Origin of the sequence: Burkholderia sp. 4M9327F10 (assembly GCF_005503145.1) — a bacterium.
Taxonomy (GTDB): domain Bacteria; phylum Pseudomonadota; class Gammaproteobacteria; order Burkholderiales; family Burkholderiaceae; genus Paraburkholderia.
Genome location: NZ_SCNV01000004.1, coordinates 1 through 57,671, shown reverse-complemented (window position 1 = coordinate 57,671; position 57,671 = coordinate 1). Strand labels below are relative to the sequence as shown.

The following is a 57,671-nucleotide window of genomic DNA, read 5'->3' as shown; positions in this document are numbered from 1 at the left end:
GATCTCGTCGCTATCTGGCCGCTGCGTCAATGCTGGCGTTGGCCCATCCGGCGCTTGCCGCGCTGCCGATCGAGCGGCTCAGACTGCCGCCGGGCTTTCACATTCAGGTACTTTCCGATGACGTGCCCAGTGCGCGTGAAATGGCGCTTTCGCCGAACGGCGTGCTATACGCCGGCAGCCTCGATGGTCACGTGTATGCGCTCGAACTGCGCGACTCACGCGTCGTTGCGCGCCATGTGATCGTGTCGGGGCTGGAGACGCCCGCCGGCGTGGCATGGCGCGACGGTGCGCTCTATGTATCGGCCGTCTCGCAGATCCTGCGTTTCGACGCGATCGACACTCATTTAAATGATCCGCCCAAAGCGGTTGTCATCAACGGCAAACTGCCGACCGATCGCCATCATGGCTGGAAATTCATCGCTTTCGGCCCGGACGGCAAGCTCTATGTGCCGCAAGGCGCGCCGTGCGATATCTGCCTGCCCGACCGCGATCGCTACGCGATGATCGGGCGCATGGATCCGGACGGCAGCCATTATGTGACGATCGAGCGCGGCGTGCGCAATACGGTTGGTTTCGCCTGGCATCCGGTCACGCACGAACTCTGGTTCACCGACAATGGCCGCGACATGATGGGCGACGACGTCCCCGACGACAAGCTCAACCGCGCCCCGCGACTGGACATGGATTTCGGCTACCCGTTCTGTCACGGCGGCGACACGCTGGACCCCGAGTACGGCAAGGATCACTCCTGCAGCGCCTTCACGCCGCCGGCGCTTAAACTCGGCGCCCACGTTGCCTCGTTGGGCATGCGCTTCTACACCGGCCCGATGTTCCCCGCTGACTATCGCGACAACATCTTCATCGCTGAGCACGGCTCGTGGAATCGCAGCAAGAAAGTCGGCTACCGGGTCATGCGCGTCATCACCAACCCGGACGGCAGCGGTGCGCATCAGGAGGTCTTCGTCGAAGGCTGGCTGATGCCCGATGAGAGCGTCTGGGGCCGGCCGGACGACGTTCTGCCGATGCCCGACGGCTCCCTGCTGATCAGCGACGACTATGCCGGCGCGATTTATCGCGTGACGTACACGGCGCCCTAGCCCCGGGCGAATGCTGTCAATCAGGGGATGGCGTGCCCGGCGCCGCGCCCCCGGGCGTAGAATGCGCGTCGGTCCGCGCACAGTTGCGCGTCAGTCCTTGCGATCGCCTGTCACTGAACTCCTACATGTCCACCCGCGTTTCGAACCCCTCACGCTTCAGGTCCAAGACAATTACCGCAGCGCTCGCCTTCTTCTTCGGCAGCCTCGGCGCGCACCGCTTCTATCTATATGGACAGCGCGATGCGTACGGCTGGCTCCATCTGGTCTGTACCCTGCTCGGTATTCCGGGGGTTCTGCTGCTGGTCGCCAGCGAGCGGGCTTCGACCCTCGGCTGGGTGCTGGCGGTTCCGGGTGCTATCTCGCTGTTTGCCGCATTCCTTTCCGCGATCGTCTACGGGCTGCGTCCCGATGAAAAATGGGATGCGCAATTCAACGCCCAGAGCCAGCAACGCAGCCGTTCGGGATGGGCGGTGATTTTCGTGGTGATCTTTTCGCTCTTTATCGGCGCCATGCTGCTGATGACTGGGCTTGCGCTCTCATTCCAGACCTATTTCGAATCACAGGTTCAGGCGGCCAAAACGCTGTCTCAATAGCTGGCGGCAGCAGCACGCCCGCACGCCTCGCCTAGAAAAGATTCATTTGCGGGTCGTCGCGTACAGGGCGAGCCGGTTGAGCGCGCATAAAGTGCGACATATCAAGACTGCCTTGTCGCCGCTCATTTAGACCGAGACGGCGTACGGCCTGGCGAAAACGCTGCTTCAGCAGGTCGGCCCACAGTCCCTCACCCTTCATGCGACTCGCATAATTCGAGTCGTAGTCCTTGCCGCCGCGCATGTCGCGAACCCGGCTCATGACGCGATCCGCCCGATCCGGGAAATGGGCCGCGAGCCAGTCCTTGAATAGCGGCGCCACCTCCCAAGGCAGACGGAGCACGATATAGCTCGCATGAGTCGCACCCGCTTCCGCACACGCCTCAAGGACCCGCTCCATATCCGGCTCGGTCACGAACGGGATCACCGGCGCAATGCTGACGCCTACCGGGATGCCCGCCTCGCTCAGCGTTCGGATTGTGCGCAGACGGCGAGACGGCGTAGCGGCGCGCGGTTCCAGCGTACGGGCGATCTCGGCATCTAACGTGGTGATGGTAATCGCCGCCATGAACTGTTCGCGCGCTGCCATGGGTGCCAGCAGATCCAGATCGCGCTCGATCAGCGACGATTTCGTAATGGCCGCAAACGGATGGCCGTGCGCACTCAAGACTTCGACAACCCGGCGTGTAAGACACAAATCACGCTCGACCGGCTGCCAGGCATCCGTGTTGACGCCCAAGGCGATCGGCTCCGGCACGTAGGACTTCTTCGATAGCTCGCGCTCGAGCAATTCAGGTGCATTCACCTTGGCGTAGATGCGGCTTTCGAAATCCAGCCCCGGCGACAAGCCCAGATAACTATGTGTGGGCCGCGCAAAGCAGTAGATACAGCCGTGCTCGCACCCCCGATATGGGTTGAGCGACACGCTAAACGGGATGTCCGGTGACGCGTTGCGGGTCAAGATGGTTTTCGCCCGCTCGTCGAACACCTGTGTGCGCAACGCCGGCGGCCCGCCCTCTTCGTCCTCGTGCTGCACCCAGCCGTCGTCGACCGCTTCGCGCTGGTCGACTTCGTAGCGGCCCTGCAGGTTCGTCACGGCGCCACGCCCTTTACGGGGCGTGGGCGGGGCGATCGGATATTCGGGGACGGAATCGGTCACGGCGAAGTTAAGCGCAAACAAAAAACGGAGACGAAAGCGGCTCAAGAAGTACTGTATAAATATACAGTCTTTGAGCCGTTTGTCGAGTCCTTTGTGCGGCGCCCGCGGTGAGACCGCAGCGCCTCGCAGTGCCTCGCAGTGCTTTATTCGCCGACCGCGATCGTCAAGGTTTCCTTGATTTCTTCCATCACCACATAGCTCTTCGACTGCACCGCTCCCGGCAATTGCAGCAGGATGTCGCCAAGCAGTTTGCGGTAGTCGGCCATCTCGCCGATCCGCGCCTTGATGAGATAGTCGAAGTCGCCCGACACCAGATGGCATTCCAGCACCTCGGGGATCTTCTGCACTTCGCGGCGAAACTGGTCGAACATGTTGCCGCTCTTGTGGTCTAGCGTGATCTCGACGAACACCAGTAGCGCCGCGCCCAGTTCGGCCGGATTGACGCGCGCGTGATAACCGGTGATCACGCCATCGCGCTCCATGCGCTTGACCCGTTCAATGCACGGGGTAACCGACAGCCCGACCTGCTCGGCGAGGTCTTTCATCGCCATCCGGCCGTCCTGCTGCAGCAGTCTGAGGATCTTGTGATCGAGCTTGTCGAGCGCGCGGATAGGTTGACGCTGGGTTCGCATGGTCTTTTTACTGAAAATCTTAAAAATACGATAACAAAACCTACCTGACACTCAATAGTATAGCGGTTAACACTGGGCTGAAAGCGTATCACCTCGTTAATCGAACGATCCACAAACGAGCTGAGCCATCCACGACGCGCAAGCCCCAAAGAACCTTCTGGAGCAGCTATGCGAGTCGTCGTTTTGGGCAGTGGCGTCGTCGGGGTGACGAGCGCCTATTATCTTGCGCGCGCGGGTCACGAAGTCACCGTGATCGACCGCGAAGCCGGTCCGGCGCTCGAAACGAGCTTTGCCAACGCCGGCCAGATCTCGCCGGGCTACGCATCGCCGTGGGCGGCTCCGGGTGTGCCGCTGAAGGCCGTCAAATGGATGTTCCAGAAGCACGCGCCGCTCGCCATTCGCCTCGACGGCACGCAATTCCAGTTGCAGTGGATGTGGCAGATGCTGCAGAACTGCACGTCCTCGCGCTACGCCGTGAACAAGGGCCGCATGGTGCGGCTTGCCGAATACAGCCGCGATTGTCTGCAGGCGCTGCGCGCCGACACCGGCATCCAGTACGAAGGCCGGACCGGCGGAACGCTGCAGGTGTTCCGCACGCAGCAGCAATTTGATGGCGCAGCAAAAGACATCGCTGTGCTGAAAGACGCCAACGTGCCCTATGAACTGCTGTCGGCGAACGAACTGGCGCGCGCCGAGCCGGCACTCGCCGCGACCGCGCACAAGCTGACCGGCGGCCTGCGTCTGCCGGGCGACGAAACCGGCGATTGCCAGTTGTTCACCACGCGCCTTGCCGCGCTCGCCGAAGAGCTGGGCGTGAAGTTCCGCTACAACACACCGATCGATGCGCTCGCAACGTCCGGCGGTCGGATTGCCGGCGTGCAATGCGGCAGCGAACTGGTGCGCGCCGACGCCTTCGTCGTGGCGCTCGGTTCGTATTCCACGAAATTCCTCTCGGGCATCGTCAAGATTCCGGTTTATCCGCTCAAGGGTTATTCGATCACGGCGCCTATCGTCAACGCAGCGGCGGCTCCCGTCTCGACGGTGCTGGACGAGACCTACAAGATTGCCATCACGCGTTTCGACGACCGGATTCGCGTGGGCGGCATGGCGGAGATTGTCGGCTTCGACAAGTCGCTGCGCGAGGCCCGCCGCGAAACGCTCGAAATGTGCGTGAACGATCTGTTCCCGGGCGGCGGCGATACCGCCAAAGCCAGCTTCTGGACCGGCTTGCGTCCGATGACACCGGACGGCACGCCGATTGTCGGCCGCACGCCTGTGTCGAATCTGTTCCTGAATACCGGCCACGGCACGCTCGGCTGGACCATGTCGTGCGGCTCGGGCCAATTGCTTGCCGACCTGATGTCGGGCAAGCAGCCGGCGATTCAGTCGGGCGATCTGTCGGTGCATCGCTATCTCGGCGAAACGGGTGGCGCGAGCCGGCCGGCTTACGCTTGATACGCTGACAGCATGGAGATGCCGGGCGTGTTTTGACCCAAGCGCCGCCATGCAGAGATAGTTTTAGCGAGCGCTCGCCGCGAATGTGGCGTAAAATAGGTCTAAATTTTGACCCATTTGGTATCGCCATGGAAAATATCCACAGCCTGCTCAGCGTCAGCATCTCGGAGTTCAAGCAGAACCCGGGGAAGGTGGTTGAAGAGGCGCGGGGTCAACCGGTTGCCGTGCTCAATCACAACCGCCCAGCCTTCTACACGGTGTCGCCTGAGCTGATGGCTCAAATGGCTGATCTGTACGACGAACGCCAACTGGCCACGCTCGTTCAATCCCGTCTCAAATCGGTCGGCCGCGCGGTCAAGGTCAACCTCGACGACCTTTAATGCCGTACGAACTCCGATTCATCCCTGAAGCGCTTGAAGACTGGGTGGGTCTTGATGGTTCGATCAAGGCTCTGTTCAAGACCGCGCTGAAGAAGCGTCTGGAAAACCCGCGGGTACCGGGCGCGGAACTCCGTTCTCCACTCACCGATTGCTACAAGATCAAGTTGCGAGGAGTCGGTTACAGGCTCGTCTACCTGGTCCGCGATAGCAGGGACCCGCCGGACCTGGTCGTGCTGGCGGCGGGTCGCCGCGATGGCGGGATCTACGAGGCCGCGGCGGCTGCATGGGAAGAGGCGCAGACCTTGCAAGGGGATTGAGTCATCCTCGCGATCGATTACCGGTCGGACCATCGAAAGCATGACGGCCCCGACCTTTACGGGAACGGCATCCGCCAAAGCGCAAAAAAACCTCTGCAGCCATAGACTCACAGAGGCTCTCTGCCTAACCCAACGACTGCTGTCAGAACTGGTCTTCCGACAACGCCAGCACCCCCTCATCCCCCTTCGCGCTGACAATCGATGCTTCCAGCGCCGCCGCCTGCGGCAGCACATGCTCCGCATAGAACTGCGCCGTCGCGATCTTCGCGCCGTAGAACGACGGATCTTCGGCGTGCTTTCCGGCGGCCACGAGCAGCGCACGCGCCATCTGCCAGCCGCCGAGCACAATACCCGCCAGCTTCAGATACGGCACGCTACCGGCAAACACCGCATTCGGATCGCGCTTCGCATTGGCGAGCACAAACTCCACCGCCGCTGCCAGCGCACGCTGCCCCAGCGCAAGCTGTTGCTGCATCGACTTGAACGCCGGCCCCTGCTGCGCGCCGAGCGCCTCGATGGTCTCCGCAATACCAGCCAGCAGCGCCCCGGCCACCGCGCCGCCGTCACGCAAGGTCTTGCGGCCAATCAGGTCGTTCGCCTGGATCGCCGTGGTGCCTTCGTAGATCGGCAAAATCCGCGCGTCGCGGTAATACTGAGCCGCGCCCGTTTCTTCGATAAAGCCCATGCCGCCGTGCACCTGCACGCCGAGGCTCGTCACGTCGATCGACAGCTCCGTGCTCCAGCCCTTCACGATCGGCACGAGGAATTCGTAGATCGCCTGATGCTCGTTGCGCTTCGCTTCGTCAGGGTGACGATGCGCGATATCGCAATGCGCGGCGGCAACATAAGCGAGCGAGCGCGAACCCTCGGTCAACGCGCGCATCGTCGCCAGCATGCGGCGCACATCCGGGTGATGAATGATCGACACCGACTGTTTAGCAGAGCCATCTACCGGCCGGCTTTGCACGCGGTCCTTCGCATACGCCACCGCCTTCTGGTATGCCCGATCCGACACGCCCACACCTTGCATGCCCACCGCAAAACGCGCGGCGTTCATCATGATGAACATGTATTCGAGACCGCGATTCTCTTCACCGATCAGATGACCGATTGCGCCGCCGTGATCGCCGAACTGCAGCACGGCCGTCGGACTCGCCTTGATGCCGAGCTTGTGCTCGATCGACACGCAATGCACGTCGTTACGCTCGCCGAGCGAGCCGTCCTGGTTGACGAGGAACTTCGGCACGATAAACAGCGAAATGCCCTTCACACCTTCCGGTGCGTTCGGCGTGCGCGCCAGCACGAGATGGGCGATATTCTTCGCCATGTCGTGCTCACCCCAGGTGATGAAAATCTTGGTGCCGAACAGCTTGAACGAGCCGTCGCCCTGCGGCTCGGCGCGCGTGCGCACCAGCGCCAGGTCCGAGCCGGCTTGCGGCTCGGTGAGATTCATGGTGCCGGTCCATTCGCCCGAAATCAGCTTCGGCACGTAGATTTGCTTCTGTTCGTCGCTGCCAGCCGTGAGCAGCGCTTCAATGGCGCCGTCCGTGAGCAGCGGACATAGCGCAAAGGAAAGATTCGACGCGTTCAGCATCTCAATGCAGGCTGTGGCAATCAGCTTCGGCAGCCCCTGGCCTTCGTAGTCCAAAGGATGTTGCACACCTTGCCAGCCGCCCTCGGCGAACTGCCGGAACGCTTCGGCAAAGCCCAGCGTTGCCGTGACCTTGCCGTCCTTCCAGCTACTCGGGTTGCGATCGCCTTCGACATTCAACGGCGCCAGCACTTCGCCGCATAGCTTGGCCGACTCTTCGAGCACAGCCTGGGCCGTGTCCAGATTGGCATCTTCGAAACCTGGCAGCGTCGCGATATCTTCGAGTGCGGCCAGTTCTTTCATCACGAACAACATGTCCTTGACGGGCGCCGTATAGCTCATTTCAGTTCTCCTCCTGCCTGCGATATAAAAAGGGACGCTGGACTAACGGTCCCTGCGTCCCTTCGTTTGCTGCCAGACGCCTTTTTATGGCGTGGTCAGAATTAGCCGAGTTCGCTCACCAGCTCCGGCACGACGGCGAACAGATCGCCCACCAGGCCGTAATCGGCGACGCTGAAAATCGGTGCTTCCGGGTCCTTGTTGATCGCCACAATGACCTTCGAGTCCTTCATGCCGGCCAGATGCTGGATCGCACCCGAGATGCCCACCGCGACGTACAGTTGCGGCGCGACGATCTTGCCCGTCTGGCCCACCTGGTAGTCGTTTGGCACGAAGCCTGCGTCGACTGCCGCGCGCGATGCGCCCAGCGCCGCGCCCAGCTTGTCTGCCAGCGGCTCGAGCACCTTCGTGTAGTTCTCGCCGCTGCCCAGGCCCCGGCCACCCGACACGATGATCGACGCCGACGTCAGTTCCGGACGGTCCAGCTTGGTCACTTCACGGCTCACGAACTGCGAAAGGCCGCTGTCGGCTGCTGCCGCAATCGTCTCGACGGCCGCACTGCCGCCCTCTGCCGCGACCGGGTCGAAACCGGTGGTACGCACCGTGATGACCTTGATCGGATCAGCCGACTGCACGGTTGCAATCGCGTTGCCCGCGTAGATCGGGCGCTCGAACGTGTCGGCGCTGTCCACCGCGGTGATGTCGCTGATCTGCGCGACATCGAGCTTCGCTGCGATACGCGGCGCAATGTTCTTGCCGTAGGCGGTGGCCGGCGCGAGGATGTGCGAGTAGTCCTTCGCAATGTTCAGCACCGTGGCTTCGACGTTTTCCGCGAGGCCCGCTGCGAGTTGCGGCGCGTCGGCCAGCAGCACCCTGGCGACACCTGCCACCTTGGCAGCCGCTTCAGCCGCGCCTTGCGCGTTTTGACCTGCGACCAGCACATGCACGTCGCCGCCGATCTTCGCCGCTGCTGCGACGGTGTTCAGCGTCGCAGCCTTCAGCGACGCGTTGTCGTGTTCCGCAATTACCAGAATCGTCATTTCGTCGGTCTCCTCACAGCACCTTGGCTTCGGTCTTCAGCTTCTCGACCAGCGTCTTCACGTCAGCAACCTTCACACCGGCGCTGCGCTTGGGCGGCTCGACGACCTTCAGCGTCTTCAGGCGCGGCGTCACATCCACACCCAGATCTTCGGGGTTGATCGTTTCCAGCGGCTTCTTCTTCGCCTTCATGATGTTCGGCAGCGTCACATAACGCGGCTCGTTCAGGCGCAGGTCGGTCGTGACCACGGCCGGCAGCGTCAGCGACAGCGTTTCCGCCCCGCCGTCCACTTCGCGCGACACCGTCGCCTTGCCATCGGCCACCGTGACCTTCGAGGCGAAGGTTGCTTGCGGCAGGTTGGCCAATGCAGCCAGCATCTGGCCGGTCTGGTTCGAATCGTCGTCGATGGCCTGCTTGCCCAGGATGACGAGCGACGGCTGTTCCTTGTCGACCAGCGCCTTGAGCAGCTTGGCCACGGCCAGCGGCTGCAGGTCTTCGTTCGACTCGATCAGGATGGCGCGGTCCGCGCCGATAGCCAGCGCCGTGCGCAGCGTTTCCTGCGCCTGCGTGACCCCTGCCGACACGGCGATCACTTCCGTCGCCACGCCCGCTTCCTTCAGACGCACCGCCTCTTCCACGGCGATCTCGTCGAACGGGTTCATCGACATCTTTACATTCGCGATGTCGACGCCCGTGCCGTCCGACTTCACCCGGACTTTCACGTTGTAATCGACCACTCTCTTGACTGGCACCAGGATTTTCATGCACACGCTCCAAAGTTACGAATACGTCAACCCAGCGGACATTATAACGACTGCGCCTTTGCGACAGCCGTGTTGCAGGCTGGTTTACATCGAGGATAGCGCTCCTCAGCGGCGTGACAGCAATAACGAACGATCGTTCTATTTTAATTCCGAAAAAACCCGGGCTGCAACCCCGGGTTAAGACTTACGACTCTAATTCATGATTTGCCATCGAAGACACTTTTGGTATCTCGCGGTGCGGCTTACCAGCTGGCGACCACCGCGCCACCGTACTTCGCGTCGATGTACTGCTTCACTTCCGGCGAATGGTACGCCGCGATCAGCTTCGCGACCCACGGCTTGTTCCGGTCAGCTTCGCGGATCGCGATGATGTTCACGTACGGCCCCTTGGGATCTTCGATCGCGATCGCGTCCTGCTTCGGTTTCAGACCCGCCTGCATCGCGTAGTTGGTGTTGATCGCGGCGGCGTCCACGTCACCGAGCGAGCGCGGGATCTGGGCAGCGTCCAGCTCGACGATTTTCAGTTTCCTGGGATTGTCGACGATATCGAGCGGCGTGGCCTTCAGGCCGGCGTCGGCGCGCAGCTTGAGGAGACCCTGTTTTTGCAGCAGCAACAGCGCGCGGCCGCCATTGGTCGGATCGTTCGGCACGGCGATCTTCGCGCCCGGCTGCAGCTCGGCGAGCGACTTGATCTTCTTCGAGTAGATGCCCATCGGGAAGGTCACGGTGTCGGCGACGCGGATCAGCTTGTAGCCGCGGTCCTTCACTTGCGCTTCGAGGTAGGGGTCATGCTGGTAGCTGTTGGCGTCCAGATCGCCGCTCGCGAGCGCCGCGTTCGGTTGCACGTAGTCCGCGAATTCGACAATCTTGATGTTCAGGCCGTTCTTCGCTGCGACACCCTTCACGACTTCCATCAACTCCGCATGCGGGCCGCCGGTCACGCCGACCTTGATCGTGTCGTCGGCGTAGGCCGAAGTGTTAGCAGCGAACAGCGTGGCGGCGCCGAGCGCGGCGGCAAGCTTCAGAATGAAACGGCGTTGCATGACGGATCTTCTCCAGTTCTCTTCAAACGGGTTGCGACAACCCTTGTTTTATTTGTGGCTCAACCGACGCACGAGCCAATCCCCGAAAGACTGCACCAGTTGCACGAACACGATCAGGATCGCCACGACCGTCCACATCACGTCCGGCTCGTAACGCTGATAGCCGTAACGGATGCCCAGGTCGCCCAGGCCGCCGCCGCCGATCGCACCGGCCATCGCCGAGTAACCGACCAGCGACACGAAGGTAATCGTCAAACCGGCAACCACCCCGGGCCACGATTCGGGCAGCAGCACCTTGAAGACGATCTGGCTGGTGGTGGCGCCCATCGACTGGGCGGCTTCGATCAGGCCACGATCCACTTCACGCAGCGCCGTCTCGACCAGACGCGCAATGAACGGCGCGGCAGAGATCGTCAACGGCACCACGGCGGCGGCAGTACCGATCGACGAGCCGACCACGAGGCGCGTGAACGGAATCACCGCGACCAGCAAGATGATGAACGGCGTCGAGCGCACCGCATTGATCACCACGCCCATCGAGCGATTCAGCGCGACATTCTGCAGCACGCCCTGGCGGTCGGTCAGATACAGCAGCACGCCGAGAGGCAAACCGACCAGCGCGCCGACCAGGCCCGAGATACCCACCATGACGAGCGTTTCCCAGAACGACTGGACGAACATATCGAACATTTCACTCAACATGGGACATCTCCTCTACCACCACACCCTGTTCGCGCAGATACGTCAGCGCCTGTGCCACCTTCAGCGGTTCACCGCCCGCGAGCACTGCGAGCGAGCCGAACGCCTGCCCCTGGATCTCGTCGATCTGGCCGTGCAGGATGTTGAAGTCGAGTTCGTAACGGCGAATCGTTTCGGACAGGATGGGCTGGTCGACGCCTGAGCCGGTGAAGGCGAGGCGCAGCAGGTGGCCGCTGCCGGTCTTCAGGCGCTCGGCCACGCGTGCCTTCAGCGCGGGCGGCAGTTCCTGGGCGATGACATCGCCGATCAGCGCGCGGGTCACTTCGTGGTGCGGCTGCAGGAACACGTCGATAACCTTGCCGTGTTCGACGACCCGGCCCGCGTCGAGCACCGCAACGCGGTCGCAGACCTGCTTGATCACGTCCATCTGGTGGGTGATCAGCACGATGGTCAGGCCGAGTTCGCGATTGATGCGCTTGAGCAGATCCAGGATCGAGCGGGTGGTTTCGGGATCGAGCGCCGAGGTCGCCTCGTCGGACAGCAGCACCTTCGGCTTGCTCGCCAGCGCCCGGGCAATCCCGACGCGCTGTTTCTGGCCGCCACTGATCTGCGCCGGATAGCGGTCTTTCTGCGCAGACAGCCCCACCAGTTCGAGCAGCGGCAGCACGTTCGCCTCGATCTCGTCGCGCTTCATGCCGGCCAGCTCGAGCGGCAGCGCGACGTTTTCGTACACGGTGCGCGACGACAGCAGGTTGAAATGCTGGAAGATCATGCCGATCTCGCGGCGCGCCTCGCGCAGCTGCTCGGCGGAGAGCGTCGTCAGATCACGGCCGTTGACGACGATATTGCCCTCAGTGGGACGCGTCAGCAGGTTGATGGTGCGCACGAGCGTGCTCTTGCCCGCGCCGCTGCGGCCGATGATGCCGAACACCTCGCCCGCCGGAATCGACAGATTGACGTTGTGCAACGCCTCAACCCAGCCCCGGGGTCCAGCAAAACGCTGGGAAATATTACGTATTTCGATCATAAAAAACGAAACGGCGGAACTGCCCGCGAGCGTCATACGCTCCCGGCAAGCGGCCGCCGTGACTTTTATTGGGATTTGAAGCGCAATTCTACCGCAGCCTCGACATTCGCTTTAATAATCAATTCCGATCTTTTCATAACTGAGAGGAATTAGAGGTGAATCCCGCGCAGGCTGCTCGCGCATGTCACGGGCCAGCGACTATGATCGGGCCAATCAAAACCACAACGAGGGCGCATATGGAGACTACCCGGCACAACAATGCTCGCCCTGACCCGACGGTCGGGGCAAGCGCAGGCGTCAAACCGGAGGAAAGCGGCGGCTCAGCGAATGCAAGGCGCGACTACGGCGCGGCCCGCTCGCTTGTCACCACCCGCGACGGCATCGAATTGCCGCTGTACCGCTGGGCTGCCACCGGTACACGCCGGGCCACGGTCGCTCTCGTCCACGGTCTTGCCGAGCACGCCGGGCGCTACGCGGCGCTCGCCGAGCGGCTCAACGCGGCCGGCATCGAACTGCTCGCCATCGATCTGCGCGGCCACGGTCACGCACCCGGCAAGCGCGCTCGCGTCGAGCGCTTCGACGACTATCTGCTCGACGCCGAGGCTTTGCTTGGCATCGCAGCGGACGGCAGCGGCACACCCCTGTTCCTGATGGGTCACAGCATGGGCGGCGCGATTGCGGCGCTGTACGCCATCGAACGTCTGCCCGGCAGCGGTCACCGCCTGGCGGGTCTGATTCTCTCAAGTCCTGCGCTGGCGCCGGGCCACGATGTGCCGCGCTGGATGCTGACCATGAGCCAGATCATCAGCCGTGTCTGGCCGGATTTTCCCGCCATGAAGATCGATGCGGCGCTGCTGTCGCGCAACCCGGCTATCGTCGAGGCAAATCGCAATGACCCATTGGTCCATCACGGATCGATTCCGGCTCGCACGGGCGCGGAGATACTGCTGGCAATGGAGCGGATCGAACGCGGCCGCGCCGGGCTGCAACTGCCCTTGCTGGTGTACCACGGTACCGCAGACAAGCTCACGGAGCCAGACGGCAGCCGCTCGTTCGGCCAGTATGCCGGCTCACCGGACAAGACGCTCACGATGCATGAAGCGAGCTATCACGAGACCATGAACGACCTCGACCGCGAGCGGGTGATCGGCGAGTTGATCGATTGGATTACGGTGCGCTGTCGTTGAGAGAGCGGCGCGCGTGGTGTGCCAGTCGCCTGCCCGGCGTTCAACGCCGCCGGTCCAGTGCGCCTGTCGACGGGCGCCTGCCCGCCCGGTCCCACAGCGCAGTTCAGATTCCCGCCAGCGCCCGGATGTGCGCCACCACACTGCGACCGAGCGCCGACAGGTTGTAGCCGCCTTCCAGGCAGCTCACGATCCGTCCGCGCGCATAGCGATTGGCGATCTCGCGAACCTGATCGGTCAGCCATGCGTAATCGTCCTCGACGAGCCCCATGTTGCCGAGATCGTCCTCACGGTGCGCATCGAAGCCTGCCGACACGAAGATCATCTCCGGCTTGAACGCATGCAGGCGCGGCAGCCACAGCATGTCCACTGCCTCGCGCACTTCCATCCCCTTCGAGCGGGCCGGCATCGGCACGTTGACCATATTGGGCGCCTGGTTGTCGGCTCCGGTGAACGGATAAAACGGATGCTGGAAGAAGCTGCACATCAATACACGTGAATCGCCCGCGAACGCGGCTTCCGTGCCGTTGCCGTGATGGACGTCGAAATCGACGATCGCCACCCGTTGCAGGCCATGCACATCCAGTGCGTGGCGCGCGGCAACCGCGACGTTGTTGAAGAAGCAGAAGCCCATTGCGCGTGCCGGCTCGGCGTGGTGGCCAGGCGGGCGCACGCTGCAGAACGCGTTGTCGTAACGGCCTTCGATAACGGCGTCGGTGGCGGCCACCGCGGCGCCCGCCGCGCGCAACGCGGCTTGCCAGGTATGCGGGTTCATCGACGTGTCCGGATCGATCTCGGCGTAACCCGACTCCGGCGAGCGGCTGCGAATGTAGTCGACGTGCGCCTGGGTATGCACGCGCAGCAGCGCGGCCTCCTCGGCAAGCGGCGGCGCTTCGCGCTCGATCAGCGCGTCGATGCGGCTTGCGATCAGTTGATCTTCGATTGCCTGCAGGCGTGCCGGAGATTCCGGATGCCATTCGCCCATCTCGTGAAGCAGGCAGTCTGCGTGGGAATAAAAGGCCGTTGCCATGACTCTCTTCTGCGGCGCGGCGCGCGAAACGCGCGGCGTGTCTCCATCCAAAGGCGCATACATAAGGCACGCGAGGTGCATAAGACGCGCCCAACAACGTCAAGTTACCACACCATGCGCCCCGAACGCGCCGTAGCAACGGTTCTGCACAGTTCTGCAATGGGCCTCGGGTATACTGCCCCCAATCCTTCCATCTTCTTGCGCCACCTTCCGGCTCTCTCGCACCACGCTCCCAGTTCACTATGATCGTCAAGCTTGCTCTGTCCGCACGAAACCGGCTATGCACCCAGAACGTGGCCGCCGCACTGTCCGTCGCATGGTGCGTGTTCGCAGCAGCCAGTCCAGCCGAGGCACAGACCGGCGCGCCCAAAACGCCGCTGCTCGTCACCCAGGCGCAGCCGCAACAACCGGTGCCGCAAGGGCAGACGTTCGAAGAAGAAATCATTCCGCAGCGCTATGCGAACAACCCCGATGTCGATGGCTTCATCAACGACATGGCGGCGCGCTACGACTTCGATCCGGCCGCGCTGCACACGCTGTTCGCCAGCGTCAGCTACTCGGCGACCGCAGTCAAGCTCGTCACGCCTTCACCCACACCGTCCATCAAGAACTGGCGCGCTTACCAGTCGCGCTTCCTAGACCCGATCCGCATCAACGCGGGCGTGCGTTTCTGGCGCAACAACCAGGCAACGCTGCAGCGCGCCTATGAGGAATTCGGCGTGCCGCCGGAAGTGATCGTCGGCATCATCGGCGTGGAGACCATCTACGGCCGCTTCATGGGTAACTTCCGCGTGCTCGATGCGCTGACCACCCTCGCCTTCGATTACCCGAACACCCCGAACCGCGCGGACCGCGAGCAGACCTTCCGCAAGAACCTCGAAGACTATCTGGTCTGGACCCGCGACTCGCAAATCGATCCGACCACAGTGCTCGGCTCATACACGGGCGCGATCGGCATTCCTCAATTCCTGCCGAGCAGCATCGTGCAGTACGCGATCTCGTATGACGGCAACAAGCAGATCGACTTGCGCACCAGCCAGGCCGACGCGATCGGCAGCGTGGCGAATTATCTGAAACAGAACGGCTGGGAGAATGGCCGGCCGGTGGTGTGGGACATCAGCCCGGACCCAGGCAGCCAGGGCATCGCGCAGGCCGGCGCCGACGGCCAGCCCGAACCGCACTGGCCGCTCGAGCAATTGACGCGCGCCGGCCTGCTGGTAAGCGAGCCGGGTCTCGATATGGCCGCCGAAGCCGGCACGCCAGTCACGATCGTGGATCTGCCCTCGCCGGGGCTGCCCACCGAGTACAAGCTGGGACTGAAGAATTTTTACGTGCTGACGCGTTATAACCGCAGCTTCTTCTACGCACTGGCGGTGTATCAGTTGGGCGAGAAGATCAAGGCACAACTGGAAGCGTCAGGCGATCTGGACAGCAACGGCGCGCCGGCCTCAGTGCCGCCGCCCTCGGTTCCGCCCACCTACGCTCCGCCGGCCACGGCGCCTGCACCGATGGCTGTGCCCGCCCCGGCAACCAGCCCGGTTCCCGCGCCAATGCGCATGCCGGCTCCTGTGCCTGCCCCCGAACCGGACACGCAATAAGCGCGAGGCAATCGGTTCTATCCGTTCGGATTGCCTGATCGGACTCGCCCAAACGAAAAAAAAGCGCCGGTGCTAGCCGGCGTTTTTTGTTTGGTGAGGTTTGGCGAAACGCGAGGCACACTCGCGCCCCGGGGCGATCACGCAGGAAACACGCCCGTCGACAGATAACGGTCACCGCGATCGCAAACAACAAACACGATGGTCGCGTTCTCGACTTGCCGTGCGATTCGCAATGCCACTTCGCACGCGCCCGCCGAGGAAATACCGCAGAAGATCCCTTCGACCGCCGCCATCTTGCGCGCCATCGCTTCCGACGCGGCCTGACTCACGTTCTCGACCCGGTCGACGCGGCTACGGTCAAAAATCTTCGGCAGATACGCTTCCGGCCACTTGCGAATACCCGGAATACGCGAGCCTTCTTCCGGCTGCGCGCCGATAATCTCGATAGCCTCATTCTGCTCCTTCAGATACTGCGACACGCCCATGATCGTACCGGTGGTGCCCATGGCCGAGACGAAGTGCGTAATGCGTCCCTCGGTTTCCTGCCAGATTTCCGGCCCGGTGGCTTCATAGTGCGCGAGCGGATTGTCCGGGTTCCCAAACTGGTCGAGGATGATGCCCTTGCCTTCGCGCTGCATCTGCTCGGCGAGATCACGTGCGTATTCCATGCCGCCCGTGACCGGCGTCAGCACAATCTGCGCACCGTACGCGGCCATGCTCTGACGTCGTTCGACAGACAGGTCTTCCGGCATGATCAGCACCATCTTGTAGCCGCGGATGGCGGCTGCCATGGCCAGCGCGATGCCGGTGTTGCCGCTGGTCGCTTCGATCAGCGTGTCACCCGGCTTGATGCGGCCGCGCGACTCGGCCTTCTTGATCATCGACAGTGCCGGGCGGTCCTTCACCGAACCGGCCGGATTATTGCCCTCCAGCTTGCCGAGGATCACGTTGTTGCGGCTGCGGATCTCGTCGTCAGGCAGGCGGACGAGCTGGACGAGCGGCGTATTGCCGATCGTGTCTTCAATCGTTTTGTAAGCCATATTCGGGTGCGGGGCTGTCGCTGGGCAATGTCGTTAATTGAACGATTCTAAACCACCGTGCGCCGGCCTGCCGCGCGGCCCTGCTAACGGCATGGATGCAACGCTCGCGCGGCATAGGTATATAACGCGGCGATATAAGGCGCCATGCCATGCAAAAAACCCGCGGCAGAGTACCGCGGGAGCCAGTCATCCGAGTGACGGCTGAAGGAGTGTCATGTGCCGACTCCAGTCAGAAAGGAAAACCTGCGAGATGGCGGCGCAGCCGCAACCACGCACGGCTGCCTGGCGGCCCCGTGCGAGCGCCTGAAGCACGGGCCGCCCGCCTGGGGTTGATGGTGGCATACGCTTATTTCTTCACCACCACAGTAGCGTCGCTCTTTTGCCCACCGGCAGCCGGGGCGGCATGCGCCGCAGAGGTCGCGGCCTTGCCCTGCGCAGGCGCCGCAGCCTGTACGCCAGCAGCAGCGCCAGCCGGACCGACAGCGAGACCCTCCGCCTGCAGGCGCTCGACGGTATGCCCGCCCATGCCCTTGACGCGCTTGCTGAGGTCTGTGGGATCCTTGAACGGACCGTGCGCGTCGCGCTCTTCGAGGATTGCCTTGGCCTTGGCAGGGCCGATGCCCTTGATGCTGCGCAGCGCAGCCTCATTGGCCGAATTGATGTCGACCGCCGCGTAGGCGTGACCGAACGCGGCGAGCATTGCCGCGGTAACCATGATTTTTCGCAACATATGGAATCTCCCTCTTACTACTGGCCGGTGACGACCACCAGCCAGGAGATTCCAGTTTAGAGAGGTCTGCGAAGGATTTATAGCTGGCCGGATAGCCAACGCACGTAGCGGTCCACACCTTCCTGCACGCTCAGGAACGGAGCGTCGTAACCGGCCGCGCGCAGCTTCGTGAGGTCGGCTTGCGTGAAGCACTGGTACTTGCCGCGCAGCGCATCGGGAAACGGAATGTACTCGATCAGCCCGCGCTGCACCTGCTCGGCAAGCGAGAGCGGCGCTTCGTTATTCAGCGCGCGCAACGTGTTGACCACGGTGGTTGCAATGTCGTTGAATGGCTGCGCCCGGCCGCTGCCGAGATTGAAAATGCCCGACTTCTCCGGATGATCGAAGAAGTGCAGGTTGACCTTCGTCACGTCTTCGACGGAGACGAAATCGCGCGTCTGCTCGCCCGCGGCATAACCGTTGTATTCGCCGAACAGCTTGACCTTGCCCTCGGCGCGGAACTGGTTGAAGTTGTGGAACGCCACCGACGCCATGCGCGCCTTGTGCGTCTCGCGCTGGCCGTAGACGTTGAAGTAGCGAAAGCCGGCGATCTGGCTTTTCGCGCCAGGCAGCACGCGGCGGATCACCTGATCGAACAGGAACTTCGAATAGCCGTAGACGTTGAGCGGCTGCTCCACTTCGCGCTCTTCCACGAAGCGGCTCGAGCCGCCGTAAGTGGCCGCCGAGGATGCATACAGGAACTGCGTGCCTTGCGCGAGGCACGCGTCGAGCACCGCGCGGCTGTAGCGGAAGTTGTTGTCCATCATGTAGCGGCCGTCGGTTTCCATCGTGTCCGAACAGGCGCCTTCGTGGAACACCGCGCGCACCTTGCCGAAGTCGCCACGCGCAAAGCGTTCGACAAACTCGGTCTTGTCGAGATAATCGTCGATCTCGCAATCGACCAGGTTCTTGAACTTGTCAGCGCGCGTGAGATTGTCGACCGCGATGATGCGTTGTTCACCGCGCTCATTGAGCGCCTTCACGAGATTGCTGCCGATAAAACCGGCTGCGCCGGTGACGATGAGGGTCATGGTCGTTCTGTCCCAAAATTGGGTTCGACTGACGCCCGCCGCTCGCGCCGCATGCGGGCGCGAGGTGGCGTGCGGCATTACTGAAAGAGTTCGTCGTAGTCGACGGTAGCGGTGCCCAGCTTGCCGACCACGATGCCGGCCGCGCGGTTCGCCAGAGCCACGGCATCGACGAGCGACAGGCCCGCGCCGAGCATCACGGCCAGCGTGGCGATCACGGTGTCGCCCGCACCCGAGACATCATACACTTCGCGTGCTACGGCCGAGGCGTGCAGGATGCCGTCGTCGGAGAAGAGCGTCATACCCTCTTCGGAGCGCGTCAACAGCAGCGCCTTGAATTCGAGTTCGGTGCGCAGCTTCGTCACACGGGCGGTCAGGTCTTCTTCCGACTTCCACTGCCCGACCACCTCGCGCAACTCGGCGCGGTTCGGCGTAATCAGCGTGGCGCCGCGGTAGCGCTCCCAATCGTCGCCCTTCGGGTCGACCAGCACCGGCTTGCCGGCCGCGTGCGCCTTGGCGATCATCTTCGTGACGTGCGTCAGACCGCCCTTGGCGTAATCGGACATCAGGATCACGTCGTGCGCGGGCAGCAGTTCGTCGAAGCGCGCCAGGCTCGCAAGCAGCACCTCGTGCGCGGGTGTGTTCTCGAAGTCGACTCGCAGCAACTGCTGCTGACGCGACAGCACGCGCAGCTTGATGGTGGTCAGCAGGGCCGGGTCGCGCTCCAGATGCGGCGCCACACCGCTGTCGTCAAGCAACTGGACGATGCGCTCGCCGGGCTCGTCGTGCCCGACCACACACAGCAGCCCGGCTTGCGCGCCGAGTGCGACCGCGTTGCGCGCGACGTTCGCGGCGCCACCCAGGCGGTCTTCCTGCTTCTGCACATGCACCACCGGCACCGGCGCTTCCGGGGAAATGCGATTGACGTCGCCGAACCAGTAACGGTCGAGCATCACGTCGCCTACCACCAGCACACGCGCGCCGGCGAGCCGCGCACGCGGCACGGCACCGGCATCGGGTGCGGTAGCGGTAGCGGCGGATTCGGTTATTGGCTTAGACATTGGCTGCGAGTTCGGTGAGTTGGACATAGGGACGTCCGATCGAGTGGTAATCAATGCCCAGTTCGGTCATCGTTTCCGGTTCGTAGAGGTTGCGGCCATCGAAGATAAGCGGCGTCTTCAGCACCGATTTCAGGTGCACGAAGTCCGGGCTCTTGAACTCCTTCCATTCGGTGACGATCACGAGCGCATCCGCGCCGGTGAGGGTCTCATTCTGGGTGCTCGCAAAGTGCAGACGAGCCATCTGCTCCGGCACGTCGTGCAGATCGATTGCGAACACGCGGCGCGCCTCGGTGACTGCAACGGGATCGTACGCCTGCACGTTGGCGCCGCGCGCCAGAAGCTCGGCAATGATGCGCCGGCTTGGCGCTTCACGCATATCGTCGGTGTTCGGCTTGAACGCGAGACCCCACACGGCAAAAGTGCGGCCGCTCAGATCGTCGCCGAGCTTGCGGGTGATCTTGCGCACGAGCACCTCCTTCTGCTCGTGGTTCACCGCTTCGACAGCTTCGAGGATGCGCAGGTTGTGGCCGCTTTCGCTCGCGGTGCGCACCAGCGCCTGCACGTCCTTTGGGAAGCACGAACCGCCGTAGCCACAGCCGGCATACAGGAAGTGATAGCCGATGCGCGGGTCCGAACCAATGCCGCGGCGCACCGCTTCAATGTCGGCGCCGACGCGGTCAGCCAGGTTCGCCATCTCGTTCATGAAGGAGATGCGCGTGGCGAGCATCGCGTTCGCCGCGTACTTCGTGAATTCCGCCGAGCGCACATCCATGTAGAGCGTGCGTTCGTGATTGCGGTTAAACGGCGCGTACAAACGCTTCATCAATTCGCGCGCGCGCTGGCCGGCGTCATCCTCGTCGTGGCCAAGCACGATGCGATCGGGGCGCATGAAGTCGTCGACCGCCGCCCCCTCTTTCAGGAATTCTGGGTTCGAGACAACCGAGAAACGATGCTGCTCGCTGTCGGTGAGGCCACGCTTCGTCAGTTCTTCTTCGACCACCGCGCGTACCCGCTGCGCTGTGCCGACGGGAACCGTGGACTTGTCGACGATCACCTTGAAGCCGTTCATGGTGCGGCCAATATTGCGCGCGGCTTCGAGAACGTACTGGAGGTCCGCCGAGCCGTCTTCATCAGGCGGCGTGCCGACCGCGATGAACTGCACGTCGCCGTGCGCAACGCTCGCCTCCACATCCGTCGAAAACGTGATGCGCCGCGCTGCCCGGGTCCGCGCGATGATTTCCTGCAAGCCCGGCTCGTGAATGGGCACGCCGCCGTTATTGAGGATCTCGATCTTGCGCGGATCGACGTCCAGACAGAAAACGTCATGGCCGATTTCGGCCAGGCACGCGCCAGTAACAAGGCCGACATAGCCCGTGCCGATGATGGTGATTTTCATACGCGTTCCGGTAATGGATTCCGGTGATGGTTTCCGGTTCAGCTCGACGCCGTAATCGGCTCGACCCGGCGCGGGGCATAGGTTTCCCAGCCACTGCAGCCCGGACACTGCCAGTAGAAAAGGCGTGCCCGGAAACCGCAATTCTGGCACGTATACCGTGGCAGATTTTTGGTACGCTGCCTGATCAGTGTGCGCATCAGTTCCAGTTCACTGCGCCGCGGCTCTTCCGCGGTGGCTTGCTGGGCTTCGAGCAGGCGGGTCATGCCAGCCAGGTTGGGCGACTTTTGCATTTGCGAGCGCGCCAGCGCATGCGCCGCGTCCTGACCCCGCAAGGCCGCCACGTGCTGATAGGCGACATCCAGCAGGTCGTTTGAAGGATAGCGGTCCACCCACGTGGTCAGCAAATCCGCACCGTCTTCCGGTCTGCCGAGCGCCTCGTAGGCCTTCATCAGCTTTTCGGCGACGAGTGGCAGATAGGCGGAATTCTGCTCCTCGACCTGCAACCATTGCGCGATTGCCGCTTCCTGCGCGCCGCCCGCCATATCCACGTCGCCGGACAGAATGGTGGCGCGGACGCTGTGCGGATTGGCCTTCAGCGCCAGATGCAACTGGCGGCGCGCCTCGTCCGGTTTTTTCTGTTGCAGCGCTTCCTGGGCCAGTTCGCAATGGAACTGGGCGATTTCCTTGTCCAGCGACTCGGCGCCCATCGTTTCGAGGTGGCGCGCCGTGTCGATCGACTTGTTCCAGTCCTTCTCGATCTCGTAGATGGTCAGCAGCGCGCGCTGGGCGCCCAACGCGTAGTCCCCGCTTTCGAGTGCGCGGAACGTCTCTTCGGCACGGTCGAGCAGACCCGCCTTCAGGAAGTCCTGACCCAGTTCATAGGCCGCGTGGTCGCGCTCCGTCACGGGCAGATCGGCGCGACTCAACAGGTTCTGATGCACGCGGATCGCGCGGTCAGTCTCGCCACGCCGACGGAAAAGGTTGCCAAGAGCAAAGTGCAACTCGATGGTTTCGGGGTCGAGCTTGACGACCTCGATAAACGCATCGATCGCTTGGTCGGGTTGTTCGTTAAGAAGAAAATTGAGGCCGCGGAAATACGAACGCGGCAGATTGGCGCTCTCGGACAGCAGCGTCTTGAGGTCGTAACGCGCGGCCATCCAGCCGAACGCGAAGGCGACGGGTACGACGAGCAGCCACCAGAAGTCTAGATCCATGCGATTGATCGGGAGTACAGAAACAAAAAGCCGCGCACCTCGGCGCGCGGCATGGGAAAACCTAGATCAGCGGCGGCAGCGGCGGCGTTTCGACCACCGCCGGGGTTTCGCGGGCCACGCGCAACTCGCGCTTCAGACGCCCGTTCTCGAGGCGCAGACGGAACACCGCCGGCGCCGCCGATACCAGTCCGGCCAGCAGGCCGACCACAAAGAACGCCAGGCCGATCAGGATCAGCGGAGCGGACCAGGCGTAGCCGGCCAGGAAATTCAGCGTAGCGGTTTGCGTGTTGGAGAGTGCGAGCACCAGCAGGAGCACGAACACCAGAACGCGGATCAACCAGACGATAAATTTCATGAATAAGGTCTCTTGACGGCAGTTGCGGTAGGACGCCGGCTGGATGACGCGCATCGCGCCACGGTCTCGCCCGCGCCGAAGTGACCCGTATTGTAATGGATGGCCCCGCCGGTGGGCACCCACAAGCCGTTTGCCTGCGCTTACACGTGGTTTGCCTTGCGGATAAAAATCCCGGTGGCCGCAGGGCGCCAAAAGCGCGGACGAAAAAAAAGCGCCCGAAGGCGCTTTTTCTGGTCTTTTGCCGTCTGGCTTTGGCCGCTGACGCTACCAATGCCGCGCTGCAAAACGAGCAGCAGAGCATTTACAGGTCGTCGTCATCCGGCTCTTCAGCCTTCAGCGGCTCGCCCGAACGTCGATCTACCCGCTCGCGCAGTTCCTTGCCCGGCTTGAAATGCGGTACGTACTTCTCAGGTACCAGCACCTTCTCGCCCGACTTCGGATTCCGCCCGACGCGGGAAGGACGACGATTGAGGCCGAAGCTGCCGAAGCCGCGAATTTCGATGCGATGGCCGTTGGCCAGAGCCTCCGACATCGCATCAAGCATCGTCTTCACCGCGAAATCCGCATCTTTAAGAACAAGTTGCGGAAATCGCGTAGCCAGCTGGGCGACCAATTCCGATTTGGTCATACTGCAGCAGACCTCTCAAGAAAGCCCAAGGCTTACTGGTTCTGGCCGTCGAGCTTGGCCTTCAGCAGCGCGCCGAGGTTCGTCGTGCCGGTAGCAGCCGTGCTCGAGTCCGACGAAGCCAGGCCGCGGATCGCTTCCTGTTGCTCAGCCGAATCCTTCGCCTTGACCGACAGGTTGATGCCACGCGACTTGCGATCGATGTTGATGATCATCGCGTTGACCTTGTCGCCTTCCTTCAGCACGTTGCGAGCATCTTCCACGCGGTCTTGTGCGATTTCCGAAGCACGCAGGTAGCCTTCGACTTCCGCCGACAGCTGAACCACTGCACCCTTCGCGTCCACCGTCTTGACCACGCCGTCGACGATCGAACCCTTGTCGTTCATTGCAACGAAGTTGCTGAACGGGTCGCCTTCGAGCTGCTTGATACCCAGAGAAATGCGTTCCTTCTCGACGTCGATGCCGAGAACGATCGCTTCCACTTCGTCGCCCTTCTTGTACTTGCGAACGGCTTCTTCGCCCGTTTCCGACCACGACAGGTCCGACAGGTGAACCAGACCGTCGATGCCGCCCGGCAGACCGATGAAGACGCCGAAGTCGGTGATCGACTTGATTGCGCCTTGCAGCTTGTCGCCCTTCTTGAAGTTGCGGCTGAAGTCGTCCCACGGGTTCGGCTTGCACTGCTTCATGCCGAGGCTGATACGGCGGCGGTCTTCGTCGATTTCCAGAACCATGACTTCGACTTCGTCGCCCAGCTGCACAACCTTCGACGGTGCAACGTTCTTGTTGGTCCAGTCCATTTCCGACACGTGGACGAGGCCTTCGATACCCGATTCCACTTCGACGAATGCGCCGTAGTCGGTGATGTTGGTGACCTTACCGAACAGGCGCGTGCCCGACGGGTAGCGGCGGGAAATGCCTTCCCACGGATCGTCGCCCAGTTGCTTGATGCCCAGCGAAACGCGGTTCTTTTCTTGATCGAACTTGAGGATCTTCGCGGTGACTTCCTGGCCAACCGACAGCACTTCCGACGGGTGACGCACACGACGCCATGCGATGTCGGTGATGTGCAGCAGGCCGTCGATACCACCGAGGTCCACGAACGCGCCGTAGTCGGTGATGTTCTTGACCACGCCTTCCACGATCGCGCCTTCCTTCAGCGTTTCGAGCAGCTTGGCGCGTTCTTCGCCTTGCGTTGCCTCGATCACGGCACGGCGCGACAGCACGACGTTGTTACGCTTGCGGTCGAGCTTGATGACGCGGAATTCCAGCGTCTTGCCTTCGTACGGGGTCGTGTCCTTGACTGGACGCGTGTCGACCAGCGAACCCGGCAGGAATGCGCGGATGCCGTTGACCATGACGGTCATGCCGCCCTTGACCTTGCCCGTAATCGTGCCGGTCACGAGTTCGTTGTTGTCGAGAGCCTTTTCCAGCGACAGCCACGAAGCCAGACGCTTCGCCTTGTCGCGCGACAGGATGGTGTCGCCATAGCCGTTTTCCAGCGCGTCGATCGCGACGGAAACGAAGTCGCCCGCCTGCACTTCTACCTCGCCCGCGTCGTTCAGGAACTCTTCGAGCGGGATGTAGGCTTCGGACTTGAGACCAGCGTTGACGACCACGAAGTTGTGGTCAACGCGCACGACTTCGGCGGAGATCACTTCGCCGGCGCGCATGTCTTGCTTGGTCAGCGACTCTTCGAACAGAGCCGCAAAAGATTCGGTATTCGGGGTAGAGGTTTGCAGGTCGGACATAAAAATCGAAATTTGCATGGTTTTCGCGGTGCCCGGCTGACCGGATGGTCAAGCAATGACGGCTAAGGTGCGAATGCCACGCGGGGTTAAGGGGTTAAAACACGCTCCACGCACCTGCGCGAAGCACCTACACAACAACAGACTGCCTTTACTGCCGGTTTCCCTTCCGCGCTTTGTGCTGCTTTCGTACTGCATTTCACGCGGAAGGCTGAAGCGCCTGGTACCACTGCACCACCTGATCGACCGCCTGGTCGACCGACAATGCGGAGGTGTCCAGCAGCTTCGCATCTGCCGCAGGCTTGAGTGGCGCGGCTGCGCGCTGACTGTCGCGCTCGTCGCGTTCACGCAAATCCCGGAGCAAGTCATCTATATTAGCAGAAAATCCTTTTTGGATCAATTGCTTATACCGCCGGGTGGCGCGTGCCTCGGCGCTGGCGGTCAGAAACACCTTGAGCACCGCGTCCTGGAAGATCACCGTACCCATGTCGCGGCCGTCCGCGACCAGTCCCGGTTCCTTGCGAAAAGCCCGCTGACGGGCCACCAGCGCGGCTCTCACGGGTGCGTGGACGGCGATTGCCGAGGCCCGTTTGCCGATTTCCTCGGCGCGGATCTCGCTCGACACGTCGACGCCGTCCAGCTGCGCGAGCCCCTCGCGAAACGTGATATGGAGGTCGTCGATCAGCTTGGCAAGGGCTTCGGCATCGTCCGGCGCGATGCTGTAACGGACGCTGGCCAGCGCGGCGAGCCGGTACAGGGCGCCGCTATCCAGCAGGTGGAAGCCGAGATTGGCGGCTACCAGCGCGGCCACGGTGCCTTTGCCGGAGGCAGTCGGGCCGTCGATCGTAATGACGGGCGTCTGGTGAAAGGGACGGGTCGGTTTCATCGAAAAAGTCGCACGTCGGGTCGATTCGGTCGAATCAAGGTTGAGCCAGCGCGATGAAGCGCTCGAAATAGTCTGGGAAGGTCTTGGCAACGCACTTCGGGTCGTTGATCCGCACCGGCACGCCACCGAGGCTCACCAGCGAGAAACACATCGCCATGCGGTGGTCGTCGTAGGTGTCGATAGCGGCGTTCGGCGTCAGCGCTTCAGGCGGCGTGACGGCAATGTAGTCCTCGCCCTCCACCACCTTCGCGCCGACCTTGCGCAGCTCGGTCGCCATCGCGGCCAGCCGGTCGGTTTCCTTGACGCGCCAGCTCGCGATATTGCGCAGCGTGGTCGTGCCGTCCGCGAACAGCGCGGCCACCGCAATCGTCATGGCCGCGTCCGGGATCAGGTTACAGTCCATATCGACCGGCTCCAGCTTGCCGTGATCGTGGCCGACACCGCGCACCTCGATCCAGTCTTCGCCCATCGTCACGTTGGCGCCCATGCGGATCAGCGCGTCGGCAAAACCGACGTCGCCCTGGATGCTGGCCCGGCCAACCCCTTCGACGCGCAGCGGACCGCCCCCCAGGGCGCCTGCGGCGAGGAAATACGAGGCGGACGAGGCATCGCCCTCCACCATGATCTTGCCCGGCGACTGGTAGCGCTGGCCGGACGGCACGGTGAACTGGTGCCAGCCATGGCGCTCCACCTGAATGCCGAAGCGCTCCATCAGTTTGATCGTGATCTCGATATAGGGCTTGGAAATCAGCTCGCCGTCCACCTGCACCACGGTCACGCCGCTCTCGGTGCGCAACAGCGGCAGCGTCATCAGCAGCGCGGTCAGAAACTGGCTCGACACGTCGCCTTTCACGCGGATCGGCGCCTCGACGGCAATCTGCCCCGCGCGAATGCGCAGCGGCGGATAACCTTCGTTCTCCTCGTAATCGATCCGTGCGCCGATCTGGCGCAAGCCGTCGACGAGATCGCCGATCGGCCGCTCGTGCATGCGCGGTACGCCATGCACGCGATAGTTGCCGCCGTTGACCGCCAGCGCCGCCGTCAGCGGGCGCACAGCCGTGCCGGCGTTGCCGAGAAAGAGATCGGCGGTCTTGGCCGTGAACGCGCCACGCGTGCCGGTCACGACGCACTCGTCGCCCTCGCGCTTGAGCTTCACGCCGAGTTTTTCGAGCGCTTCGATCATGACGCGTGTGTCGTCGGAATCGAGCAGATTGGTGATTGTGGTTTCGCCCTCGGCCAGTGCCGAAAGCAGCAGCACCCGGTTCGAAATGCTCTTTGAGCCTGGCAGGCGAATCGTGCCGGACGCACGGGAAAACGGTCCGAGATCGAGGTATTCCATGATTGAGTCCAGTTCCGGTTATTTCGCGGGATCGGCCGCGGCGGCGAGCGGCGCACGCTGTTCCTGCCATTCGGTGCGCGCCACGCGCGAACGCGCGAAGACGGCCTCAAGCGCGGCGCCATCTGCTGCCTCAACCGCGGCGCGCAGACGGGCCAGCACTTCCGTGTAGGCGTCCAGTTCGTCGAGCAGCGCGGCGCGGTTGGCCACACAGATATCGCGCCACATTTCGGGGCTCGACGCGGCAATCCGCGTGAAGTCGCGGAAGCCGCCTGCGGCGAAGGAAAATTTCAGTGCTGCATCGGGCGAATTGAGGATCTGCTCGACCAGCGCAAACGACAACAGGTGCGGCAGATGACTCACCGACGCAAAGACGCGGTCGTGCTGCCCGGCGCTCATCTCGTGCACCAGCGCGCCGGTGGCGCGCCACAGCGCGGCGACGCGCTCCACCGCCGCCGGCGCATTCTCGGGCAAGGCGCACAGAACCACGTTGCGGCCCACATAGAGATCCGGCAAGGCGGCATCCACCCCGCTCGATTCACGCCCGGCAATCGGATGACCCGGGACGAATTGACCGATCCGTTCGCCCAGCGCGGCACGCGCCGCCGCAACGACATCGGACTTGGTGCTGCCCGCGTCGGTGACGATGGTGTCGGCGTCGAGAAACGGCGCGATGCGTTCGAGCAGCGGCTGGGTCTGCGCCACAGGCGCTGCCAGCAACACGAAATCCGCGCCGGATAGCGCGGCCTGCAGCGCTGCGTCGTCGGCGAGCGCGGCGCTAGCGTCGATCACGCCCAGTTCGAGCGCGCGCGCCGTCGAGGCCGGCGTGCGGCCCACGCCGATCACCGTGCGCGCCCCGGCCACGTCGCCGCGCTCGCGTAGCGCGCGGGCGAGCGAGCCGCCGATCAGGCCGACACCGAAAATCACCAGCTTGTTAAAAGAGAACCCAGCCACGTCGATCAAAGAGAAAAGCGCACCATCGCAAGAAACGCTGGTGCGCGGGTCAAAAATCTCGCGCTCGGTCCGAACGCCCGGCGCGGCCAATCAGGCCGGCGCGAGCGTCTTTTCGAGCGCGGCGATGAACGCTTCGTTTTCTTCCGGCAGGCCGATCGTGACACGCAGCCATTGCGGCAAGCCGTAGTTGCCGACCGGACGCACGATCACCCCCTGCTTGAGCAAGGCGAGATTGACGCGGTTACCCGCTTCGTCGTCATTGCCGACACGCACCAGCACGAAGTTGCCGGACGACGGCACATATTCGAGACCGAGTTTGTCGAACGCCTGGGTCAGACGGCGATAGCCCTGCGCATTCAGCGCCGCACTCTTTTCGAGGAAGGCCGCGTCGTTCAGAGCCGCGATTGCCGCAGCCTGGGCCAGCGTGTTTACGTTGAACGGCTGGCGCAAACGGTTCAGCAGATCGGTCAGGGCCGACTGCGCAATCGCGAAGCCGACGCGCAGGCCCGCCAGGCCATACGCCTTCGAGAACGTGCGCGAGACCAGCAGGTTGGGGAACCGGCGCACCCAGGCGATCGAGTCGTAGCGCTTTTCCGGCGCCAGGTATTCCGTGTACGCCTCATCGAGCACCACGACCACATTGCTCGGCACCTTCTCCAGGAACGCTTCGAGCGCCGGGCCTTCGATGAACGTGCCGGTCGGGTTGTTCGGGTTGGCGACGAAGATCAGGCGGGTGTCGTCAGTGATCGCGGCCAGCATCGCGTCGAGGTCGTGGCCGTGTTTAACCGCCGGCACCACGATGGCGCGCGCGCCCAGGCCTTGCGTGGCGAGCGCATACACCGCGAACGAGTACTGCGCATAGACGATTGACTGGCCCTTCTCCACCAGCGCGTGCGCGGCGATTTCGAGGATGTCGTTGCTGCCGTTGCCGAGCGTGATCCAGTCAGCCGGCACGTCGTAGCGGCTGCTCAGCGCCGCCTTCAACTCAAACGCGTTCGCGTCCGGATAGCGGCCCAGTTCGCTTGCGGCCTGCGCCATGGCGCGCTGCGCCGACTCCGGCATACCCAGCGGATTCTCGTTCGACGCGAGCTTCACGATGTTCGCCTCGTCGAGACCAAATTCGCGGGCCACTTCCGAAATCGGCTTGCCGGCGATATAAGGCGCAATCGCGCGCACATAGGAAGGACCGAAAGGCGTTGTCATGAATATCTCCGGATCGACTAATTGAAGTAATGGGTAAGGTTCAGCGTAGGGCGGTGCCTGGATGTCAGCGGGAGCACGGGTACGAGCCCAGAATCTTCAGAAACTCGGCCTTTTCGCCGAGTTCGGCCAGCGCCGCCGCAACCGGCGCATCGTCGCGATGACCTTCGACGTCAATATAGAAGTAGTACTCCCACGTGCCGATGCGCGCCGGCCGCGACTCGAAGCGCGTCATCGACACGCCGTGGCGCGCCAGCGGTTCGAGCAGCTTGAACACCGCGCCTGGCTCGTTGGCGACCGAGACGATCAGCGAGGTCTGGTCATTGCCGCTGACGCCGGTCGGCTCCTTGCCGATCATCACAAAGCGCGTGCGGTTATGCGGATCGTCCTGGATCAGCGCGTGAGCAATCTGCAGGCCGTAGTGGGCGGCCGCACGGTCGCCGGCAATCGCCGCAACGGTCGGGTCGCCGGCGGCAAGCCGCGCGCCTTCGGCGTTGCTCGCTACCGCCTGGCGCTCCAGATGCGGCGCGTTCGACGCGAGCCAGCCCTGGCATTGCGCAAGCGCCTGCGGATGCGCGCACACGCGCGTCACGCCAGCCAGGTCGCCGCTCAAGGTCAGAAGATTGTGATGAATCGGCAAAGCGAGTTCGCCGCCGATCAGCAATTGCGTTTGCAGCAGCAGATCGAGCGTGCGCGACACGGCGCCTTCGGTCGAATTCTCCACCGGCACGACGCCGAATTCGGCGGCGCCGGCTTCGACCGAACGGAACACTTCGTCGATCGACGGGCACGGCAAGCCTTCGATCGACTGACCGAAGTACTCGTGCATGGCCTGCTCGCTATAGGTGCCCACCGGGCCGAGATACGCAGCCTTGATGGTCTTTTCGAGCGCGCGGCTCGCCGCCATGATTTCGCGCCAGATCGCGCTGATGTGGTCGCTGGCGAGCGGCCCGTCGCTCATGTCCTGCAAGCGCGCGATCACCTGCTGTTCGCGCTCCGGCCGGAACACCGGCGCGTTGAAGTGCTTCTTGACCTCGCCGACTTCGAGCGCAATCGCGGCCCGCTGGTTGAGCAGCGCGATCAGTTGTGCGTCGATCGCATCAATGCGTTCGCGCAACGGTTTGAGTCGGGTATTAAGTTCGTCGTCCATGCGTAAAACGGCTCTGCCGGGAAACTGCGTGAAGGGATGCGCGCGCCTCAAGCCACGCTTAAGCGCTGCGCTGCTCGAATTCCTTCATGTACTCGACTAGCGCTTTAACGCCTTCGAGCGGCACCGCGTTGTAAATCGACGCCCGCATGCCGCCGACGGACTTGTGGCCCTTCAGCTGCACCAGCCCGCGCGCTTTCGCGCCGGCCAGGAAATCTTCGTTGCGCGTTTCGTCCGCGAGAAAGAACGGTACGTTCATCCGCGAACGCGACGTGCGTTCAACCTTGTTCAGATAGAAGCTGCTTGCATCGATGGTGTCGTAGAGCAGCTTCGACTTTTCGATATTGCGCGCTTCCATGGCGGCAAGACCGCCCTGCTTCTTCAGCCATTTGAACACCAGCCCGGCGATATAGATCGCATAGGTGGGCGGCGTGTTGTACATGGAATTGTTCGCGGCGACCGTTTTCCATTCGAATGCCGACGGGCACACGGTCATCGCGCGGTCCAGCATGTCTTCGCGCACGATCACCACGGTGACGCCGGCCATGCCGATATTCTTCTGCGCTCCACCATACAGTACCCCATATTTGGCGATGTCCATGGGGCGCGACAGGATATGCGAGGACGCATCCGCGACCAGCGGAACATTGCCGAGATCGGGGATTTCAAAGGTTTCGACGCCGTGAATCGTCTCGTTCGTGCACAGATGCACGTAGGCCGGATCATCAGACAATTGCCATTCGGCACGCGCCGGAGCACGGGTAAAACCGTCTGCAGTTTCGCCGGTGGCGGCGAGATGGACGGTGCCGTACTTCTGCGCTTCCTTGAATGACTTCTGCGACCACGACCCGGTCACCACGAAGTCGGCACGCGGCTTCGAACCGAACAGGTTCATCGGCACGATGGCGTTTTCGCCCAGACCGCCGCCTTGCAGGAACAGGATGCGATGGCTGGCGGGCACCTCGAGCAGCTCGCGCAGATCGGTCAGCGCTTCCTCGTGGATCGACATGAATTCTTTGCCGCGATGACTCATTTCCATCACGCTCATGCCGCTGCCGTGCCAGTTGAGCATCTCGTCGGCTGCGAGGCGCAGTACTTCTTCGGGCATGGCCGCAGGTCCGGCCGAGAAATTAAAGACGCGCATCGTGAAGTCCCTGAAGCAGGCGCGTGGCAAAGAAGCCATGCAAATTCGCGCCTGAAAAGAAAATGGCCGTCTGCGCATATGCGCAAACGGCCATTATCGCATTGACGCCGCAAGCCCGCCAAACCCGGCCGCCAGACCCCGGCGCCGCATGACGCCCAAAGCCGGTCGGTCAATCGCCGGTGCCGGCCAGGCGGATACCTGCCAGCCGGCTGCCGGTTACTGCGGGTTAAGCGGCTACCGATGCTGCGGGCACCGGCGGCGACAGCAACAACCTGCTTACTTGGCCGGCTTGACCGACGCGACTTCCTGGTCAGCCTGAGCGCGAGTTGCCTTGATCGATTGCGGCATGTACTTCTGCATCAGACCGTTCACGACGTCGCGGCCAACCTGGTCTTGAACCTGGATGAACTTGCGGCCAGTCGGGCTCTTGTAGAACGCCGTCAGATCCTTGATTTCCGAGGTCGAGTAGTACTTCGCGTAAGCGTCGTACTGAGCTTGCATTGCGTCTTGACGGAAGCCGTCCGTTGCGAAGACCTGGCCTGCCGAGTCAACCAGCTTCGGCACAGCGTTCTTCTGCAGCGTCGGGACGGAAGCTTGCTTCTGCTTGTCCGTCATCGTCTTGTTTTCGCTCAGAGCGTCCGACAGGATAGCCGGAACCAGTTGCTTAGCTTGCATTTGAGCGCTGTTACCGATTGCGCCGACGAGCTTTTGCGCGTCGATCGCGTCCAGCAGATCCTTGATGGCAGCCTGCTTGGCCGGATCAACCGGCGCTGCAGCAGCGGTGCTGTCAGCAGGAGCAGCCGTCTGATTCTGAAGTGCTTGCGCCATCGCGAAGGTCGGCACGAAAGCAGCCAGCAACATCAATTGTTTGAATCGTTTTTGCATCATTACTCCCTAAGAGAAATTAGTCGAACTGCTTGCCGCGCGGACTGCGTATCGGCCCGATACGCCTGTCTGCGTCCACGCAGCGTTCACCCAATATGAGACCTGCCGACCCGATTCAGGCGGCTCCGCCCTCTTCACCGCTTTCGTCACCGTCAGCGGGACCTTCGGCGTCGCCATCCACATCTACATCGGCTTCAGCCTCAGCAACCTGTTGCAGACCGGACAGCTTCGTCCCTTCATCAAGACTGATGAGTGTAACACCTTGGGTTGCGCGGCCCATTTCACGGATTTCCGACACGCGCGTGCGGATCAGCACGCCCGTATTGGTAATCAGCATGATCTGCGCTTCCTGATCCACCAGCGTTGCGGCAACGACACGTCCGTTGCGCTCCGACGTCTGGATCGCGATCATCCCCTTCGTCCCACGCCCGTGGCGTGTGTACTCGGTGATCGGCGTGCGTTTGCCGAAGCCGTTTTCCGTGGCAGTAAGCACTGACTGCTGCTCGTCGCCCGCCACCAGCAGCGCAATCACCTGCTGCCCGTCGTCGAGCTGCATGCCGCGCACACCGCGTGCTTCCCGGCCCATCGGACGCACGTCGTTCTCGTCGAAGCGCACTGCCTTGCCCGAATCCGAGAACAGCATGACGTCGTGCTGGCCGTCGGTGATCGCCGCGCCAATCAGGTAATCACCATCATCCAGACCGACCGCAATAATACCCTTGCGCAGCGGCCGGCTAAAGGCTTCCAGCGGCGTCTTTTTTACCGTTCCTAACGCGGTGGCCATGAACACGTACTTGTCGGCCGAGAATTCCTTGACCGGCAGCACCACCGTGATCTTCTCGCCGTCCTGCAGCGGGAACATGTTCACGATCGGGCGGCCGCGCGAGTTGCGCGAGCCCTGCGGCACTTCGTAGACCTTGACCCAGTAGACGCGGCCGCGGTTCGAGAAGCACAGGATGTGGTCGTGCGTGTTGGCGATGAAGAGCGTGTCGATCCAGTCGTCTTCCTTCATGGAAGTCGCCTGTTTGCCGCGACCTCCGCGCTTCTGGGCGCGATATTCGGACAACGGCTGCGATTTCACATAACCGGCGTGCGACATGGTGACCACCATGTCTTGCGGCGTGATCAGGTCTTCGGTGTTCAGCTCGGTCGCGTTCAGCTCGATCTTCGAGCGGCGCGCGTCGCCAAATTCGGCCTTGATCGAGGTGAGTTCGTCGACGATGATCGCAGTAATGCGTTCCGGGCGTGCCAGAATGTCCAGCAGATCGGCGATTTGCGCCATCACTTCGCGGTACTCGCCGATGATCTTGTCCTGCTCCAGACCCGTCAGGCGTTGCAGACGCATCTGCAAGATTTCCTGAGCCTGGGTGTCGGACAGGCGATAGAGGCCATCGGACTGCATGCCGAACGCGGGGTTCAGACCTTCAGGGCGATACGCATCGCGACCACCAACTGCGGCGTTTTCCGTCTCGGCGCGCGACAACATTTCGCGCACCAGCGACGAATCCCACGGACGCGCCATCAAGTCCTGCTTCGCAATAGGCGGCGTCGGCGCTGCCTTGATGATTGCGATGAATTCGTCGATGTTCGCCAGCGCGACGGCCAGACCTTCCAGCACGTGCCCGCGTTCGCGCGCCTTGCGCAGTTCGTATACAGTGCGCCGCGTCAGCACTTCCCGCCGGTGCGACAGGAAGCAGCTCAACATTTCCTTCAGGTTCAGCAGTTTCGGCTGGCCGTCGACCAGCGCGACCATGTTCATGCCGAACGTATCCTGAAGCTGGGTCGCCTTATATAGATTGTTGAGGATGACCTCGGGCACTTCGCCGCGCTTGAGCTCGATCACCACGCGCATGCCGCTCTTGTCGGACTCGTCGCGGATATCGGAAATGCCTTCGAGCTTTTTCTCGTTGACGAGCTCGGCGATGCGCTCCAGCAGCGAGCGCTTGTTCACCTGATACGGCAGTTCGTCGACGATGATGGCCATGCGCTGGCCGCGGTCGATTTCCTCGAAGTGCGTGAGCGCGCGCATCACCACGCGGCCGCGGCCGGTGTGATAGCCGTCGCGCACGCCGGCCACGCCGTAGATGATGCCGGCGGTCGGGAAGTCCGGCGCCGGGACGATCTCGATCAGCTCGTCGATCGACGCTTCCGGGTTCTTCAGCAGATGCTGACAGGCGTCGACGATTTCGTTGAGATTGTGCGGCGGGATGTTGGTTGCCATCCCCACTGCGATCCCGGACGCGCCATTGATCAGCAGATTGGGAATGCGCGCCGGCAGGATGGCCGGTTCGTTTTCACTGCCGTCGTAGTTCGGCGTGAAGTCGACCGTTTCCTTGTCGATGTCGGCGAGCAGCTCGTGGCCGATCTTCGCCATGCGGATTTCGGTGTACCGCATCGCCGCGGCGTTGTCGCCGTCGACCGAACCGAAGTTGCCCTGGCCGTCCACCAGCATATAGCGCAACGAGAAGTGTTGCGCCATCCGGACAATCGTGTCGTAGACAGCCGTGTCGCCGTGCGGGTGGTATTTACCGATCACGTCGCCGACAATACGCGCCGACTTCTTGTAAGCTCGGTTCCAGTCGTTGTTCAGCTCGTGCATCGCGTACAGCACGCGCCGGTGCACCGGCTTCAGGCCATCGCGAACATCGGGAAGCGCACGCCCCACGATCACGCTCATCGCGTAATCGAGATACGAACGGCGCATTTCCTCCTCTAGGGAGATTGGCAGAGTCTCTTTGGCGAATTGATCCATTATCCGTATCTTTTACGTGCGAAGACGATGGCGGGACACCGCCTCCGCTCATCGGCTCCGCGTAAGCGCTGCAGGCGCAGCGCATCACGCGATTCTAACACGCCAGGCATCCACCTCCGGCGGGGGTACGTATACCTATTAGTGGAAAGCAGGCGAACGGCTCCAGAGACCCCTCTGGGACAACCCGGGCCAGGCCCGTTTTGTGCTGGCCCCTAATCGGCCCTCAGCCATGACTGGCGGGGCGTGCCGCCCCAAGGCTTTTGTTGCGGATGCACCACAATCGGACAGGGGTATGAAAAGGGCGGGAACTTTTTTATCGTGGGAAGGGAACGATATGGCAAAATGCCAACGCACAAAGAGTTAGACACTGCTCGAAGTCTACACAGCGCGTTTTTTGTTCCGCACCAATGTTATACTTCGAGCAATGTATGACTTGTCTTCGTCAACAGGCTCGCAGTAAACCTGCGGTAATCTCAATTTCGAGAGGAGAAATATGAATAAACTTTCAAAGCTCGCGTTCATTGCAGCTACCGCAGTTATGGCTGCATCCGCATCGGCACAGTCGGTGCCGGCGTCGCGACAAGCTACGAACGACAACTGGGTGAACGGTACGGGCGAATACGTGTGGATGAACGGCACGAACGAACTCTGCTGGCGCGATGCATTCTGGACGCCGGCAACCGCTAACGCAAAGTGCGATGGCGCACTGGTTGCCCAAGCTCCGACCCCGCCGGCTCCGGTTCCGGTCGCTCCGGTTATCCAAAGCCAGAAGATTACGTATCAAGCTGACGCTCTGTTCGACTTCGACAAGGCTATCCTGAAGCCGGGCGGCAAGGAAAAGCTGGACGATCTGGCATCGAAGATCGGCGCGCTGAACCTGGAAGTCGTGGTTGCTACGGGTTACACGGACCGCATCGGTTCGGACAAGTACAACGACCGTCTGTCGCTGCGTCGCGCTCAAGCTGTCAAGGCATACCTGGTCAGCAAGGGTATCGAAGCCAACCGTATCTACACGGAAGGCAAGGGCAAGCGCAACCCGGTCACGACCGGTTGCAACCAGAAGAACCGCAAGCAACTTATCGCCTGCCTCGCACCGGATCGTCGCGTGGAAGTCGAAGTTGTCGGTACTTCGAAGCAGTAAGCTCCAAATTACCGCAGTATCAAAGCCCCGCTTCGGCGGGGCTTTTTTTATGTCCGACGGATTTCGCCGTCCCCGGCCGACGCCCGCCCCCTGGCGGCGTCCCGGCTCCAACACCTTGCTGGCAGGCCCCGGAAGCGCGTCATTTTGCCGCCCTGTCCGTCGGCCTATATACTCAGGGTTTATCCTCGACACCCGCTCACCCGCTCTCCTCAAGGCCGCATCCGCCATGACCAATGCCGATCCCCACGAACTGCAGAAATTCAGCGATCTCGCGCATCGCTGGTGGGACCCGAACGCCGAATTCAAACCGCTGCACGAACTGAATCCGGTCCGGCTCAGCTGGATCGACGCTCACGCGCATCTGGCAGGCAAGCGGGTGCTCGATATCGGCTGCGGCGGCGGCATTTTGTCTGAGTCGATGGCCGGATTGGGCGCCCATGTGAAGGGAATCGACCTCTCCCACCAGGCATTGGGGGTCGCAGATCTTCACAGCCTTGAAAGTGGTGTAACCGTAAGTTACGAAGAAATCGCCGCGGAGGCCCTCGCGGCCCGCGAACCCGGCACCTACGACGTCGTGACCTGCATGGAAATGCTGGAACACGTGCCCGAACCGGCGGCTATCGTCGCGGCGTGCAAGACCCTCGTCAAGCCAGGGGGCTGGGTGTTCTTCTCCACGCTCAACCGCAATGTGAAGTCGTATCTGTTCGCGGTGATCGGCGCCGAATACATTGCGCGGATGCTGCCCAAGGGCACCCACGATTACGCGCGCTTTATCCGTCCCTCGGAACTGGCAGCCTTCGTGCGCGCCGCCGAGCTGCGTACCACGGACATCAAGGGCATCGTCTATCACCCGCTCAGCAAGCACTTCGCGCTGTCGGACGACACGAGCATCAACTACATGCTCGCCTGCCGCCGCGACGCCTGACGCGCGCCGGCTCTACTGAACACGTGCATACATGAGCGACCCTACTCCCCTGCCTCAGCGCGAAGACGAAGACGCCTCGATCGGCCTGTGCCAGGCGGTCCTGTTCGATCTCGACGGCACCCTCGCCGACACAGCCCCCGACCTGGCCGCCGCCGTCAACAAGATGCGTCATGAGCGCGGGCTCGAGATGGTGCCGCTCGACGACCTGCGGCCACTGGCATCGGCCGGCGCCCGCGGACTGATTGGGGGCGCCTTCGGCATTGGGCCGGAACATCCGGAATTCGCTACGATGCGCGCGGAGTTTCTGGCCAATTACGAGGCCGACCTGTGCATCGAAACGACGCTCTTTCCGGGCATCGACGCCGTCCTCGATGAACTCGATGCGCGCGGCGTGCGCTGGGGCATCGTCACGAACAAGGCCGCGCGTTTGACCGATCCGCTGGTCGCGCTGCTCGGACTCGATCTGCGGGCGGGCTGCGTAGTGAGCGGCGATACCACGCCGCACTCGAAGCCCCATCCCGCGCCGTTGCTGCACGCGGCACGCGAACTGGATCTCGCGCCGGAGCGGATTGTCTATGTGGGCGACGACTTGCGCGACATCCAGGCGGGTTTCGCGGCCGGGATGGTGACGGTGGCCGCCGCCTACGGCTATTGCGGCAACGACATTCCACCGACCCGCTGGCACGCCCAGCACGTGGTGCAGTCGACGGCTGAGTTGCAAAAGCTGCTGCGCGAGATCGGCTAGGCGAGCGGTGTCAATCTATTGTAAAATCTACTTTGGCCCAGAAATTTGGGGCAACGAACCGCGGGGGCGACCTGGTTTCGACAGGGGTTGCAAAGCGGCTAGGGCATACCGAGGACCCGTCACCTCGTTAATCAATGGGAAAAACGTAACTGCAAACGACGATACGTTCGCACTGGCAGCCTAAGGGCCGCCGTCCTCTGCCTAGTTCACTGACGGGCTAGTGTCGCAAGACCGGTAGCAATACCGACAGAGGTCATATACGTCAGTTAAGCCTTGGCGGTGTCACGACGTCCGGGTCGAAAATCTAGTGAATCGCCGTCACGCAGCGTGTTCGTCCGCGTCGTGGCGGTTAAATCAAATGACAGAACTAAGTATGTAGAACTGGTCGTAGAGTGCTTCTGGACGCGGGTTCGATTCCCGCCGCCTCCACCAAGACACCTGGCAAGCAGCAAAGTTGGACAAAAAACCCCGATAGCGTAAGGCTCTCGGGGTTTTTCATTTTCCGCGAACTCGGGGTACTCAGCGTAATACGCCGGGCGAAGCCGCTGGCACAACCTCCGGCAATAGCAACGAGTTCACCTGCGCCACTTCGTCGGTCGTCAGCGAAGCAGTGGCCGCCTTCAACTGCAACAGCGCCAGCAAGGCGTCGTAGCGCGCCCGGATCAGATCCCGGCGGGTCGCATAGAAAACGTCGACGGTCCGCAGCACGTCAGCGCTCGTCCGGCTCCCGACCTTATAACCCATCTGCGTAGCACCGACAGCGGCGCGGGATGTCTCCAGCAGCCGCGACAGCGATTCGATCCGCGCCACCCCAGCGAGAAATCTCGCGCAGTTCTCGCGCGCAGTTCCACCCGCTTGACGCGTGGCCGAGAGTAGATCGTTTTGCGCCTTATCCTCAAGCGCGATCGTTTCGTCGAGTTTCGCCTCCGTCCCTCCGCCTTCGAAGATCGGAATGGAGATCGAGAGCATCGCAGTGGACGTCGTGGTCGGCGCACTGTAGCCGGTCGCAGCGCCGGCCGGCGAATGGCTTGCCGTCAGGTTGACCGTCGGGTAATGGGCGGCACGCGCCTTCTCTACTTCGAATTCCGCAATCCGGCGATCAATCTGCTTGAGTTGCACAGCGTAGTCATGGGCTTCCGCCTGCGCAGCCCACGCTTCGCCGTCGGCGGGCTCCAGACGCGGCAACCTCGCCGAGTCCGACAGCCGCGACAATGCCGAAAACGGTTGCCCCGTGATCTGTTCGATAGCCATGCGCTTCAGCAGCAAATCGTTGCGCGCGTCCGTCCGTTGCAGTTGTGCCTGCTGCCGCGCGGCCTCCGCCTCCTGCAAGTCGATCACAGTCGCTTCTCCCGCAGACTGCCTGCGCTGAAGCTCATGCATTTGCGCGTCGAGCGCCGCGTCATAGTCAGTCGCTCGGGCAAGCTCGTCCTCTGCCGCCAGCTCGTCGAAATACGCACGCGCAGCCCGCAAAATCGTTGCTTGCTGGGCGCGCGCCACTTCAACGAGCCCACGCGCTTCGACAACACCGGCCTGCCGGTACGCCGTCCAACGACTCCAGTCGAAAAGCGGCTGCGTCAAGCCGACGGTCCAGCCATTCTGCCAGTAGCTGGTGCGAGGCAATCCGTCGATCGTCGTGCTGTTATAAGCCCGCCCCCAGCCGCCGCTCACCTGCGGCAACAGACCCGCCCGCGCTTCGGGCACCGCCTGCCGCGCGGCTCTGGAAGCGGCACGCATTGCGGCGAGGTCCGCATCATGGTCGCTGGCCTGATCGACGACTGACAGCAGATCAACCGCGCAAGCAGAGTTAGGATGCCCCCACAATTCCGCCATGACGACAAGCGACGCCGCCAGCAGCATCCGCTTACTCATAGTCGGCCACCGGATCCTCTACCAAACCTGAATGCGCGCCCTGCTGCTGCGTTTCGAGCAGCAGTTCGCCGTCGACCAGCCGGTAGCGTGTATTGAACGCCGCTGCCAGCGACATGTCATGCGTGATGACGACCACCGTCCGGTCGAGCCGCTGCAACAGCGCGACAATCCGCTGCACCGATGCCGGATCGAGATTCGAGGTCGGTTCGTCGAGCAGCAGCAATTCGCGCTGTTGATACAGCGCACGCGCCAACAGGAGGCGTTGCCGCTGACCAGCCGAAATGTTTGCAATCGTGTCGCTGATAATGGTCCGCGTACGCATCGGCAATCGCATGACGTCAGCGAGCAACCCGACTTCGTCGAGTAGCGCGTGAATACGCGCATCATCCGCGTTGCCGGCGAAGAGCGAGACGTTGTCTGCAATGGAGCCGTGCAGGATGAGATCGCCCTGGCGCATGTGCACGACATGCCGGCGAATCTCGTCGACGGTGAGATTCGGCCACGCGATGCCGTTCAGGGTAATCTCCCCCTCCTGAAGCGGCTCAGCGGCTGCCAGCAACTTGAACAACGTGGATTTGCCGCTTCCCGAGGGCCCGGTAATCACGATCTTGTCGCCCTTGCGAATCGTCATGCTCGCACGTGTCAGAACCGGCTGATCCGAAATGCCATAACTAAACGTGACCTCGCGTACTTCGATCTGCTGGAAGGTCTGGACCTCGACTGCCCGGTGACTGGCGTCGGCGGGCGTATAGCGCTCCGTTTCACAGTCGACGATATCGCCGACCCGCATCACCGGCACGCTAAGCATGAAATACTGGAACGCGGTGTTGATCGAACGGGAAAGACGCTCCGAGAGCAGCGACTTGTAAATCAGGAAGGAATAAAACACGCCGACCGAAATGATGCCGCCTAGCATCAACCGCGCAGCAAACCAGCTAATGACCAGCACTTCCGCATAGTCGACGAACTTCAGGATCGCATCGCGCACGCTGGAGAGCTTGCCGCTATGCACCAGCGCCGCCATATACGCGCGGTACTTCGCCATAAACATGCCTGTGCGCCGCCCTTCGCCTTGCGACAGCTTGATTAGCGAAGCAGCCCGTATCGTCTCAAAGAGCATGTCATCGCAGCGCGCCGATTCTTCCAGTACCAGCGCGTGCGTGTCGCGCATTCTGGAAAACAGCAGAAGCGAAATCACCGCATAGAGCATGAAGAGTCCGAGCGCGATCGCGCTCAGCAAACGGCTCTCTATGAGCATCAATCCAAGGGCGAGCAGGCCGACGGGAATATCGATCCCTAGCGAAATGAGTGCGCGCGTGCAGAATGCGCTGATCTCATCCTGAGCCTTGACCCGGGCGAAGAGATCGCCAACGTGCCGCTTCTCGAAGTATCCGGGCGGGTTGCGCAAAAGATGGCTGACCAGACCTTCGGTCATATTCATCTGTACGATCCCGTACGCCAGTTCGACAAGGTAACTCTGGACGTACTGACTGAACGCACCCACCATGAAAATCGCACCGAACGTAATGACGAGCACATTCAGCAGATTCAGGTTGTCGCCGGCCACGACGTCATCGAGCACGAGGTTGCCCAGATAGGGCATGGCGAGGATCGCGCTCTGGCCGCCGAGCGCGATGAACATCACCTTGAGAATCCGCGCCCCCAGTTGCGGGTTCAGTGCTCGCACCCGTCCAAGCGCCGCGGGCACGAGCGAGCGTGGGCGCAACCGTGGCATCGCCGGGGTCGGCGCGCACTCAAGCAGGTAGCCGGAAACGCAACTGATGAAGGTTTCCATCGACACGCGGCGGCGCCCGCTCGCCGGATCGATCACCTGGACATAACCGCGCCCCAGCTTCTCGAAAACGACAAAATGCGCGCCGCCAAAGTGCAGGATCGCCCCCGGCTTGATCTGTTTCAGGTCCGACGCACCGAACCGGTATGCCTGCACCGCCAGGCCGAAGTCGATCGCCACATCGTACAGGTCCATCAAGGTCAGGCCATTAGCGGAGACAGGCCGGTATGCCTGCAGTTCGCGGATTTCAGTGGCGCGGCCAAAATGCGACAACACCATCGCCAGACAGGCGTAGCCGCATTCGGCCACTTCGTTTTGGTAAATCGCGCGCACCTTAGCCTCGGAGAATGCGGAAAAGCGGTTCCAGTACCCATTCAGCGATCGTTCGGCGCTCGACAACGATGCTTGCCGTGCCCGTCATGCCAGGCAGGATGTCGAACCGCCGTCTGCCGAATTCGAACTGGTTGCCGGCAAGCGTTGCCCACGCCATATAGTCGCCGCCGGGGGCGGCTGCTTCAGATGCACCGGTTGGCGACATGGTCGAACGCACTGTGGTGCGGGAGATTGAATCGATGCGGGCTTCGTAGCTGCCGAAGCGGGCGTACGGAAACGCATCGAGCTTGAGCCGGACTATCTGCCCCTCGCGCACGAAACCGCGCCGCCGTGACGGGATGCGCAGCGCGGCACGCAGGCCGCCGGATTTGCCTGTCGTAATCACGAGCGCGACATCGGTGGGCGTCAGCGTGCGACCAGGCACAAGATCGGAGTATGTGACGACGCCCGCTTCCGGTGCCGAGATGGTGGTGTTCTGACGGTTCTCCTCGAAGCGGATGCGGATGTCCTGAACGTCGCGCGCCTGTTGCGCGTCGAGCTCGCTCAACTGCGCCTCGAGTTCCGCTTGCGCGGTTTTCGCGGTGGCCCGCTCTGCAAGCAACTGCTGGCGCCGTGCGACGCCCTGCGCGACCAGCACGCGCGCCTGATGCGTGTCGGCCCGCGCCTGCTCGATCCGGTCCGCCGCCACGTAATCCGAAACAGATTCGAGTCGCGCGAGCTTGCGGCCGGACTCGTCCACAAGCTCACGGTTCTGCGCGACCTGCTCGTCGATCGAACCCAGCTCGGCGCTACGGCTTTGCTCCGTTAGCCGTGCATTGTCGAGTTGCACAGTCAGCGCAACCCGGCGTTGGCTAAATTGCGCTTCGACGGCATGAATCTGCTGGTCGCGCATGGCCTCGTCGAAAAGCGGGCGCCGCTGGCCGTCGCTCGCCAGTGTGAGGTCCCGCTCAAGACGGAACAGCCGTGTACCCGGAGTCACGCGGTCGTTCTTATGCACGTAAACGTCCGCAACGAGCCCGCTCAGGCCCTCGACCTTGACGTCGGAAGGCGAGACGATTTCGGCGCGTACGTCCTGCTTGAGTTCCACCTCGTGCACGAATGAAAAGATCATCCCCGCAACCACAATTGCCGAAGCGGTATAGGCAATCCAGCGGGACGAAACTTCCTTGAATTGCGGTAGATCGAGAGGTTCCATAAGCCATTTATGCCGACCCGAGCCGGCGCTATTTTTCTCAGAGTCCCCCGCGCGCGGCGCACGTCGCCGGGCGCGACGAACTGCGGACACGCGTTATTTGCTCGCTGCGAATGCATACATGGACGGGTGCCCAACTACGAGTGAGTGCTGGCAATTGTCGATCAACGCTTTTTCGATGTATTCGGACAGCTGCTGCGGCGCGGACGGCTGGGTCAACGCTATGGATGGCAGCAACACGCCTCTGAAGCGTCCTTTTTCAAACGCCAGATAGAACGGAAGTAACAACGCTTCGAATTGCGCGCCGACACGAAACACGCCGTTGTGAATCCGCGCGGCGCGACCGAACATCGATACGCCGACCGTTTCCATAGGGAAGCGATGCAGCGCGAATGGCGGCACATCCGCAAACAGGACGGCGACGCCGCTACGCTTGAGCGCCCGCGCGAGGCGCAGGCCGAGCCCGCTACGATTGTCCTCGTCGTACGTGTAAAGCACCTGGATGCCGGGTATCTGCGCGTGGTCCTGGCCGTACATATCGCGCGGCACACCCGACACCACAGCGATAGACGCGAGACCCAGAAGCTCCCGCATTTCGTCGATCACGTAAATGTTGGCGTATTGCGATACGTAATGAAATGGCGACACGAAGATCGGCCGCCCCGGACTGGCAGCTTGCAGCCGTCGTATCTGCGCTGCCAGTTCGGCCGCGACGGCCTGAAGGTCCGGCCATGCTTCACTGCCACGTAAAAGCCTGCCGTAATAAATTCGTTGATCGATCAGCCGCTCGCGCACACCTGCCGTGGCAATGCTGCCTCTATCAAACGATGCACCGCCGACGCCGCGCGCAAACTCACGGCGCTCGGCCGCACGCCAGCGAGCACTGGAGTCAAACAACGCCCGGATATGCCAAGCCGTTGCAGCCACAGGCGCAACAGCGGCTAAAGGCAGCAGGGCAATCAACGCACCCTTGAGCTGAAAAAGCCGGTGTGAGACGAAATTTCGCAGCAATGCCGGCCATAGTGCGAGTCTCGTGAAATCGATGCTCATATGAAAAGCGGGAAGCCGCGCCCTGAGGACGACTTCCCGCTGCGCCATCAATTACGCACGTGCGAGCGGCTTCGCTGCGGACTTCGACGGGGCGCAGCAGCACTTGCAGCAACCACCGGCAACAGCAGACTTGGCGAGCGCGGAGCGATCGATCTTTTGCATAATATGCCTCTATGATTTAGTTAATCAGATTTACTCAAAGCGATTAGCAATCGATATTGAGCGAGGCGGATCTTAGCACGGTGAATTTTCATTTTCGAGCAACACAAAACCCGAACGACAAATCATTATTATCAACATTTTCCTGCATCAAATGCTGAGCAACCCTGCAACCCCGCCAACAGATCGTCACGATCAACAGCAAGCAAATATCAATTAAATCAAACGCCTACCAAAAACACCATAGAATAAATTCGGAGGCCATAGAAAAAATACCACAGAAATAAATTGCATCGCCTGAAGAATTTTCCACCCACTAAAGTCGAAAAATTCCATGAATACCATTAATGCATTTCCACATAAAATCAGATATTTCACGTAACGAACCAGAAAATACCGCTGATAAATTAGGAATTTTCCATTGGCAGAGTCAAGCACGGGTCCCCAGCCCACGCCCCCACGGATTGATACGCGCATGGATTCACCCCAGACCGCCTGGCGCGCCGCGTTGACAGTTCACAAACGGCCCCACTTCGTTGAAGATCGAGTCTCGGCACAAGAGATACCTTCTCTCCTGCCGTTTATGTCCGTATCCGCCTCAGGTAGCGCGCTGTTTCCCGCGTCATGACTGGGTGCGGCCCACAAGCTGCCGGTGCAGGCGCACGGAGCCCGTCCGGATAGCGCCAGCGACATCTCCATTCAGAACGAGTCATGAAATCACTCTTGTCGAAACTGTCTGCCGCAGCACTTATCAGCGGCTTGTTGCTGGCGCAAAGTGCGCACGCGGTCGATCTCCACGTGATGATCTCCGGCGGCTTCACGGCCGCCTACAAGTTGCTCACGCCAAAGTTCGAAGAGAAATCGGGGAATACGGTCGATACCGCCTATGGGCCGTCGATGGGCAATTCGCCGGAAGCGATTCCCAACCGCCTCGCACGCAACGAGGCTGCGGACGTGGTGATCATGGTGGGTTACGCGCTCGACAAGCTGATCGCCGAGGGCAAGATCATCCCGGGCTCACGCGTGGAGCTGGCCGATTCGCGCATCGGCATGGCGGTCCGGGCAGGCGAACCCAAGCCGGACATCGGCAGCGTCGAGGCGTTCAGAAAAACCCTGCTGGAAGCGAAGTCAGTCGCCTATTCGGATAGCGCGAGCGGCGTCTATATCCAGAACGATCTCTTCGAGAAAATGGGCATTGAGGCTCAGATGAAGCCCAAGGCGACCATGATCCCCAAGATTCCGGTGGGCTCGGTCGTCGCCAAAGGTGACTATCAACTGGGTTTTCAGCAGGTGAGCGAACTGTTGCCGGTGCCCGGTATCGAGTTCGTCGGCAAGATTCCCGAGTCGCTGCAATCCGTGACCCGTTACGCGGCCGGGATTCCGGTCAACGCAGCACATCCGCGTGAAGCGAGGCAGCTTATTGACTTCCTCGCGTCGCCCGAGGCGGCGCACGATGTGGCCAGCACCGGCCTCGATCCACTCGCCACGAAATAAAAATTCATCACCGCAGCCGTGGCGCCCGCTTGCGCCACGGTGCTACCCGGCTCAATTTGCCGCGTCAGGCTACGGCCTGCGGCCGTTGACTATTGATCTTGCGGACACTGCAGGTTGCAGCCGTCCGGGTCACCGTTGTCGCCCTTGCGGCGCATCGCCGATTTCTTGTCGGACTGGTATTTGTTAGACGGCGCCGAGGCGGCAAACGGCAATTGCGGGTGTTCCTGCAAGTGGAATTCGTCGGTCAGGATGCCGCCTGGCACGCCCGGCGAATTTTGCGCAAAAGCGATGGAAACTGTGGCGCACAGCGCACCGGCCGCAACCGCCACGGCACAGGCTTTGAGTAGAACGTTCATGTCGATCCGGCGCGGCGGGCCGCGCAGTTGAGGCTAACCAGAAGACTCAAGAGTATCTCATACCGCACTGCGACGCAGCGGCACGCGTCGCCTAGGTTGTTACCGACGCTTACCCCGCAAACCATGCCTCGCAATGGCGCAGCAAGGCGTTCAGATCGGATGAAGGCCGTCCGCGCACGCTGACGTAGCCGTCCGGGCGCACCAGGTAGAACGCGGGCCGGGTCCGCCCATATGACTCGGAGAGCGGCGGCGCGCCCTCGCCTGCGATATCCGTGATGCGCCAGATCCGTACCCCGCCTGCCAGCAGCCGCTCGACGGCTGCGCTCAGACGGTCCAGATCCGCCGCATTTGCCGCGGCAATGCGGCCAGCGGACGTACCGAGCGACAGTTCCTCAGTGCCAATGAGCCCATTCGGACCATTGGGCGCAACCAGCAGGAACAGCGAGAAAAACGCCGGATCGTGCAGATCGAAAATGCAGCCGACGCCAGGCGCGCGGCCCAGCGGCCCATCCACCACATGCACCAGCGCGTCCGGCGCCCGTTCCCCCGCGCGCGGCCCGCCGTCGAGGAGCCGCTCGAGCGTCAGCGGACTGCGCCGGTACTGGATCGACAGCTCGCTCACCGTGAGACGCGCGGCATCGCGCAGCGGACCGAGCGCGGCCAGCGTCGGCATCACGCGTTCGCGCAAAAGCTTGAGCGGCCCGTGGTCGGCTTCGGCAAGCTGCGTAACGAAGCTCGTCTGCCGCAACACGTACCGTTCAATCGGATGCCGCTCCAGGTGATAGGAATCAAGCAGCCGGTCCGGCGCATCGCCCTTGATCACGCGAGCCAGTTTCCAGCCCAGATTGAAGGCCTCCTGAATGCCCGTGTTCATTCCCTGGGCTCCTGCGGGGCTGTGCACATGCGCAGCGTCGCCGGCAAGAAACACACGCCCAACCCGCAACTGTTCGACCATCCGGCTATTCAGATGGAAATACGCCGCCCAGCCGAGTTCCGCGAATTTCACCGGATGATGGATGCGCCGTCCGGCAATCGCGCAGCACTCGTCGAGCGACGGCGACGCTAAAGCCGCGGCGGCGGCGGGTGACGAAGGCGAAGACGTCGCGTCGGCAGGCGCCGTCGATGAGTCCGCGCTGTGCGCGCTGTCGGGGTCAGCCGGCGCCGAGCCCGCCTCGGCCGGCTCGGACTGCGCGGGATGATCGGCAATCAGCCGGTAACGCCCGCCGCCCATCGGGAACAGCGCTGCCAGCCCTTCGCCGGAGGCAAAGATATGAAACTCGTCGTCGGGCCATTCGGTTTCGGCATGCAGATCAGCCAGCAAAAAAGTCTGCTCGAAGGTCTTGCCCGCGAAGCTCATGTCGAGCCGGTGGCGAATCGCACTATGCGCGCCGTCGGCCGCGATCAGATACGAGGGATGCAAGGTTTCACTGCGGCCGTCGGCGCGCTGTAGCGAGGCGCTCAGTCCCGCTGAGCCCTGGACGAACTCTGTCAGCTCGACACCACGCTCTGCGCTCACGCCGAGTGTCGCCAGATGCTCGGTCAGCAGGCGCTCGGTGATGGACTGATCGAGAAAGAGCAGATAGGGATAGCGGGTCTGCAGCGGATCGAAATCGAGGCGTGCGAGGCGTTGGCCGTTCGAATAGAGATTGGCTGCGCGAGCCCGATGGCCCAATTCCAGAAACGGCTCGACAAGACGATGCTGTTCGAACAGCTCAAGCGTGCGCGCCTGGATGCCGATGGCCCGCGAATGCGGGTTGGGTTGCAACGCCTTGTCAATCAGGCGCACGGGAATATGCGCGCGCGCCAGGCTCATTGCGGCAGCCAGCCCGGTTGGGCCCGCCCCAACGATCAGCACCGGCGACGCACCGTATGAAGCGGCGGCCATGCGGAACTCCGGAGACCAACATCCCGCCTAGTGTACGCCGCTGCCCCGCCGACTAAAGGTGCGGTGCGTCAATCCGGGCTCAACCGGCGTGCGGATGATCGAGGGCGCAATGATGCTCGGAGGTGCCGAGGTCCACCTGCAGCGTGGCGTGCTGCATCGCAAATTTTTCGCGCAGCGTCAGGACGATGGAGTCGACGATCGCGTCGCCCGGGTGACCCGCCGGCATCACCAGATGCGCGCTCAGCGCGTTGCCGGTGGTGGAAAGCGCCCACACGTGCAGGTCGTGCACATCGGTGACTCCCGGCTGGCCGGCGAGATAGTCGCGAATCCGCTGCAGATCGACGCCTGGCGGAACCGCATCCAGCGCGAGCCGCACCGAGTCGCGCAGCAGGCCCCATGTGCCATACACGATAACCGCGACGACCACGAGACTCATCAAAGGATCGAGCCAGGTCCAGTTGGTGCCGAGAATCACCAGACCGCTGATTGCCACCGCGGCGGAAATCAGCGCATCGCCGGCCATGTGCAGGAAGGCACCGCGGATATTGAGGTCTTCCTTCTGACCGCGCATGAAGAGCCACGCGGAGAAGCCGTTGACGAGCATGCCCGCAGTAGCGACGACGAACACCGTCAGCCCGGCGACCGGCGCCGGATGCAGCAAGCGGTCGATCGCTTCCGCAACGATGACGCCGGAGGCGAACAGCAGCAGGGCCGCGTTCGCCAGCGACGCGAGGATCGACGTGCTGCCGTAGCCGAACGTATAGCGCGCCGACGGCCGGCGTGCGGTGAGCCATGTGGCGCCCCAGGCCAGCAGCAGGCCCAGCACGTCCGAGAGGTTGTGGCCGGCATCGGCGAGCAGCGCGGTCGAATGGGCGATCACGCCGTAAATGCCCTGCATCAGCACGATCGCGATGTTCAGCGCAACTGCAATGGCGAAGGCGCGCCCATGACCCGCGACCGGCGCATGATGGTGATGGTGCCCGCCATGGCTGTGGTTGTGGCCGTGGCTGTGTCCGTCATTGTGGCTGTGCCCCTTGGCGTGCGGGTGGCCGGCTTCCTTCTCGTGCTCATGGTGATCATGGTGCTCGTGGTGCGCATGCGCGTCGTCACCGTGAGCATGGGAATGAGCGTGTCCGGCATGGTTCGCCTCATCGTGACCCACGTGATCATCCCCCGCGCCGGCTGGCTGCGAAGCATCGGCGGCCGGCGCGCGGGCACCCGGTTCGTCGGCGTCCTGGCCGTCGAACCACACCGGCGCGTGATCGTCTTCGCGCTCCTCAGCGGCCGAATCCGGGCGTGGGGTTTTATTCATTACGAGTCCAGGGAAAAGTCGCTTAGCGGTTCGTCCACATGCTCCAGCATGCCTGCGAGCATGCCGCTGATATGCCGGTCCGCCGCGAGGTAGAACACCTGCTTGCCCTGGCGCTCGGCGCGCACGATGCGCGCTGCGCGCAGCAGGCGCAGATGATGGCTCACCAGCGAAGGCGAGAAACCCAACGACTCGGCAATCGCGCCCACCGAGCGCTGCTCGTCGACGCAGGCCAGCACGATGCGCAGGCGGGTTGGATCACCCAGCAAACGGAACAGGTCGGCAAGCGACACGACACGCTCGTCTGCGGTCTCAGTAGATAAGGGCAGCATCGTTTTCAAACATATGAATACCTGTTCATATGTTATAGATCAAATTCGCGACAGTCAATCGTCGGGTGCGCGGCCGCGAGTATGGGAAAATGCGACATTTGCCTTACACGAGCTGTCCTTCCCGTCATGGAACCCCTGTTTGAGAGCGCCTACGCGGCGCATCGTGACGGCCGCCTCGACGATGCCGAGCGCGGCTATCGCGCCACGCTGAACGTCGATCCCGCGCACGTCGATGCGCTGCACCTGCTGGGCGTGCTGCGTCATCAGCTCGGCCAGCATGCCGAAGCGGCCGACCTCGTCGGCCGCGCGGTCGACCTGCGCCCGCAGGATGCCGCGCTACAGTTGAATCTCGGCAACGCGCTCAAGGCACTGGGTCAGCTCGATGGGGCAATCGAGCGTTTTCGCAACGCCTTGACGCTTGCACCAGCGTTTCCGCTGGCGCACTACAACCTCGGCAACGCTTACGCGCTGGCGGGCCGCCACGAAGACGCGGCAGACGCATTCCAGAAATCGTTGCGCCTGCAACCGGATAACGCTTCGAGCCACAACAACCTCGGCAACGCGCTGCACGCGCTCGGCCGCCATGAAGAAGCGATCGCGTCGTTTCAGCGTGCGCTCGAGCTGCAGCCGGGTCATGCGGGCGCGCACAACAACCTCGGCATGGCGCTGAATGCGCTCGGCAAGGCCGACGAAGCGATCGTGCAGTTCAGCGCGGCGATTGCCGCACAGCCGCGTTTTGTCGCTGCGCACTTCAATCTCGCCAACACGCTGGACGCAACCGGCCAGCACGAACAGGCGCTCGGCGAATTCGAAGCCGTGCTGGCGCTGCAGCCGCAACTGCCGCCCGCGCTATTCGGTCTCGGCAATGCGCTCGCGGCGTTGGGGCGTCACCGCGAAGCGCTGCCGCGCTTTGAACGCGTGGTGGGCCTCGACCCGAAGTTCGCCCTGGCCTGGCTGAGCCTTGGCACCACCCACCACGCGCTTGGCGCGCACGAGGCGGCCGGGCGCGCCTTCGATCAGGCGCTGCGGCTGCGGCCCGATCTCGCCTCGGCGCATATGAACCGGGCGCTGGCGTGGCTCACGCTGGGCGATTTCGCCCGCGGCCTGCCCGAATACGAATGGCGCCTGAGAACCATGGCCCAGCGTGGCATACAAACGCTGCCGCGCTGGCAAGGCGAGCCGATCGAACAACGCACCCTGTTCGTGCATGCCGAACAGGGCTTCGGCGACACGCTGCATTTTGTCCGCTTCGTGCCGCTCGCCGCCCAGCGCGCGGCGCGCGTCGTACTCGAGGTGCAGCCGCAACTCGTGCCGATTCTCGCGCCCGCCGCGCTCGAGTGGCGCGTCACCCTGATCGCGCAAGGCACGCCGCGCCCGCCGGCGGATCTGCAATGCCCGCTGCTCAGCTTGCCGCTCGCGCTCGGCACCCAGCTCGAAACGATCCCCGCGCGCACGCCCTACCTCAGCGTGCCGCAGACCTACAAGCGTAAGTGGCGCGGCTCGCTCGGCGGACACGCCAAGCGCAAGATCGGGCTCGCATGGTCCGGGCGCATCCAGCAACAGGAAAACCGCACGATGCCGCTCGCCGCGCTCGAACCGCTGTTCGCGCTCGAGGGTATCGACTGGATCATCCTGCAGCCCAATCTCAGCGCCGCGGAATGTGCGACGCTCGAGACCCATCCGCGCGCCGGCTTCATTCATCGCTTCGACAAGCGGATCGGCGATTTTGCCGATACCGCGGCGATCATCGAACGGCTCGACGCCGTGGTCTCGATCGATACGTCCATCGCCCATCTGACCGGCGCCCTGCGCAAGCCGCTCTGGCTGATGCTGCCGTTTGCCGCCGACTGGCGCTGGTTTCTCGGCGATTCGCGCAGCCCATGGTATCCCGGCACTCGCCTCGTGCGTCAGCCGAAACCCGGTGCCTGGGATGAGGTGGTCGAAAGCGTCGCGCGCGAGTTACGCGACGCGTAAGAGGTCCGCGGATTCCCAGATTCCCGGCACCCGCTTCTACCCTGCAAAAGAAAAACCCCCACGCTCTTGCAAGCATGGGGGTTTTTCTTTGAGGATGCGGCCGACCCGCGCCGCTTTGTTATCAGGCCGTGCGGTACTGCTCGCGCGATTCCGGCGTGCGATACAGCACGAGCGTCGCGATCAGACCGCAGATTGCCGCAGCTCCGAGCCAGAGGCCCGGAGCCGCCTTGTTGCCGGTGCTATGAATCAGCAGCGTCGAGATGGCGGGCGTGAAGCCGCCGATCGTCGTGGCAAGGCTGTAGGCAAGCGAGAAACCCGCAGTGCGGACCTCAACCGGCATCACTTCGGTCAGCGCCACCACCATCGCGCCGTTGTAGCTCGCGTAGAGGAACGAGAGCCACAACTCGACGGCGAGCAAATGCACAAACGACGGGTCAGCCACCAGCCACTGTACCGCCGGGTACGCCGTGAGGATGGTCAGGATCGTGAACACCAGCAGCACCGGACGGCGGCCGATACGATCCGACAAGGCGCCGGACAAGGGCAGCCAGACCAGATTCGAGAGACCGATACAGACCGTGACGACCAGCGAGTCGATCGACGACAGCTTCAGCACTTCCTTGCCGAAGGTCGGTGTGTAGGCCGTAATCATGTAGAACGACACGGTGGTCATGATCACCATGCCCATGCCGCCAAGCACAACGCCCCAGTTCTCGAGCATCGACTTCATGATTTCGCCCATGCTCGGACGATGCTTGCGGGCGGCAAACTCCTCGGTTTCCTGCAGCGAACGACGGATCAGGAACAGGAACGGCACGATCAGACAGCCGATCAGGAACGGCACGCGCCAGCCCCACGCGCTCATCTCCTCAACCGGCAGCACCTGGTGCAGGAACACGCCGATCAGCGCCGCGAACACCACGGCGACCTGCTGGCTGCCCGACTGCCACGAACAGTAGAAGCCTTTGTTGCCCTTGGTCGCGATCTCCGACAGGTAGACCGACACGCCGCCCAGTTCCACGCCGGCCGAAAAGCCCTGCAGCAGCCGGCCCAACAGCACGAGAATCGGTGCGAGGATGCCGATTGTCGCGTAGCCCGGAATGGCCGCGACCGCCAGCGTGCCGAGCGCCATCAGGCCGAGCGTCAGCATCAGGCCCTTGCGGCGGCCGTGATGGTCGATGTACGCGCCCAGCACGATCGCGCCGAGCGGCCGCATCAGGAAGCCCGCGCCGAATACCGACAGCGACAGCATCAGCGAAGCGAAGTCGCTCCCCCCCGGGAAATAGGTCTTGGCAATCGCCGAAGCGTAGTAGCCGTAGACCATGAAGTCGTACATCTCCAGGAAGTTGCCGCTGACGACGCGGAAAACTGTCCGGAACTTGGATTCGTTGGAAGATGCGTGAGACGCAGTAGACATGACACTCTCGAAATGGCCCGGCGCCGGATTGAATCCAGCATGATCGGGCAGTTGACAACACTTCACCGCGTCGGCGAGCAGATGCCACTGGCGAGGGAGAACCTGGGACGAATGCGCCGGGGGCGCTGCATTTTGATGCTGCCCGCATTGCGCTGGTATCAGGGTAAACCTAGGGGTACCCGCACAATGCCAGCCAAGGCGAATGTTACCGTTCCTGAAGCAAGCTTGCAGTCAAGATGGACACTGATCGCGCCCCTGGCACGGCTCGCAGTACACTCTGAGATTGCCGCCTCACGTGATGCTCCAACTGATGTCTACCACCAGTGCTCTTTCATTACGCCCCGCAACGCCCGCCGATGCCGCACTGATCGCCGCGATCCATTCCACCAGTTGGCAGGCCACTTACCGCGGCCTGCTGCCTGACGACTTTCTCGATGGCGAAGTCACCCGCGAGCGCGCCGCTTACTGGCAGGCGCGCCTCAACGCACCGGGCGCCGAGCGGCGCAGCGTGGCGATCGCCGAGCGTGGCGGCGAGCCGATCGGATTTGTTTGCGTCGAGCGGCAACCGGACTCGGCCTGGGGCGTACTGCTCGACAACCTGCATGCGCTACCTGGCCATCAGGGGATCGGCGTCGGCAAACTGCTGATGCAAGCCGCCATCGACTGGACCGCAGCACAAGGCGAAAACCAGCTCTATCTGTATGTACTTGAGGGCAATACGCCAGCCATCGGTTTCTACGAGCGCCAAGGCTGGCAGTTCGCAGGCGCGGAGCCCGATCACATGGGCGGCGTGGATATCACCGCGCTGCGCTACGTGTACCGGCTGGACCGTCCGCGTGATACAAGCGGGTCTTGATGCTGGTGGCGTGGCGTGGCTCGAGGCGGCAGGCCTGGCGAGCGTCCGAGCCGCCTGTACGGTTGCGCCTGCTCGCGTAAGCATCAGTTAGCCGACGTCAGCTGGCCGACGCCGGCGAGGGCAGCCGATTTTCCGCCACCTGTTTTTTCGGACTAGTCCCATCGCCTATCTATTGCTTGACTGACATGATCGAGCGAACCCCGGCGGCTTCGTGACGAAGCCTCTGCACGGGGTGTCAGAATCACCTCCCGCTGATACGCGCGTCGGAACAATTGCGCCGGGGCGTTACCAGCACGAGGCGTTGCGAGAAACCATGTCGACAGCTATCCCCCTCACCTTGATCGAAGGCGCAATGGCGCTGCCTCGACTGCGCCCGCTAGCCTGCCTGCCGGCGCAGTTTGGCAACCAGTGGGTGCTGCAACCACCCAACATCAGCTTGCGCGCGGAACTGAAAGCGCTTTACGCCGCCATCCTGCGTACGTTTTGTCTCAACGCGGCGGCGATCCGTTCGATGTGCCGGTGGGAGCAGCCGCACGCCGCGGCAGCCGCCGCATTCGACTCAACGGAGCAAGCCGAAGCTGCACATGCTGAAGCCACTGTTGCGCACGCTGTTGGTGTCACGCGCCCTCAGCATGGCGCGTCGCCTCGCTGGGCGGCGTTGGCGGGCGGCGCATGCGCGCTAAGTGGTGCAGCGGTTCTGGCGTGGATCGCATTGGGGCATATGGCCCAGCATCGTGCCTCGACCCTGGAAGTACAACGAGACCCCTTGACGGGGCAAATCGCGCCGCTCCCGGGCCCGCATGAAACGCCCCTGCGCCCTCCTGCGCCTCCTGCGCCTAATAGGAGCGAGCCGGCGCGCCTCGCATCGCCAGACGTGGTGGTAGCCGCCAGCCCCACACACAAAGAGGCGGCGGCCCCGCATGCGGCAAACAACGGCAACCCGCACCTCGAGGTTAGCCGCCATGCTCCGCGAGCCTCCACTGCCTCCGTGAAGACGTTGAAGCGGCCAGTAAAAATGGTGTCACGCGGCGCTTCGTCACGACACCCTACCGCCAAGGTCGCTACACGAAGATGGGCCAAGCCCTCGGCTGCGGGACACTTCTCCCCTTCGATGCACAATGCGCTCGGCGTCGACAACTACGCCTCGATCCGCATGTCAGCGGGGACGCATGTGCGCAAGCCTGCCCGCCCGGACCTGTACGCACGGGCAATTGAAACGGCACAGGCAAACTCCATCCACCGCGATGCGGACACCCCTCGCACGCACAGCGCCGGCAGCACGGATAGCACCGCGTGGGCGCAACAAATCTCGCAGCGCCGGGTCACCGAAATACCCGACCAGTTCGCCAAATAGCCCTGAAACCGCGGCAAAAGCAGCCGTGCAAACGCAGAAAGCCCGGCACATTGCCGGGCTTTCTGCGTTTCGACTCGCAACGAGGACGGTGGCGCAGCCTAGCGCGGCGCCGGCAAACCCGATTCGCTCATACGCTGCAATTGCAAAACTTCGTTTTGCACCTGGCGCAGTTGCGCCTGAGCCCGCTCCTTCTCAGCACGCAATGCCACTGCCTCGACCTGCGTCTGGCGTTGATAGTCGTTGACCCTTGCCTGCTGCGTACGGGCCACGTCCAGATCAGCCTGCAGGCGCTTTGCACGGTCTTCCGAGCGCGCAATCACATCTTCAATGAACGCCTTCTGTGCCTGCAACTGGGTGCGGCGGAGTTCCACGTCAGCCAGTTGTACCGTCTGCTGCACAAAGCCGGCATAGACGGCCTCCGCGCGGAGCTCGTCCTCCGATTTGATCACGCGCCAGAAATGCTTGTCTTGAAACAACGCTATGTAGTACGTCATTTCCTGCGGATAGAAAAGCAGACTCGCACCGTAGGTTCCGTTGTAGGTAGTGCGCAGTTCCGTAAGCTGCGAGTCGTGAATCATTTGCATCAGTTCGGCAACGTTGCCTTGCACATCGCCACCCGCGGAGACGCTGGAGGCAGGGGACGCGACCGCCTGCAACGCAGCGGCAACCGGCTGCGGCGTGAGCGTATTCATGGCCGGGCGGGTTCCGACGACCGGCGCCGAATCCGTTGAACCGGCGCCCTCTCCTGCCAGCGCGAGACCACCATGCTGCAGCAGCGCACACGTGGTTGCGAGCAGCATTGCGCGCCGGACAGCTAAGGGGGACTTCATACGTGCATGCTCCATGCGAGTTCCAAACAGCGGTGGATTATCGCGCGGATTTTCACTTAAGCGAAGCGTCCTTGTGTCGTGCGGCAACACTTTAAATCGAGATAGATAGCAATCTTAAGGATTTCTTCAATCGTTTCGTCAGTCGCGAAAAAAAGCCCTGTTTTACCGATGAAAAAAAGATCGCCTGCGTGCTAGCGAAGCATCGTTTGCGTGAAAAAACGGCCCCGTTCGAAAACGGAGCCGTCCTTGTGTGCGCTGCCTGCTTGTCGCGCCCGGCAACCCAATAGCGGGTACGCGGGACTAGAAACGCGTTTCGCGCGCCACCCGCAGGAAGGTGTCGAGCAGCGGCGTGCAATCGAGCAACTCCGGCCCGCCCGCGCGATGAAACTCCGGATGCCACTGCACGCCCATCACGAACGGCGCGCGCCGATAGCGAACCGCTTCGATGATGCCGTCCGACGCGGACACCGCTTCGATATTGAGATCACGCCCGAGGGTCTTGACTGCCTGGTGGTGGATCGAATTGACGATCGCATCGCGCCGGCCCGGGAACATATTGGCCAGCGTGGAGCCGTCCGGAAAATGAATGCCGTGGCGGTGCTGGTCGTAGTGTTCGTTGACGTGAATGCCGGCGGTCGGTACATCGGTGGCGATATCTTGATAAAGCGTGCCGCCGAACGCCACGTTGATCAGTTGACAGCCACGGCAGACCCCGAGCACCGGCTTGCCGGATTCGATGAATTCGTGCAGCAGTTCCAGTTCGTACATGTCGCGCACACGGTCACCGGGCCACTCGGCGCTGCTTGCCTGCTCGGCGTAGGACTGCGGTGAAACATCCGCGCCACCCTGTAACAGCAAGCCGTCCAGATGCTTGGCGTAATCGCGCAGCCGGATATTGCTCGGGTGCAGCATGCCCTCGTGGCCGACGGTCGGAATCATGAACACCAGCACGTCGCGCGACATCACCCAGTGCGCGATCGACTCCTCGAGATACTGCAGGGTCTTGCCGCGCAAACCCTTGGCGCCAGGCTCCGGATGGAAGATCCGCGCCGACACGCCGATGCGCAAGGTCCGCTGGGTGATCCGCTGACCGGCGCGGTCGAAGAGCCGCCGGGCCCGCGCCGCGATGATGCGGCCAAACACCGACCATGCCGAGTCGGTCTGCTTCAGATAG

Annotated in this window: 51 protein-coding genes and 1 other RNA gene; 15 read left to right on the top strand and 37 right to left on the bottom strand. The window is 62.6% G+C overall.

Annotation, left to right across the window (positions count from 1 at the left end):
* The first annotated feature begins 29 nt into the window (after positions 1-29).
* Positions 30-1,097 carry a PQQ-dependent sugar dehydrogenase gene (locus FFS45_RS06050; RefSeq protein ID WP_249362692.1) on the top strand — a complete coding sequence of 356 codons (1,068 nt, stop codon included), beginning with the start codon at positions 30-32 and terminating at the stop codon, positions 1,095-1,097.
* Between the two features lie 125 nt (positions 1,098-1,222).
* Complete coding sequence (locus FFS45_RS06045) at positions 1,223-1,690, top strand: TM2 domain-containing protein (protein ID WP_137953818.1); 468 nt, start codon at positions 1,223-1,225, stop codon at positions 1,688-1,690.
* Positions 1,691-1,721: 31 nt separating this feature from the next.
* Here FFS45_RS06045 and FFS45_RS06040 read toward each other — a convergent pair whose 3' ends face one another.
* Positions 1,722-2,846, bottom strand: a complete 1,125-nt coding sequence (locus FFS45_RS06040; protein ID WP_137953817.1) for a PA0069 family radical SAM protein — start codon at positions 2,844-2,846, stop codon at positions 1,722-1,724.
* A gap of 143 nt (positions 2,847-2,989) precedes the next feature.
* Complete coding sequence (locus FFS45_RS06035) at positions 2,990-3,478, bottom strand: Lrp/AsnC ligand binding domain-containing protein (RefSeq protein ID WP_074300378.1); 489 nt, start codon at positions 3,476-3,478, stop codon at positions 2,990-2,992.
* Between the two features lie 168 nt (positions 3,479-3,646).
* Between FFS45_RS06035 and FFS45_RS06030 the strand changes: the two genes are divergently transcribed.
* The 3 genes from FFS45_RS06030 (at position 3,647) to FFS45_RS06020 (ending at position 5,630) form a co-directional block, all read left to right on the top strand.
* Positions 3,647-4,933, top strand: a complete 1,287-nt coding sequence (locus FFS45_RS06030; RefSeq protein WP_137953816.1) for a D-amino acid dehydrogenase — start codon at positions 3,647-3,649, stop codon at positions 4,931-4,933.
* Positions 4,934-5,061: 128 nt separating this feature from the next.
* On the top strand, positions 5,062-5,313 hold the full coding sequence (locus FFS45_RS06025; protein ID WP_137953815.1) for a type II toxin-antitoxin system prevent-host-death family antitoxin: 252 nt from the start codon (positions 5,062-5,064) through the stop codon (positions 5,311-5,313).
* Positions 5,313-5,630, top strand: coding sequence for a type II toxin-antitoxin system RelE/ParE family toxin (locus tag FFS45_RS06020; protein ID WP_137953814.1), 318 nt, complete (start codon positions 5,313-5,315; stop codon positions 5,628-5,630). The genes FFS45_RS06025 and FFS45_RS06020 overlap by 1 nt, the downstream gene beginning before the upstream one ends.
* A 142-nt stretch (positions 5,631-5,772) precedes the next feature.
* Here the strand turns inward: FFS45_RS06020 and FFS45_RS06015 are convergent, their stop codons facing one another.
* The 6 genes from FFS45_RS06015 to FFS45_RS05990 all read right to left on the bottom strand — a co-directional run bounded on the left by FFS45_RS06015 (position 5,773) and on the right by FFS45_RS05990 (position 12,132).
* Complete coding sequence (locus FFS45_RS06015; protein ID WP_137953813.1) at positions 5,773-7,563, bottom strand: acyl-CoA dehydrogenase; 1,791 nt, start codon at positions 7,561-7,563, stop codon at positions 5,773-5,775.
* A 101-nt stretch (positions 7,564-7,664) separates the two neighbouring features.
* Positions 7,665-8,600, bottom strand: a complete 936-nt coding sequence (locus FFS45_RS06010) for an FAD-binding protein (RefSeq protein WP_137953812.1) — start codon at positions 8,598-8,600, stop codon at positions 7,665-7,667.
* 13 nt (positions 8,601-8,613) lie between these two features.
* Positions 8,614-9,363, bottom strand: coding sequence for an electron transfer flavoprotein subunit beta/FixA family protein (locus FFS45_RS06005; protein ID WP_137953811.1), 750 nt, complete (start codon positions 9,361-9,363; stop codon positions 8,614-8,616).
* A gap of 242 nt (positions 9,364-9,605) precedes the next feature.
* Positions 9,606-10,406: a MetQ/NlpA family ABC transporter substrate-binding protein gene (locus FFS45_RS06000; protein WP_137953810.1), complete on the bottom strand. Its 801-nt coding sequence runs from the start codon at positions 10,404-10,406 to the stop codon at positions 9,606-9,608.
* Positions 10,407-10,454: 48 nt separating this feature from the next.
* Positions 10,455-11,108, bottom strand: coding sequence for a methionine ABC transporter permease (locus tag FFS45_RS05995; RefSeq protein WP_137953809.1), 654 nt, complete (start codon positions 11,106-11,108; stop codon positions 10,455-10,457).
* Positions 11,098-12,132 carry a methionine ABC transporter ATP-binding protein gene (locus tag FFS45_RS05990; protein WP_137953808.1) on the bottom strand — a complete coding sequence of 345 codons (1,035 nt, stop codon included), beginning with the start codon at positions 12,130-12,132 and terminating at the stop codon, positions 11,098-11,100. The genes FFS45_RS05995 and FFS45_RS05990 overlap by 11 nt, the downstream gene beginning before the upstream one ends.
* A gap of 236 nt (positions 12,133-12,368) precedes the next feature.
* Between FFS45_RS05990 and FFS45_RS05985 the strand changes: the two genes are divergently transcribed.
* Positions 12,369-13,319: an alpha/beta hydrolase gene (locus tag FFS45_RS05985; RefSeq protein WP_137953807.1), complete on the top strand. Its 951-nt coding sequence runs from the start codon at positions 12,369-12,371 to the stop codon at positions 13,317-13,319.
* 103 nt (positions 13,320-13,422) lie between these two features.
* Here the strand turns inward: FFS45_RS05985 and FFS45_RS05980 are convergent, their stop codons facing one another.
* Entirely contained in the window at positions 13,423-14,346 is a 924-nt protein-coding gene (locus FFS45_RS05980) for a histone deacetylase family protein (protein WP_137953806.1), read from the bottom strand.
* Between the two features lie 242 nt (positions 14,347-14,588).
* On the opposite strand from FFS45_RS05980, the gene mltB reads away from it, so the two are divergent.
* Entirely contained in the window at positions 14,589-15,944 is a 1,356-nt protein-coding gene (gene mltB / locus FFS45_RS05975; protein WP_171029581.1) for a lytic murein transglycosylase B, read from the top strand.
* A gap of 137 nt (positions 15,945-16,081) precedes the next feature.
* Here mltB and cysM read toward each other — a convergent pair whose 3' ends face one another.
* The 17 genes from cysM to gyrA form a co-directional block, all read right to left on the bottom strand.
* Complete coding sequence (cysM, locus tag FFS45_RS05970; protein ID WP_137953805.1) at positions 16,082-16,984, bottom strand: cysteine synthase CysM; 903 nt, start codon at positions 16,982-16,984, stop codon at positions 16,082-16,084.
* A gap of 346 nt (positions 16,985-17,330) precedes the next feature.
* Positions 17,331-17,714 (bottom strand): helix-hairpin-helix domain-containing protein, encoded by a 384-nt coding sequence (locus tag FFS45_RS05965; RefSeq protein WP_137953804.1) that lies wholly within the window; start codon positions 17,712-17,714, stop codon positions 17,331-17,333.
* A 77-nt stretch (positions 17,715-17,791) separates the two neighbouring features.
* A complete protein-coding gene (gene rfaD / locus FFS45_RS05960; RefSeq protein WP_137953803.1) occupies positions 17,792-18,784 on the bottom strand; it encodes an ADP-glyceromanno-heptose 6-epimerase in 993 nt (330 codons plus the stop codon).
* Between the two features lie 77 nt (positions 18,785-18,861).
* Positions 18,862-19,869, bottom strand: a complete 1,008-nt coding sequence (gene rfaE1, locus FFS45_RS05955; RefSeq protein WP_249362675.1) for a D-glycero-beta-D-manno-heptose-7-phosphate kinase — start codon at positions 19,867-19,869, stop codon at positions 18,862-18,864.
* Positions 19,835-21,238 (bottom strand): UDP-glucose/GDP-mannose dehydrogenase family protein, encoded by a 1,404-nt coding sequence (locus tag FFS45_RS05950; RefSeq protein WP_137953801.1) that lies wholly within the window; start codon positions 21,236-21,238, stop codon positions 19,835-19,837. Before FFS45_RS05950 ends, rfaE1 begins: the two co-directional genes overlap by 35 nt.
* Positions 21,239-21,276: 38 nt before the next feature.
* Positions 21,277-22,452, bottom strand: a complete 1,176-nt coding sequence (gene lapB / locus FFS45_RS05945) for a lipopolysaccharide assembly protein LapB (protein ID WP_137953800.1) — start codon at positions 22,450-22,452, stop codon at positions 21,277-21,279.
* A gap of 61 nt (positions 22,453-22,513) precedes the next feature.
* The gene (locus FFS45_RS05940) at positions 22,514-22,807 is read right to left on the bottom strand and encodes a LapA family protein (protein WP_137953799.1); all 294 of its coding nucleotides are present in this window, start codon (positions 22,805-22,807) and stop codon (positions 22,514-22,516) included.
* Positions 22,808-23,108: 301 nt separating this feature from the next.
* Positions 23,109-23,435, bottom strand: a complete 327-nt coding sequence (locus tag FFS45_RS05935; RefSeq protein WP_074300394.1) for an integration host factor subunit beta — start codon at positions 23,433-23,435, stop codon at positions 23,109-23,111.
* Between the two features lie 32 nt (positions 23,436-23,467).
* A complete protein-coding gene (gene rpsA, locus FFS45_RS05930) occupies positions 23,468-25,201 on the bottom strand; it encodes a 30S ribosomal protein S1 (protein ID WP_137953798.1) in 1,734 nt (577 codons plus the stop codon).
* Positions 25,202-25,379: 178 nt separating this feature from the next.
* Positions 25,380-26,066, bottom strand: coding sequence for a (d)CMP kinase (gene cmk / locus FFS45_RS05925; protein ID WP_137953797.1), 687 nt, complete (start codon positions 26,064-26,066; stop codon positions 25,380-25,382).
* Between the two features lie 34 nt (positions 26,067-26,100).
* A complete protein-coding gene (gene aroA / locus FFS45_RS05920) occupies positions 26,101-27,405 on the bottom strand; it encodes a 3-phosphoshikimate 1-carboxyvinyltransferase (protein ID WP_137953796.1) in 1,305 nt (434 codons plus the stop codon).
* 18 nt (positions 27,406-27,423) lie between these two features.
* Positions 27,424-28,365, bottom strand: a complete 942-nt coding sequence (locus FFS45_RS05915) for a prephenate dehydrogenase/arogenate dehydrogenase family protein (protein WP_137953795.1) — start codon at positions 28,363-28,365, stop codon at positions 27,424-27,426.
* 81 nt (positions 28,366-28,446) lie between these two features.
* Entirely contained in the window at positions 28,447-29,559 is a 1,113-nt protein-coding gene (hisC, locus tag FFS45_RS05910; protein WP_137953794.1) for a histidinol-phosphate transaminase, read from the bottom strand.
* A gap of 64 nt (positions 29,560-29,623) precedes the next feature.
* A complete protein-coding gene (pheA, locus tag FFS45_RS05905; RefSeq protein WP_137953793.1) occupies positions 29,624-30,706 on the bottom strand; it encodes a prephenate dehydratase in 1,083 nt (360 codons plus the stop codon).
* 58 nt (positions 30,707-30,764) lie between these two features.
* A complete protein-coding gene (gene serC, locus FFS45_RS05900) occupies positions 30,765-31,847 on the bottom strand; it encodes a 3-phosphoserine/phosphohydroxythreonine transaminase (protein ID WP_137953991.1) in 1,083 nt (360 codons plus the stop codon).
* 276 nt (positions 31,848-32,123) lie between these two features.
* Positions 32,124-32,732, bottom strand: a complete 609-nt coding sequence (locus FFS45_RS05895) for a DUF2059 domain-containing protein (RefSeq protein WP_137953792.1) — start codon at positions 32,730-32,732, stop codon at positions 32,124-32,126.
* A gap of 115 nt (positions 32,733-32,847) precedes the next feature.
* The gene (gene gyrA, locus FFS45_RS05890; protein WP_249362673.1) at positions 32,848-35,436 is read right to left on the bottom strand and encodes a DNA gyrase subunit A; all 2,589 of its coding nucleotides are present in this window, start codon (positions 35,434-35,436) and stop codon (positions 32,848-32,850) included.
* A 541-nt stretch (positions 35,437-35,977) separates the two neighbouring features.
* On the opposite strand from gyrA, the gene ompA reads away from it, so the two are divergent.
* From ompA to ssrA, 4 genes are all read left to right on the top strand, one after another.
* Positions 35,978-36,625: an outer membrane protein OmpA gene (gene ompA / locus FFS45_RS05885; RefSeq protein ID WP_137953790.1), complete on the top strand. Its 648-nt coding sequence runs from the start codon at positions 35,978-35,980 to the stop codon at positions 36,623-36,625.
* Between the two features lie 226 nt (positions 36,626-36,851).
* Positions 36,852-37,550: a bifunctional 2-polyprenyl-6-hydroxyphenol methylase/3-demethylubiquinol 3-O-methyltransferase UbiG gene (gene ubiG / locus FFS45_RS05880; protein WP_137953990.1), complete on the top strand. Its 699-nt coding sequence runs from the start codon at positions 36,852-36,854 to the stop codon at positions 37,548-37,550.
* 31 nt (positions 37,551-37,581) lie between these two features.
* Entirely contained in the window at positions 37,582-38,295 is a 714-nt protein-coding gene (gene gph / locus FFS45_RS05875; protein WP_137953789.1) for a phosphoglycolate phosphatase, read from the top strand.
* A 62-nt stretch (positions 38,296-38,357) separates the two neighbouring features.
* Positions 38,358-38,727, top strand: a transfer-messenger RNA (tmRNA) gene (gene ssrA, locus FFS45_RS05870).
* 87 nt (positions 38,728-38,814) lie between these two features.
* On the opposite strand, the gene FFS45_RS05865 is transcribed toward ssrA, so the two are convergent.
* The 4 genes from FFS45_RS05865 to FFS45_RS05850 form a co-directional block, all read right to left on the bottom strand.
* A complete protein-coding gene (locus FFS45_RS05865; RefSeq protein ID WP_137953788.1) occupies positions 38,815-40,164 on the bottom strand; it encodes a TolC family outer membrane protein in 1,350 nt (449 codons plus the stop codon).
* The gene (locus tag FFS45_RS05860) at positions 40,157-42,289 is read right to left on the bottom strand and encodes a peptidase domain-containing ABC transporter (RefSeq protein WP_137953787.1); all 2,133 of its coding nucleotides are present in this window, start codon (positions 42,287-42,289) and stop codon (positions 40,157-40,159) included. Before FFS45_RS05860 ends, FFS45_RS05865 begins: the two co-directional genes overlap by 8 nt.
* 1 nt (position 42,290) lies before the next feature.
* Entirely contained in the window at positions 42,291-43,484 is a 1,194-nt protein-coding gene (locus tag FFS45_RS05855; protein WP_137953786.1) for an HlyD family efflux transporter periplasmic adaptor subunit, read from the bottom strand.
* A 93-nt stretch (positions 43,485-43,577) separates the two neighbouring features.
* The gene (locus FFS45_RS05850; RefSeq protein WP_249362672.1) at positions 43,578-44,531 is read right to left on the bottom strand and encodes a hypothetical protein; all 954 of its coding nucleotides are present in this window, start codon (positions 44,529-44,531) and stop codon (positions 43,578-43,580) included.
* A gap of 870 nt (positions 44,532-45,401) precedes the next feature.
* On the opposite strand from FFS45_RS05850, the gene FFS45_RS05845 reads away from it, so the two are divergent.
* Entirely contained in the window at positions 45,402-46,184 is a 783-nt protein-coding gene (locus FFS45_RS05845) for a substrate-binding domain-containing protein (protein ID WP_137953785.1), read from the top strand.
* An 89-nt stretch (positions 46,185-46,273) separates the two neighbouring features.
* Here the strand turns inward: FFS45_RS05845 and FFS45_RS05840 are convergent, their stop codons facing one another.
* From FFS45_RS05840 to FFS45_RS05825, 4 genes are all read right to left on the bottom strand, one after another.
* A complete protein-coding gene (locus FFS45_RS05840) occupies positions 46,274-46,540 on the bottom strand; it encodes a hypothetical protein (protein ID WP_137953784.1) in 267 nt (88 codons plus the stop codon).
* 109 nt (positions 46,541-46,649) lie between these two features.
* On the bottom strand, positions 46,650-48,425 hold the full coding sequence (locus tag FFS45_RS05835) for an FAD-dependent monooxygenase (protein WP_137953783.1): 1,776 nt from the start codon (positions 48,423-48,425) through the stop codon (positions 46,650-46,652).
* A gap of 79 nt (positions 48,426-48,504) precedes the next feature.
* Positions 48,505-49,737: a cation diffusion facilitator family transporter gene (locus FFS45_RS05830; RefSeq protein ID WP_249362670.1), complete on the bottom strand. Its 1,233-nt coding sequence runs from the start codon at positions 49,735-49,737 to the stop codon at positions 48,505-48,507.
* Complete coding sequence (locus FFS45_RS05825) at positions 49,737-50,066, bottom strand: metalloregulator ArsR/SmtB family transcription factor (RefSeq protein ID WP_171029592.1); 330 nt, start codon at positions 50,064-50,066, stop codon at positions 49,737-49,739. The genes FFS45_RS05830 and FFS45_RS05825 overlap by 1 nt, the downstream gene beginning before the upstream one ends.
* Positions 50,067-50,192: 126 nt before the next feature.
* Here FFS45_RS05825 and FFS45_RS05820 point away from each other — a divergent pair, with 126 nt between their 5' ends.
* Entirely contained in the window at positions 50,193-52,040 is a 1,848-nt protein-coding gene (locus tag FFS45_RS05820; RefSeq protein ID WP_137953781.1) for a tetratricopeptide repeat protein, read from the top strand.
* A 121-nt stretch (positions 52,041-52,161) separates the two neighbouring features.
* On the opposite strand, the gene FFS45_RS05815 is transcribed toward FFS45_RS05820, so the two are convergent.
* Positions 52,162-53,457: an MFS transporter gene (locus FFS45_RS05815; protein WP_137953780.1), complete on the bottom strand. Its 1,296-nt coding sequence runs from the start codon at positions 53,455-53,457 to the stop codon at positions 52,162-52,164.
* Between the two features lie 310 nt (positions 53,458-53,767).
* On the opposite strand from FFS45_RS05815, the gene FFS45_RS05810 reads away from it, so the two are divergent.
* Complete coding sequence (locus tag FFS45_RS05810; RefSeq protein ID WP_137953779.1) at positions 53,768-54,313, top strand: GNAT family N-acetyltransferase; 546 nt, start codon at positions 53,768-53,770, stop codon at positions 54,311-54,313.
* A gap of 313 nt (positions 54,314-54,626) precedes the next feature.
* Positions 54,627-55,667: a hypothetical protein gene (locus FFS45_RS05805; protein WP_137953778.1), complete on the top strand. Its 1,041-nt coding sequence runs from the start codon at positions 54,627-54,629 to the stop codon at positions 55,665-55,667.
* Between the two features lie 98 nt (positions 55,668-55,765).
* Here the strand turns inward: FFS45_RS05805 and FFS45_RS05800 are convergent, their stop codons facing one another.
* Both FFS45_RS05800 and FFS45_RS05795 read right to left on the bottom strand, forming a co-directional pair.
* Positions 55,766-56,497 carry a DUF2968 domain-containing protein gene (locus FFS45_RS05800; RefSeq protein ID WP_137953777.1) on the bottom strand — a complete coding sequence of 244 codons (732 nt, stop codon included), beginning with the start codon at positions 56,495-56,497 and terminating at the stop codon, positions 55,766-55,768.
* A gap of 300 nt (positions 56,498-56,797) precedes the next feature.
* The coding region (locus FFS45_RS05795) for a type 1 glutamine amidotransferase (RefSeq protein WP_171029580.1) at positions 56,798-57,671 on the bottom strand (874 nt) is incomplete at its 5' end.

Bases quoted from the DNA above. Each gene is read 5' to 3' on its own strand.
- FFS45_RS06020 (WP_137953814.1), top strand. From the start codon at position 5,313: ATGCCGTACGAACTCCGATTCATCCCTGAAGCGCTTGAAGACTGGGTG.
- FFS45_RS05835 (WP_137953783.1), bottom strand. From the start codon at position 48,425: ATGGCCGCCGCTTCATACGGTGCGTCGCCGGTGCTGATCGTTGGGGCG.
- gyrA (WP_249362673.1), bottom strand. From the start codon at position 35,436: ATGCGCCGTTCGTATCTCGATTACGCGATGAGCGTGATCGTGGGGCGT.
- FFS45_RS06005 (WP_137953811.1), bottom strand. From the start codon at position 9,363: ATGAAAATCCTGGTGCCAGTCAAGAGAGTGGTCGATTACAACGTGAAA.
- FFS45_RS06030 (WP_137953816.1), top strand. From the start codon at position 3,647: ATGCGAGTCGTCGTTTTGGGCAGTGGCGTCGTCGGGGTGACGAGCGCC.
- FFS45_RS05990 (WP_137953808.1), bottom strand. From the start codon at position 12,132: ATGATCGAAATACGTAATATTTCCCAGCGTTTTGCTGGACCCCGGGGC.
- pheA (WP_137953793.1), bottom strand. From the start codon at position 30,706: ATGGACGACGAACTTAATACCCGACTCAAACCGTTGCGCGAACGCATT.
- hisC (WP_137953794.1), bottom strand. From the start codon at position 29,559: ATGACAACGCCTTTCGGTCCTTCCTATGTGCGCGCGATTGCGCCTTAT.
- FFS45_RS05965 (WP_137953804.1), bottom strand. From the start codon at position 17,714: ATGTTGCGAAAAATCATGGTTACCGCGGCAATGCTCGCCGCGTTCGGT.
- FFS45_RS05840 (WP_137953784.1), bottom strand. From the start codon at position 46,540: ATGAACGTTCTACTCAAAGCCTGTGCCGTGGCGGTTGCGGCCGGTGCG.
- FFS45_RS05940 (WP_137953799.1), bottom strand. From the start codon at position 22,807: ATGAAATTTATCGTCTGGTTGATCCGCGTTCTGGTGTTCGTGCTCCTG.
- FFS45_RS06045 (WP_137953818.1), top strand. From the start codon at position 1,223: ATGTCCACCCGCGTTTCGAACCCCTCACGCTTCAGGTCCAAGACAATT.
- FFS45_RS05805 (WP_137953778.1), top strand. From the start codon at position 54,627: ATGTCGACAGCTATCCCCCTCACCTTGATCGAAGGCGCAATGGCGCTG.
- FFS45_RS05980 (WP_137953806.1), bottom strand. From the start codon at position 14,346: ATGGCAACGGCCTTTTATTCCCACGCAGACTGCCTGCTTCACGAGATG.
- FFS45_RS06050 (WP_249362692.1), top strand. From the start codon at position 30: ATGCTGGCGTTGGCCCATCCGGCGCTTGCCGCGCTGCCGATCGAGCGG.
- mltB (WP_171029581.1), top strand. From the start codon at position 14,589: ATGATCGTCAAGCTTGCTCTGTCCGCACGAAACCGGCTATGCACCCAG.
- FFS45_RS05815 (WP_137953780.1), bottom strand. From the start codon at position 53,457: ATGTCTACTGCGTCTCACGCATCTTCCAACGAATCCAAGTTCCGGACA.
- cysM (WP_137953805.1), bottom strand. From the start codon at position 16,984: ATGGCTTACAAAACGATTGAAGACACGATCGGCAATACGCCGCTCGTC.
- serC (WP_137953991.1), bottom strand. From the start codon at position 31,847: ATGCGCGTCTTTAATTTCTCGGCCGGACCTGCGGCCATGCCCGAAGAA.
- FFS45_RS05855 (WP_137953786.1), bottom strand. From the start codon at position 43,484: ATGGAACCTCTCGATCTACCGCAATTCAAGGAAGTTTCGTCCCGCTGG.
- FFS45_RS05820 (WP_137953781.1), top strand. From the start codon at position 50,193: ATGGAACCCCTGTTTGAGAGCGCCTACGCGGCGCATCGTGACGGCCGC.
- FFS45_RS05995 (WP_137953809.1), bottom strand. From the start codon at position 11,108: ATGTTGAGTGAAATGTTCGATATGTTCGTCCAGTCGTTCTGGGAAACG.
- FFS45_RS05865 (WP_137953788.1), bottom strand. From the start codon at position 40,164: ATGAGTAAGCGGATGCTGCTGGCGGCGTCGCTTGTCGTCATGGCGGAA.
- ompA (WP_137953790.1), top strand. From the start codon at position 35,978: ATGAATAAACTTTCAAAGCTCGCGTTCATTGCAGCTACCGCAGTTATG.
- gph (WP_137953789.1), top strand. From the start codon at position 37,582: ATGAGCGACCCTACTCCCCTGCCTCAGCGCGAAGACGAAGACGCCTCG.
- FFS45_RS05985 (WP_137953807.1), top strand. From the start codon at position 12,369: ATGGAGACTACCCGGCACAACAATGCTCGCCCTGACCCGACGGTCGGG.
- FFS45_RS05895 (WP_137953792.1), bottom strand. From the start codon at position 32,732: ATGCAAAAACGATTCAAACAATTGATGTTGCTGGCTGCTTTCGTGCCG.
- FFS45_RS05810 (WP_137953779.1), top strand. From the start codon at position 53,768: ATGTCTACCACCAGTGCTCTTTCATTACGCCCCGCAACGCCCGCCGAT.
- FFS45_RS06035 (WP_074300378.1), bottom strand. From the start codon at position 3,478: ATGCGAACCCAGCGTCAACCTATCCGCGCGCTCGACAAGCTCGATCAC.
- rfaD (WP_137953803.1), bottom strand. From the start codon at position 18,784: ATGACCCTCATCGTCACCGGCGCAGCCGGTTTTATCGGCAGCAATCTC.
- FFS45_RS06000 (WP_137953810.1), bottom strand. From the start codon at position 10,406: ATGCAACGCCGTTTCATTCTGAAGCTTGCCGCCGCGCTCGGCGCCGCC.
- aroA (WP_137953796.1), bottom strand. From the start codon at position 27,405: ATGGAATACCTCGATCTCGGACCGTTTTCCCGTGCGTCCGGCACGATT.
- FFS45_RS05800 (WP_137953777.1), bottom strand. From the start codon at position 56,497: ATGAAGTCCCCCTTAGCTGTCCGGCGCGCAATGCTGCTCGCAACCACG.
- FFS45_RS05935 (WP_074300394.1), bottom strand. From the start codon at position 23,435: ATGACCAAATCGGAATTGGTCGCCCAGCTGGCTACGCGATTTCCGCAA.
- FFS45_RS05845 (WP_137953785.1), top strand. From the start codon at position 45,402: ATGAAATCACTCTTGTCGAAACTGTCTGCCGCAGCACTTATCAGCGGC.
- FFS45_RS06025 (WP_137953815.1), top strand. From the start codon at position 5,062: ATGGAAAATATCCACAGCCTGCTCAGCGTCAGCATCTCGGAGTTCAAG.
- FFS45_RS05950 (WP_137953801.1), bottom strand. From the start codon at position 21,238: ATGAAAATCACCATCATCGGCACGGGCTATGTCGGCCTTGTTACTGGC.
- ubiG (WP_137953990.1), top strand. From the start codon at position 36,852: ATGACCAATGCCGATCCCCACGAACTGCAGAAATTCAGCGATCTCGCG.
- rfaE1 (WP_249362675.1), bottom strand. From the start codon at position 19,869: ATGTCCAACTCACCGAACTCGCAGCCAATGTCTAAGCCAATAACCGAA.
- FFS45_RS06010 (WP_137953812.1), bottom strand. From the start codon at position 8,600: ATGACGATTCTGGTAATTGCGGAACACGACAACGCGTCGCTGAAGGCT.
- FFS45_RS05850 (WP_249362672.1), bottom strand. From the start codon at position 44,531: ATGAGCATCGATTTCACGAGACTCGCACTATGGCCGGCATTGCTGCGA.
- rpsA (WP_137953798.1), bottom strand. From the start codon at position 25,201: ATGCAAATTTCGATTTTTATGTCCGACCTGCAAACCTCTACCCCGAAT.
- FFS45_RS05825 (WP_171029592.1), bottom strand. From the start codon at position 50,066: ATGCTGCCCTTATCTACTGAGACCGCAGACGAGCGTGTCGTGTCGCTT.
- FFS45_RS05830 (WP_249362670.1), bottom strand. From the start codon at position 49,737: ATGAATAAAACCCCACGCCCGGATTCGGCCGCTGAGGAGCGCGAAGAC.
- FFS45_RS06015 (WP_137953813.1), bottom strand. From the start codon at position 7,563: ATGAGCTATACGGCGCCCGTCAAGGACATGTTGTTCGTGATGAAAGAA.
- cmk (WP_137953797.1), bottom strand. From the start codon at position 26,066: ATGAAACCGACCCGTCCCTTTCACCAGACGCCCGTCATTACGATCGAC.
- lapB (WP_137953800.1), bottom strand. From the start codon at position 22,452: ATGGATCTAGACTTCTGGTGGCTGCTCGTCGTACCCGTCGCCTTCGCG.